Here is a 41,101-nt window from a genome sequence, read left to right as displayed (position 1 = left end):
AAAAAAAACGGTCAAGTTGCAATCTTGACCGTTTAAGGAACTGTCTTGGCTAACTGTCCTCTATTCGCATCTACAAATTTACCATGCCAACCAAAAACAAGCACCACATCACCGACTTAATTAAGTTTGCCAGAGAGCAATTTGATGATTTTAGCGACGCCGAAACACAGGAAGTTTTCCTCACGATTAGGGAAGCCAAATCGCGAGGATTATTAGGAAAGCAGCCCCCCGACCGCTGCCTAAGTAAATACATCAATGCGGCCAACCACCTCTTAACCCTTTATTCTACGGATGAATTTACAGCGATTTTGACGCAAAACATTGACTACATCTACGCCTACGTCGCTTTAGTTGCTACCAATTCCATCACGACTACCGCCTGACGAACTCGCACGGACTCTGCGAGCGAAACTCCCCTTAATAAGGGGAAGTCGCGGGATGAGTCGCAAGACAAGTGGCGCTTTAAGAATGAAATTAGCTTAGTTGCTATCCGTCCTTCGTAAGCGCCAGCCCGCACTTCAAACTGGACAAAATAACTGAGCCTTAATCAGTGAAGTAAGCATTAATTTGCTTTTGGGAGATTCGTAGGCTCTCTTGTCCTTTCAACCCTTTCTCTCCCTAAACTAGATGAAATATTTAATCGTAGGCATTGACGTTTCTCGGTCGTCAATTGCCGCGTGCTTTATGCTGGAAAAACCCAGCAATCCCCGTGATGACTACTTCGACGCCGATATCGAAGTGTTTCACTCGAACATTGAAAATTTGAATAGATTAAGAGCAAAAATCGAAAGTTTTAAAGCTGACAAGATTATTGCTATCTGCGAACCAACCGGGATGAATTACGCACACTTGTGGATGAACAAGCTTGCAGACTGGGGCTGCGAGGTACGCATGATTTCCAACAGCAAGCTACCTAATTACAGGTCAGAATTGATGGGGAAAGAAGGCAAGAGCGGGGCAAAGACTGACGACATTGATGCTTTTGCGATTGCCTGCTGGTACTTTGACAAAGGGCCCGATAGCTACCTCAAAATTCGCGACCCCCTCGTCAGTCACATTAAAAACGTTTGTTTGCGACTAGAGCACCTCAACCGAGTACAGAGCCCAATCATCAACAGAATGAGACAAGAGCTTGCGTGGCAATGCCCGGAGATTGCTTTGGTGAAATCGGCAAAATTGCAAGATGACTTGGCGCCGCTGCTGTGGGGCTGGCTGGCTGGCAAACGAAACTCAAAAAAATACGATCGCATTTTGGAGGAAACGATCGGCTCCGGTATCGAACCTCAAACTCGCTGGGCAGCCAAGCAATACTGCGAGATTGAGGAAGAAATTTTCACACTCAAAAAGCAGTTAATAAAATTGATCGACCATCCGCAATTTGAAGAGTACAGACGGATTTTTACAAAATTTGGATTTGGCTACCAACTCCAAGGCTACTTGCTGGGAGCAATCTATCCGATCGAAGATTTCCTCCAAGCCGGACAGCCGGAAGTCAAAATCAGAAAGAATCGGCAGACCGGGAAAGAGTCTAAGCTCAAACTTTCGGAGCGCCGGTTTATGCGAGCAGTCGGGATGGGCGTCGTTCGAGAGGACAGCGGCCAAAAGAAGAAGGGCAAACAGTCAGGCAGTGCGCTCTGCAGGAAAGCGTTGTGGCAATGGTGTTTCACTCGCTTGGAAGTGGCAAAGAATAATCCGCCGTTGGCATTTACTTACGGTCAGGGCAAGGATGCAGAACTCATGTCGCCAGCCGAAAACCTCAAGCGTCGCAAGAAAGGCGGCACCCCGATTAAACTCGCCCGCCAGCGAGTAATTGCCCGGTGTATCCGGGAGTTGTTTAAGGAACTGTGCAGCATCGTCAAAATTTAAAATCTAAAATCCAAAATCCAAAATCTAAAATGCCCGCAGGAGTAATCTGTCTGCGGGCATTTTAATCACCTAAAAAATGTCTACAGTGAAGGACGATCGACTTGCCGAGTATTGCTGAAGGATTATTTGTACCTAATTCCTGGAATCTGTTGGTTCAGTCCTAGCGCTCGCGATCATCGAGATTCCGGGTTGTTTATGGAAATCCCCCGCAGGTGCCCGTAAGGCTTCGGAGTGGGTTATTGGCGAGCCTCTACGAGGGTTCCGCTACCGCACCTCAGAAAAATTGTGGCTGAGATCGGGAACTGCTGGGACAAAATTATTACTTGACAAAAATTACGCTAACTGCAGATAATAGCAAACCCTAGAATTAAACTTAAACGTTTGAGAGATATCACTGCTAAGGTGTGATGTCGATTCTCAGCAAATTTACGGATTTCTGCATTAGATTGTGACCAAAAATCAACCTTTATCCGGGTATACACTGCCAGTATTTGCCTGTGCGGCCGCACTTGCAGCTTTGCGGTGCTTGCGTGAGGGTATTCACTCTCTAGATAGCGTATCAGTAAAATTACTGGAACCGCCAATAACGGTAGAAATTCCGATCGAACAGGCGTCTGTACTTAAAACTGGTATCGCTTTAGGTGTGACTCGCTCCGATCCGGGGGACAATCTCGATCTGACTCGCAATACCCCCGTTTGGGCAATGGTGGAATTGCGGAGAGAAGGAGAGGAGGAACAAATACAGATTGTTGGCGGGGAGGGAATTGGACATCATAAAGCAGGTGGAGGAGCGGCAATCTATGATTACGCAATGCGGCTGTTGCGATCGAATCTGAGCCTAGAACTGTCACCGTCCGAAAAAATTACTGTCACCCTGATTCTGCCGTCTGGGCGGCAACTAGCCACCCGCACTTCTAACGAAGCTTTCGGCGTGGTTGAAGGACTTTCGCTGCTGGGTACAACAGGCATTTCTCAACCGCTGAGTGCCCCTGGACAGTTGGAACTTTATCGCGAACAACTGCAACAAAAAGCCGAACTGTTTGACTGTTTGGTTTTCTGCATCGGCGAAAACGGTTTGGATTTGGCGCGACAACTGGGGATTAATCCTGAGAGGCTAGTCAAAACCGCTAACTGGCTCGGCCCGCTGCTGGTAGAAGCAGGATATCAGGGCGTGCAGTCAATTTTACTGTTTGGCTATCACGGGAAACTGATGAAATTAGCGGCGGGAATTTTTCACACTCACCACCACCTCGCTGACGGGCGCAGGGAAATTCTCACAGCTTACTGTGCTAAAGCTGGAATGCCTGCTGATGCGTGTTCCGCAATTTTTGCCGCAGCGACAGCCGAAGAGGCTCTCGGGCAACTGCGGGCTTTGGACGCCGAGTTTGCGAGCAATTGGGTCGATCAAATTTACGGCGACATCGCCCGACAAATAGACTTGCGGTCATCGGATTGCATTTTTACTCACACTAACTTGCACATCCCCGTGGGCTCGGTGATGTTCGGGCGCGATCGCAAAATTATTGTTAAAAGTGAAATAGGAGATACATTTTTGACCCAAATTTGTTAATGTAGTGTGAATACCCCTGAATTCTGTTTAAAACATCGGTCAGGGAGAATATTTAACAAGTAATAATTCTCTGTCCCTAGACCTTAATTATACTAGGTTGCTTCGGGAAGTTATTTCTGAAGCAAGAATTCAATTAATTAGGGTAAGGAGCGAAGTAAATCTATGCTTGCCTTGTACCCGATTAATAGACTAACATCGCTGACTGCAATCTAGTATAAATAAGATTTATTCCTAGCGACCAATGGTTCCTCGCCTTCCTTAGAATTGTACTGAGACCGCGACAGATACGTCCGCTACTTTCTGCCCAATTATCACTTAGCAATTACGCAATAACCGTGACTACTAAAATAGAAACTGAATCCGTTCTCACAAACTCTTTAATGCAGCAGATTGATCGCCAGATCATCGTGATTCTCGACTTCGGTTCGCAATATTCCGAACTGATTGCTCGTCGAATTCGCGAAACTCAAGTATATTCAGAAGTTATTTCTTACCGCACTACGGCTGAACAGTTAAAAGCTATCAATCCTAAAGGAATTATTCTTTCAGGAGGCCCGAGTTCTGTATACGATGAAAAAGCACCCCACTGCGACCCAGAAATTTGGAATTTGGGAATACCGGTGTTGGGAGTGTGCTACGGGATGCAGTTGATGGTTAAGCAGCTCGGAGGCACGGTTGAGCGCTCGAAATTAGCGGAATACGGCAAGGCATCGCTATTTATTGACGATCCTACGGATTTGCTGACAAATGTCGAAGAGGGCAGCACGATGTGGATGAGCCACGGAGACTCGTGTACTCAACTGCCGACGGGTTTTGAGATCCTCGCTCACACTGACAATACTCCGTGTGCTGCTGTTGCTCACCACGAGAAAAATTTGTACGGTGTTCAGTTTCACCCAGAAGTAGTTCACTCGATCGGGGGAATAGCTTTAATTCGCAATTTTGTTTACCACATTTGCGAGTGCGAACCTACTTGGACGACCGCTACTTTTGTGGAGGAATCGATTCGAGAAATTCGCGCGCAAGTGGGAGATAAACGAGTTTTGTTGGCTCTATCTGGTGGTGTAGATTCTTCTACTTTGGCTTTCTTGCTGCACAAGGCGATCGGCGACCAACTTACCTGTATGTTTATTGACCAAGGGTTTATGCGGAAGTATGAACCAGAACGGTTGGTAAAATTATTTAAAGAGCAATTCCACATTGACGTTGAATATGTTAATGCTCGCGAACGCTTTTTAGCTCAACTTGAAGGGATTACCGATCCTGAAGTAAAACGCAAGCGGATCGGTCACGAATTTATCAACGTATTTGAAGAAGAATCGAAGCGTCTGGGCCCCTTCGACTACCTCGCCCAAGGTACTCTTTATCCTGATGTGATTGAGTCGGCTGACACTAATGCAGACCCGAAAAGTGGCGAGCGAGTTGCTGTTAAAATTAAAAGCCACCACAACGTCGGCGGTTTGCCGAAAGATTTGCGATTTAAGCTGATTGAACCGCTGCGAAAACTGTTTAAGGATGAGGTGCGAAAAGTCGGCCGGTCGATCGGGCTTCCCGAAGAAATCGTGAACCGACAACCTTTCCCCGGCCCGGGATTGGCGATTCGGATTATAGGAGAAGTTACCGCAGAGAGACTAAATATTTTGCGGGATGCTGACTTCATTGTTCGCCAAGAAATTAACCGGCACGGATTGTACGGTGAACTTTGGCAAGCTTTTGCAGTTTTGCTGCCGATTCGCAGTGTAGGCGTGATGGGCGATCAGCGCACTTATGCTTACCCGATCGTTCTGCGATTTATTAAGAGTGAAGACGGGATGACGGCTGACTGGGCGCGGGTTCCTTACGATTTGTTGGAACTGATCTCGAACCGGATTGTGAATGAGGTTAAGGGGGTGAACCGGGTGGTTTACGATATTACTTCTAAGCCGCCGGGAACGATCGAGTGGGAGTGATTTCTAGTTAGGGATTAAGTAGGCGGACTAATTTTTTGTCTGTCTACTTATTTTGATTTTGGATCAAAGGGCGATTCCCTACGGGATAGCTACGCTTCACGGGATTCAGGGGATGGGGGAGTGGGAAGGGCGATCGCTTTTATAGAACCCATTTGACATTTTTTACTGTATTGAAGTAAAGTGACTGCAAAATTCGTATCCAGCAGTTATGCCATACTCTAGCAGCCTCACAGACGAAGAGTGGATCATCCTCGAATCCTTGTTTTTTCCGGTTGTGGCCAGGTAGGGGAAGAGAACGGGCAAATGCTTGGATATAGACGTGCAAAATCCTCGTCAGTAATTTTGAGAGAACTCTAGTTGATGCAAGTGTTAAGGTTAATCTTTGTTTTATTACAAGACTTTGGACAGTTTTTGATAACCAACCGTAGAATATCGCTTTCAAGGTGATTCGGCAATCGAACTACCAAGGAAAAATCAAGGGTTTCAGACTAGTAACTAAAAACTCTCCCGACTATTGTTATTAGGCTGATGCTGATCGGGCTTGCAGCCGCTTATATCTCACATAGGTTCTGTAAACGTTCGCCAGTTGAGCTACGATCGTACTTTTGAACGTGCTTAGCTTAAACTCCACTCATGTTTCTTGAGGAAAAAATTTTATTATAATTTAAGCGCGCTCAGCAAACCATTTATTTTAGGAATAAGTCTAATGATTACAACAAGAATAACTCAAAGATATCAACAGCAACTTTTGATTTATACTTGGGCGGTATCTTTAGGTTTATTACTATTCTCACCTGCTGCTACAGGACAGCAAATTACTCCGTCTCCCGATGGCACAGGGACTGCTGTTAATGCCTCCGGCAATCAGTTTAACATCAACGGGGGACAGCTCTCAAAAGACGGCACTAATCTCTTTCATAGCTTTCAGCAGTTTGGACTCAAAGACGGTCAAATTGTTAACTTTATTTCTGATCCAAATATTCGCAATATTTTAGGGCGAGTTGTGGGTGGCGATGCTTCTTATATTAACGGTTTAATTCAAGTAATAGGCGGTAGTTCTAACTTATTTTTGATGAATCCGGCGGGGATTGTTTTTGGTTCCAACGCTCAACTGAACGTGCCTGGTTCATTTTTGGCAACGACAGCAACCGGAATCGGATTTGGCAACAATTGGTTTCAGGCAGTTGGCGTTAATGAATACGCAATGCTGATAGGAACGCCAAGCATTTTAAATTTTGGTACAGCTCAGCCAGGGGCGATCGCAAATTTTGGTCAACTGAGCGTACCTAACGGGCAAACGCTAGCTTTAATAGGCGGAACAGTTCTCAGCCCTGGTACTTTGTCAGCACCTTCCGGGCAAATTGCGATCGCATCAGTGCCCGGAGAAAACTTAGTCCGCATTTCTCAAGCAGGGCATTTGCTGAGTTTAGAAATTTCCCCCTCTTCTAATCTAGGTTCTGCTTCTGTGCCGTTGAGTCCCCTCACCCTGTCCCAACTGCTGACAGGGGGTAGCAGCAACGCTACAGGCGTTACAGTTAACAGCGACGGCAGCGTACAGCTAACGAATTCAGACTTGCGGGTAGAAGCTGGCGATGTGGCAATTGCCGACACTCAGGCAACAGGTGCCAACCAAAATTTAGCAGTGTCTGCTCAAACGGCTACTGTGTCAGCGGCGCGTAACCTGACCCTAACAAACAGGCAACTACAAACAACCGGTGACTTGAAATTGCAAGCGGGGGAAGCTGTCCGCATTCGCGACAGCGTGGCTAACTCTTTTGTTACTGATGTGGGTGGAAACCTAACCGTGCAGGGCGATCGCCAAATAGACATCCAGACGCGCAATCACTCCCAAAGTTTACTGAGCGCTGACGGCCGCATCACACTTACCAGTAACGGTACTGTATCCGGTGATGCCCTATTCAGAGCTGGCAGCGATTTCTCAATTGCCACACTTCAAGGTAGCCCCGGCAACTTAACAAGCTCAGGCGGTTCTACGATCGTCTCAGGCGGAAACGTCTCTTTTGGTAATTACGCAGGCGCTTCTCTGGGAGTGCAAGCCGAAGGCGCGATCGCAGCCGGCGATCTCGCTATCACTTCTGCATCTAGCGATCGACCGCAGTTGGTTTTTACGGCTGGCAACCTACCCACTCCCCTCACTGGTGGAAACAGCACTCTAGCACCGGCCAGTTCTTCACCTGCCAGCATTCAAGTTGGCAATATCGCGATCGCGGGTTCAGTTTTTTTAGGCGCTGCAAACAGCATTCAAGCAGCATCCATTACTTCAAATGGCGGAGATCTCGCGCTGGTAGCGTCCGGGGACATCGCAGCGGAAAACCTGGATACTTCAAGTTTAACGGGCAATTCCGGCAATATTACCCTCTACAGCGCGGGGGGAAGCATCAATACGAGCGCCAGCACCTTGAACGCTTCCTCAATAGTAGGTAACGGTGGGTCAATTTTCCTATATGGGACAAACGCGATCGCTGCCGGTGGAATTACAACCTCTAGCTTCCTTGGAAACGGAGGCAAAGTCACCCTTTATGGAGAAGGCAACATCAGTGCCGGCAACATCGACACTGGCGGGATCCAGGCAGGTGAGATCAGCTTGCTTAGCAATCGAGGTGCGATCAACACCGGCGCCAGCACTCTGAACGCGACTGGTGGCAGCGGAGGGGGTAACATCTCTCTCAATGCTTACGGCAATATAGCAACGGGAAATATTGTCTCTAGCGGTGGCAACATTACCCTCAGCAGTCAAGCAGGTGCGATCGGTGTCGGCGATCTCAACTCTGGCAGCGACAGTGCAGGTGGTGATGTCGGGCTTTTGGCATTTGGTAGCATTGCAGTCGGAAACATTGTCTCAAACGGTGGCAATATCGGCCTCAATAGTTTCAGCAGGAACAACAGCAGCATCAGCGCTAGGAATTTTGATTCGAGTTCTAACAGAGGAGTGGGAGGCGCGATCGAACTCAAAACTGCTGGGGGTGACATTGTGACTGCTAATATAACCTCCGGTGGCGGTCGCATTTATGTGTTGAACGAAAGCGGCGGCTTTAACGCAGGAAATAGTACCCTAAATTCCAGCTATAGCGGTGGAGTTGGAGGCGAGATCAAAGTAAGCGGCGCAGCGCCTGTAACTCTTGGAAATGTCTTTTCTGGAGGTGGCTGGATCAAGTTATTTCCCCCAGGCGACCTCAACGTCAGTGGGGTAATAAATTCTAGTTCCAGCACGGGGAAAGGTGGCGTAATCGAGATTGTAGGAAGCGATGTTAGTGTCAGAGATATTATTTCCGCCGATAGCGTAATTGATTTTCTCAACGATGCACCAGGGGGAATTACGCTTAATATTGCTCCTTTAAATTCTACATCTCCCTTGGGGAGAGGTGGCGATATCAATGTTAGGGCGGGCAGTTTAGCTGTAGGGAATATTTCTTCTGGCGGTAGCTCAATTTTTCTTCAAGGTGAAAGGAGCATTAATGCCATTGGAGAAAAAATAGATTCTCGTACCCGCGCAGGCGTTGGCGGTAATATTCTACTCCGCTCCTACGAAGACATCACTGTAGCCGGTTCTATCCTTTCTGGAGGGGGCAACATCAGTTTACTCAGCTCTCGTGGCACTGTTAATGCCAAAAATAGCTTCCTCAGCTCTGTAGCTGAGATCGGCCTACCAGATGGAAACATAACTTTAGAAGCTGGGAACGTGATCGCTCCCGGCACTGTTCTCGCCCTTGAGGGTACGATTCGCCTCGCTACTAGCAGCAATGACCCCAATAGCATTGATACCAGTGGCAGTCGATTAATATCTGTGACAGAGCCTACCCTTGTTTTGGGCAGTCCGCTGCCACCCCTTTGGCGAGGTATCGGCTTTGGGAGTGGTGGGTCTGCTCCCACACTACCGCCAGAACCACCAGCACTCGCAGCACTCGCACCACCTGGGATTCAATTCCCTGCGATCGCACCTCTAGGCTTAGGTGTATCACAACCAGATAATCCTGATACTCCTTCCCCTGGGTTCACTCCCACGCTGCCGCCAGAAATGGGCGTGCTAGAACCATTAGAATTTCCTTCCCCTGGGTTAACTCCCACGCTACCTGCAGAAAGGGGCGTGCCAGAACCATTACGTCTCCCAATCACCACACCACTGGTACCAACGCTTGCAAACTCAGATGCAATACCAACTGCGGCAGCCACTGTACCTGTGTCAGTGCAAGTCTCTAATACACAGCGAGGAAATCCTAATACCCTTGCCGCTCAACAATTGAGCCAGCTTAATGGCGATCAAAATCGCGAACCGCAAAACTTAGCAAGTCTGACACCGAGTTCCGCTCAATGCTTAACTGAGGAACAATTACTGGGGCAGCAACCTGGATTGCCTCTCCAGACTGCGCCAAAAGACTACAGCAAAGCGATCGCCTGCTACCAGCAGAATTTAGAGCTGGCGAGAATCTCGCGCGATCGCGCTAGGGAAGGCTACGCCCTCAACAATCTAGGCGCGACTTACTACGCGATCGGAGATTATGAAAAAGCAATTTCTTACCACCAGGAGCGCTTAGCACAAGCGGAATCCAGGGCCGATTTATTGGGAAAGGGACAAGCTTTTATTGGTTTGGGAGCTGCTTACGGCGCGATCGGCAATTATAAAAAAGCAATCGAATACTACCAGCAAAGTTTGGAAGTAGCGCATTCCCTACAATCGGCTGATTTAGAGGCGAGTGTTCTGAGAAATTTGGGATTACTTTACTATGCTCAAAAAGAGTATAAAAAGGCAGTTGAATATCAAGAGCAAAGTTTAGCGATCGCTAAACAGCAGCGCGATCGCCGAGGCGAAGCTCTTGCTTTGAGCAATTTGGGATTAGTACACTATTCCCTAACCGATTATGCCAAAGCAATTGATGATCAGAAGCAAAGTTTAGCGATCGCCTCAGCACTGGGCGATCGCTTCGTTCAAGGTCGTGCTCTAGAGAATTTAGGAATTGCTTACTATGCTGTCAAAAATTATCGTCAAGCGATTGAGTCTCACCAACAAAGTTTAGTCATTGCCAGAGAACTGAGCGATCGCCACGCCCAAGGCCGCGCACTCACAAATTTAGGTGACGCTTTATACAAAGCAAAGCAACCAGCAGAAGCTATCAAAGCTTTATTTTCAGCCATTGAAATTTGGGAATCTCTGCGGTCAAGTGTAGGCAATAACGACCTCAATTTAGTTTCAATTTTTGAAACCCAAGAAACAACTTATAGCACATTGCAAGAAGTGCTTGCTAATCAAAATCAGCATACTAAAGCGCTAGAAATAACAGAGCGGGGACGGGCGCAAGCGTTTGTGAGATTATTGACCAACCGTTTTTCTTCCCAGTCAGCCCAGGCTACCCTAAAGTCATCGGAAAGTCAAATAAAACCCCTCAACATCCAGGAAATTAAGCAAATTGCTAAAGAACAAAATTCTACTTTAGTTTCTTACTCGATTATCAAAGAAGTTAGAGAAGCTGATGGTCAAAGAAAGCTGCAAGATTCAGAACTTTATATCTGGGTAATGCAGCCGACCGGAAAATTTGACTTTCGTCGCATCACTTTGAAAGGTTTGGTTGAGGAAAAAACTTCATTAAAAGCCTTGATTACTGAAGGTCGTTGCTTCATCCCCAGTTGCCTGCGAAACAAGCAGCGCTCCCAACCAGCTACAAATCCCACCCCAACCCGGCCTATTGTCGAGCAACGATTTTTAAACCCGTCATTGCAAGAGCTTTATCAACTACTGATCGAACCAATTGCTGACCTTCTACCTCAAGATCCAGCGTCGCGAATTACCTTTATTCCTCATGAATCTTTGTTCTTAGTTCCCTTTGCCGCGCTGCAAGATAGTTCGGGAAACTACTTGATAGAAAAACATACTATTTTAACAGCACCTTCAATTCAAGTGCTGTCTTTAACCAAGAAACAGCAACAGCTTGCTTCAGGAAAAGGTGCGCTAGTCGTTGGGAATCCTACCATGCCAAGTGTTGCCTTTGCGACGAACCAACCTCCTCAACAACTGTCATCACTCCCACACTCTGAAGCCGAAGCGATCGCGATCGCTGAGCTTTTGAATACTGAACCGCTTACAGGCGACAAAGCGACAAAAGTAGCAGTTTTAGAGCAAATAGAGCGATCGGGCATCGTGCATTTAGCAACTCACGGCATTCTGGATGACGTGGAGGGATTGGGGGTACCTGGAGTCATCGCACTTGCCCCAAGCAAGGAGGACAGTGGTTTACTCACTGCTAGCGAAATTTTCAATTTGAGGTTGAATGCCGAACTCGTCGTTTTGAGTGCTTGCAACACGGGTCGCGGTCGTATTACAGGTGATGGCATCATTGGTTTATCACGCTCGTTTATTGCAGCAGGCGTTCCGAGTGTTGTAGTTTCTCTATGGTCAGTATCTGATGAATCAACAGCCGACTTGATGGCGGAATTTTATCGGCAGATGCAACTAACGCCTGATATTGCCCAAGCGCTGCGGAAAGCCATGCTGGTGACATTAGTCAAACATCCTAATCCTGTAGATTGGGCCGCTTTTACCCTCATTGGCGAAGCAGAGAAACGTTAACCCGGAAAAGCTGATTTCCTGTCTTCGAGAGACCTAATATCAAGTTCGGATAATTAGTTATAATTAAGGGGAGCCGATTCACCGCGACGCTAAAACCCCTATGCCAAAAAAAGTCCAACTAGAACCACACTTAAGTGTCGAGGAACTCTACACTCGCTACCGGACAAGTTCAGGGTTAGTCGAACGGAGCCACTACCAGATCATCTGGTTACTCGCCTCGGGCCACACCCCACTAGCGGTATCTCAAGTTACAGGCTACAGCCGGATTTGGATTTACCAACTGCTGCGACGCTACAACCAATTGGGGGCTGGCGCCTTAAGCGATAGACGTTCGTCCAATCGTGGGCAACCTCCTCAACTCAACGACCTACAAAGAGCGCAACTGTGGCAAGTCCTATCGGGGCCTGCTCCCGATGGCGGTTTATGGAATGGTCGCAAAGTCGCTGATTGGTTAAGTGAGTGGACAGGAGAGCGGATCAGTCGCCATCGGGGATGGGAATATCTTCGGGAAATGGGCTACCGTTTGAAAGTCCCCAGACCCCAGCATCAGGAAACTGACCTCTCTCAACAACAACAGTGGAAAAAAAACTTCATTTCGAGTTGAGATTTTTACAAGCTAAATACCCTCAAGCAGAGATTGAAGTTTGGGCAATGGACGAACATCGCTTGGGACTGCTACCAATATTGCGCCGAGTCTGGACGCAGGTTGGGGAACAACCCACTGCCGAGGTCAAACATCAATACAAGTGGCTGTGGGTTTATAGTTTTGTCCACCCTGAGTCGGGAGAAACTTATTGGTGGTTGCTGCCGTTTGTCAATACCCAACTGTTTAATCGGGTGTTAGCTGATTTTGCTAGAGAATTTCAATGGGGTCCAGATAAGCGAGTGCTGCTGGTCGTTGACTTTCGCTGGATGGCATCAGTCTCAAGAGCTAGTGATTCCTGAAGGCATTGATTTGTTCGAGCTACCATCACATTCTCCCGAATTGCAGCCAGCAGAACGATTGTGGCCACTTACTAATGAAGTCGTTGCTAATTGCTCACCCCAAAATCTCGACGAGTTAGAAGAGCTGTTGGTCTATCGTTGTCAGCAATTGCTCGGTCAACAAGACTTGATTCGCGGACTGACTTGTTTTCATTGGTGGCCTCGTACTCGCCGACCGTTAACAATTACTTGAGTTAGAGGTGCTCACCGGGAGCAGCTCGCTCTGCGGTTTCACGCCCGCCTTCAAGTTTGAGCGCCCGCCTTCAAGTTCGAGCGTCCGCCTTCAAGTATTATAAGTAATTACCCGAACCTGATATAATACCTGCTCTTGGGTACTTAGTGTGCCCAATTATCATTTTTCTGGTGTCTTATATCATGTCCGGTCGATTACCCATAATAAAAACTCCTGAAACTACTGGTACGAAGGGATCGTCATCATGAGCAATCGTTAGGGCATCATATTACACCCCACGTCCGGCCCTTTGATATCAATTCCGGTTAGATCGGAATGATTAAACCACAGAGCACGCAGAGGATACAGAGGAAGGGAAGAGAGATGGATAATTCCGATGAAGGGCAGATTTGATATAACTCTCACACTCAAAGGGCGAAAGGTGGGTTGTAATTGTTGCACCGTTGCATTGGTTTCAATGTTGTGACTTCGATCACTGGTAACACGGGCTTGGTTCACCGAATATTTTCAGTATTATCACGGAAAAAAACCAGCACCATCACTTGCTCTTAGAAGAAACCACGAGATGATTAAGGTGTCGAGTTCAAAACAATCCCATGTCTCCAGTTAATCTTCTCCCCGGCGCTATCAACGAATTAATTGCCACTGTCACCGATACTCACCGCGTTACCAAAGCTGACCGCTACGGCATGATGGCTGCCATCCTTGATGAGTCCATAAGTGAAGAAGAACGTGGCTCACTCGATCGTCTGATTCGCTCCCTGGTCAAAGGTCGAATTCAAGTCAGTGACGAACTCTCCATCATCTCGTAAGCAGAAAGCTCGTTTAGAACTCGACACTCTACAACAGCTTTCGATTGGGAAAGTTTAGACCAATCACTGATATTGCGATCGCCCTCTACCAGGATAGCTTTTTGTATAATGCACTTTTGAGATAGACGATTAGCGTTCCCAAATTCATAAACATTATGACGGATACCATCCAGCATCTCATTGAGCCACACATTCAAGATTTAGGTGGATTCCAAGCCCGTCGCTTGCTTCCCTCAGACGTTCTAGCGCTGGTAGGCCCGTTCATCTTTTTTGATCATCTGGGTCCTGCGGTGTTTCCACCCGGCCGGGGCGTGGATGTCAGACCGCATCCGCACATCAACTTAGCAACCGTCACCTACCTGTTTGAAGGTGTTTTGCTGCATCGTGATAGTGTCGGCAGCGTTCAAGAAATCCGTCCCGGTGCGGTGAATTGGATGACAGCAGGGCGAGGCATTGTCCACTCCGAACGCACGCCTGACGACGAGCGCAGCAAAGAAGCCATCCTGCATGGCATTCAAACCTGGATAGCACTTCCCGATGAATACGAAGAAACCGACCCCTGGTTTCGGCATCATCCGGCAACTGAACTGCCTGTTTGGGAGGATGCAGGAGTTTCGTTCACCCTAATTGCGGGTGAAGCCTACGGTCGTACCTCCCCAGTTCAAATATTTTCACCCATGATTTATCTGGACGTGCAACTACCTCCTGGCAAGCAATTTACCTTACCGGGCAATTACAGCGAACAGGCGGTTTACAGCGTAACAGATGGGCTTGCGATCGATGGATTGCCTCTGGAACAACATCGGTTGGCAGTTCTCACTTCCGGCACTGAAGTAAACATTTCTGCTTCAGGCACGGCTCGTTGTATTGTGATTGGCGGTGAACCTGTTGGTAAGCGCCATAAGTGGTGGAATTTTGTTTCGAGTCGGCACTCGCGCATTGAGCAAGCTAAACTCGATTGGAGAGAGGGGCGGTTTGGTCCGGTTCCTCAAGAGACAGAGTTTATTCCGCTGCCACAAGAGCCACCTTCTCAAGCCGAGCAACCGTTGTGAATAACCGCAGCGATATTTAAATTAAAAAACAGTTTTTTGATTCAGAATCTGTCTTTTGCACATGAGGGGGTTGTCACCCCCTCAGATTGGTGGATTGACAGCCAGGAAAAATCATAGATTTTTTTACTTGATTAGACCTTTTGTTTCTACCATAAATCTGCAACGCCAATTAATTAGGTGAGAATATTGTAGGGATGATTGATATCATTTCCGGTTAGACTCATACATGATGTTGACTGTTGACGGTTGACGGTTGACGCCGTGAACAGTGAACAGTGAACTCTAATTTACTATTCCGATGCTAACGAATTTGATATGATTAATTGTCCCTATAATTTTAGGATGGTAATTATATCAAGTCGGATTGAGCGATCGCCATACCGCACCCTATGGGGGGTTGACGAATATTTGCATTAGGAATCAGAGTTCCGGGTGAGCCCGTCCCTACAGGATGGGGAGGCTTTCGTAACTATCGGCCTATATTCCGCTTCATTCGATCGAGTTCTTCGTCTGCTTCCCAGCGTTGAAACTTTTCTTCTAAAGGATCGGCCGCATTAAAACTATTATAATTTGAACTCTGATTCCAACCCTTTGTATCCCAATTTGGCTCTGTTTTAGTGGTGGTAGTTCGAGTTGCAGCTTCGGCGGCTTTTGCTCGGACTTCTTTTCGCCGTACTTGAATTTGGCGGTACAGTTCTTTTGCTTTTTCAATCCGTTCTTTGCAGCCTTGCATTTGACCCCAGCGCTGATTTCCCTGACGCAGCAAAGCTGCTTGCCGCTCTTGGGCTGCTTGAGCTAAATCGAGCCTTTGAGCAGCTTTAGCTTTGTTGATGCGATCGTTCCAGCGCTGAATTTCTTGGGCGGCGGAGAGAATTTCGGCTTGCAGTTTTTTCTCTTGTTTTTGGATATCGAGAATCAGCCGCAGAGTGTCTTCTTCTTGTTCCTTCAGTTGTTCTTCTATTGCCTGCAATTCCAGATGGGGATTGCTACGCAAAAATTCTTCTAATCTGGTTTCTAGAAAGCGGCTGAAATCATCAAATAAGCCCATTTTTTATAATTCCTCAGTCATTAGTCATTGTCATTGGTCATTGTCATTAGTTATTAGTCATTGGTTCTTAGTCACTGGCGATCGATTATTGATCCTGAGTTGTTAGTTATAGCAGAAGAAAGTTCGGTAACGAAGTGGGGAAGCGATTTAACGGATAGAAGCAAGAAGCAATAATAGCAATGGTTTCAGCAATTAAGAACGTCTTGGCGGTTCCTATATTATAACTGTTTTCACTGCTCGTGATATACAGCCCGATCGCTGCCCATTACCGATTACCAATGATCTAACTCATAACTAATGACTAATGACTCATAATTGATGACTGATTAGAACTTTTGGCCGACAAAAACCGATCGCACATCTCCTCCCTTGCGAATCACAGCTTCTTGATTTTTGATTTCTGCCAGCGTCCAACCGCTAGCGCCGATGCTTTCGCCCACATAAATTCTGCGGGCTACGCCGTCTACTTCAAACAAAGCAGCCGATCGATCGCCCAACTCCAAAATCCCAACCAGCGTGTGCGCGGAAGTTGGGGCGCTGCTGACGGCCGGTGCGGATTGCTCCGGCGCGGGCGCGGATTGCTGGGCTGCAGGCGCTGGTGCCGGTTCGGTTTCGCGAGCCAAAATCTTTGGCTGGGGAGACTCCGAGGGGGAAGGGGAAGCGGCGAGAGGATCTCGATTTCCCGCAGCGGCGATTGCACGACCGGAGGCTGGAGCAGCAGGTGAGGGGGAAACTGCGCTGGTTTGAGGAGCAGCCGGAGCCGCAGCTACCGGAGCAGCCGGAGCCACTGTCACCTGAGCGGGGGGAGGGATGACTACAACTTGGGGTGCTGGTGCTCCCGGCTGTGAGGCAGCTTGTTCGAGGGCATTAGCAATGCGGTTGACTGCGGTCGAAAGACCTGCAGTTGCCGGCGGCGCGCCGGAAATGGGAATGCTCGGCAGCGTCCCTGGGGTGGGGGCTGCGGGAACTCCTGCAAGTTGGGGGTTAGCTTGGGGTGCTTTTTTTTGTTCGATCGCTTCTAGCGAGCGCTGCACGTATTCCACAAACGGGGTATCTGGTGCTGTTTTGCCACTTGCTGCGGGTATCTCTGGTGGGGGGGCGGCGGGCAAGCGCACGAGTCCCGACCTGCTTGCGAGCCATAACCCCATGACTAGCAGCAGCGACCCAAATGCTGCTCCCAGTAGCATTCTGTCGAATGATTGTTTGGACTGCTGTTTTTTGGCTGTTTCTAGGGCGACTTGGCGGGCGATCGCTTCTACGTCTTTTTCGTCCCGCTGCGGCTGGGGGGGGGCCAACTGCGACAAAACTATTTGAGGTACCGAGATCGACTTGAGCGCCACGAATTCTGGCTGCACGGGCTCGGATGGCAGTCCGCCGCTGCCGTCGAATGCTCGATCGACTCCTTCAAACAGTTCGTCCATCAACTGATCGGCGTAGGACTCTACTGCCACTGCTTCGGCTGGCACTGTTTCGACTGTCGCAACCACGGCGATCGGATCTGACCCTGATTCCAAAGACATCTGTTTGGCGATTACTTTTTGAGGCATAGTTTTCTGTTTGCTCCCGCTCCTCGACAACCCTGAGATTCTCAACTATCAGACTTCTACAGGATACTTGTGATGTTGACCAATTCTTGGCTCAGAACAGGTCAATTGTATCTCACTCATCACCATATTTTTAGTCCTCGGCCAACTTACTTTGCCCGATCGACTTTTGTTTTACCTGTTTTGGGACTTTTCGCCCCTGTTTTCTGCTGCCAGTCTTATTTGCTTACCCTGACTTTTACTGCATATTCTACTGCTTTTGTCAACCCCACCCTCCGGGGCTTCGCAGTTGTTGACACACAGCTTTACTTGGGGCGATCGAAAAAAAAACGGGTTTTTTGTCGCTGTTTCCGATCGCCTTGCAGGTTTGACAAGGATTTCAGACTTTTATCGGTCTTAAGTTTGTTGGTCAGTTTGCTTTACCGTAGTAACAAGCAACCGATTTTATAACTTTAATACTACCATAGCTTCATCACACTTAGGTAATAAATTGTCTAAGGTTACAAACTCGTCTGTTAAATAATAATCTCTCCTACTAATTTTATTATGTTTTTTACATTCCAAGATTTAATTTTTAAATATAAAAATTTATTATATCTAATTAAACAAAATTATATATGGAGATGCCGATGCGCTCGAAGTTGCGGAAAAAATAGCGAATTTAAAAGATGTCTTATGGTATATGGATGGAGCGCACATTTAACCCAATTAATTGGCTAATTTAAACACAAGTGTGAGCGCATACCTGTCTAGTTTTGCAATCTAGATAGAAGTCAAAAAAAAGTTAACCACTCTATTAATTGGTTTAAGATAATACAAATAATTGGGATTCACTTGCTACCAATACAGTTTCAGCGAACATAATTGGTAGAAATTACAGAATTTATAGTGGAGTATAGGGCTGTGAATGCTAAATGGAAGTAACTAACGTATTTTAAGTTTCTGAAAGTAGACTTGTATGGCGCTAAATGCTAGGTTAGTTCAATTCACCACCGCTGGCCACACAGTATGGTAAAGTATGATGAAACTGGGTTTTGGCTTGAAGCAAGTCAATCATCTCTAGATGCAGTCTGGAAAAATACTCAGGATGATGTCTATGCCCAACTACTCCAGTATGGATGCGGAAATAATTTTTATTGTACAGCATAGAAAAATTTTGTATAATAATTGTGCAGGCTATATACCTCCTGATATGCCTATCTGGTTTTTGGTGTCTAGATTTGAATTGCTATGAAATTTTTGACTATAGGTTTCCTTGGAATATATCGCTTTGAAGAGGGTGCGGCTATCCGAGGAGCGATTTTGATAACTGATACAGAAACGAAACCTCTAGAGTTTCGAGTAACCGGGCCTGTTCGTCCACAAAAATTCCAGGAGATACTCTACGGTGAGCTTTTAAATGAGCATATTTCTGTAGAACTGATTGGGTTACCTCTTCTGAGTGCTCTCCAGCAAAAGCCTAACCTGATTATTGTCCGAGATATCTTGTTTCTAGAAATTAATACTAAGCAAGAAATTCCGACGGTTCTCATGCTGAAAGAAGATGAGGCTCTTCTTAAGAGAGGCGCTTCTACTAAACCACTCAATCCTGAAGATTCTGGTCGTCCTCCAGTTAAAATTTGTACTTTGAGTCAATTTGAGCCAAAGTTGGAAGAGATTTCACATCTGTTACAGCCAATTTTTTTAAATAGGGACTTAATGGAGCCATTCAATCGTCTTGAAAAAGCCTGTGCAGACTTTAATAGTCGTAACGAGGGCAATAACTAACACCTATGTTCCTGATTAAAGAAATTGCAAAGCAGCTTACTCGCGCTACATCAGGTGTTAGATCTCCAGAGCTCTACTTAATTTCTGTTTGGAGGATAGAACCCGCTGTTGTTTATCAGCAGAGTTTTCAGTTTCCCGCCCTATTGACTTCTGATAACCTCTGCTTAATCATGGCAAGGAGTACACCATCGGGTAATCTCCTGCTCAAAGTACCAGAAATTCACCAAATTCAGGCATCCCTGCCTATTCCTGAAAATTTGAGTATTTCTGCGATCGACATTCCGCAGCCAGCAGTATTCGATTGCACTGACTGGTTCATTCAAGGAGTTATGTGTTCGGAGAACTATGTCGAGCCATTTACTCCCACTAGAACCTTTAAGTACGAAAAAGTTAATTTTTTTGCCTCTCAAGTATCCGAAAATTTGTTTTTTTTATTGAATGTTCCTGAGATTTTTGGGCATTGTTTTGAGCAAGATAAAAAGCAACAAAATAAAGACAAAATTCCTACCCATTCGCCAAGTCAATGGAATCTTTTGCAGCCTATTTTATTACCTCCGCTATCGCTAGAGTTTCCGAAGAAGTTAGATTTTTATCATGAGCTGCGCGGATATCAGCAACAGGGAATTAGTTGGCTTGTAGATCAGCCATCAGCTTTGTTAGCAGACGAAATGGGTACTGGTAAAACGGTTCAGGCACTGAATGCCCTACGCTTACTGTTTCGTGAAGGAAAGATTAGCTCGGCATTAATCGTCTGCCCACCTTCGGTTATCGGTAGCATTGACTTAAGTATTAAAACAGGTACTTCTGAGGGATGGAACGGACACTTTTATCATTGGGCTTCTGAACTGGAAGTCGCAGTTATTCGTGGTGGCAACCAAGAGCAACGAAAGCTCGCGTGGAAACGGCAATTTCATGTTTACATTACAACTTATGACACGCTGCGTACAGATATACGTAATCAAGTTTTAACTGATTGTAACAAGTTTGATTGTATCATCTTGGATGAGGCACAGAAAATCAAAAATAGAGATACTAAGACTTCGCAAGCTGTTCGTTATTTACAGTCTGAATATCGTTGGGCCCTGACAGGTACACCGATTGAAAATAGCCTGGATGATGTGAAATCACTATTTGCTTTTATCCGTCCCGGCACATTCAGAGGTGGTGTTAAGGATTCTCCTGAAGCTGTGAAAGAAGCTATCGATCCCTATATGCTGCGTCGATTGAAGCAGGATGTTTTGCAAGAGCTTCCAGATAAGGTACGGCAGGAAGATTGGCTGGATCTGGATAAACATCAGAAAGCCGACTATGATCGAGCATTACAGGCAGGTAGGCGAAAAATTGAGACATCTCTAGGTGTAGAACAAACCATTCAGGTTCGACAACATATTTTTGCATTGCTGGGTGAATTGAAGCAGATTTGTAATTTTGCAAAAGAGCGAGCGGAGAGTCCAAAAACAGAATTATTGCTGGAATATGTGGAAACCATTGCTGCTAACAAAAAGAAAGTTTTAATTTTCTCACAGTACAGGAAAGAAGGGACGGATAAAATTGCCAAGTTACTGAATAGTAGAGAAATCCAATATGTTGTGTACACAGGTGAAGTTTCCAACCAACAGAGAGATCAAGCAGTAGGTGATTTTCGTAGTAATCCAGATATTACAGTATTTTTAGCAACAATACAGACTGCTGGTTCTGGCATAAATCTGACTGAAGCAACTTATGTGATTCATTTCGATCACTGGTGGAATCCAGCGACAATGCAGCAGGCAGAGGATCGAACCCATCGAATTGGTCAGAAATATAGTGTAACCGTCTACAGCTTTTGGATGAACAGTACAGTTGAAAAGCGGATTAAGGAAAAACTTGTTGAAAAACGTTTACTGGTTGAAACCACCGTTGATGAGCTAGCAGTAGAAGCAATTGAGAATGCGCTTTCTACTGAGGATTGGCTAGATATCTTTGGAATTAAGCCCGCAGCCAAAACAATTCAGGTTGAAGCAAAACCAGCAGATGCACGTCAGTCTGAAGTGCGCGCTGAGACAAAAACACGACCTATAATCAGTTCAGTCCCACCAACTGAATCAGAATGTAGTCAGTATATTAAGGCCAATATGGAGTCTAATAAAATGTCAAACGATCGTTTTCGTGCAGTTGAAGAGAATCTGGAACTCCTCCGCCAGGACATAGCAGGTAGAGAAAAGGCTAAAATTTTAGCCTCCTTCGAGGAAAAAACTCGCATAGAGCTGGGGATTAAAGAGCTACGTAAGCAGATGCGTCCCTTTGAGGAAGAATACTGGCAGCTTCTAGCGACACGAGCAACCCAGGTAGAAATTACTGAACCAGAGGCGAAAATCGTGGTTGCAGAACTTGTAGAGCAAGTGGGGAAACTGCAAACTAGCACTCAGTATCCTGATGAATTACTTCAGTTTTTGCAGAATATCTACATTGAAGTCAGGAAATCAGGTACACCCGATGCCGCCAAGCTAAAGGGCGCACTGTCAATGTTTCCACCGTTTGTGAGCTTGAGTTACGAGGGGGAAATTGACATAGAAAACTTGTGCCGTACCCATCTGCCGACCTTTACCAACTGGTATAAGGCTCTATCCAAAAAATGAGCGGTTTGGCACTACCCACAGCAATCTTGAAAGTCTGTGTCCGGTGAGTGGGAAGGTTGGTATCGCACTCACCACAAATTAACCCACCCGTTCGGCCAATTCCAACCAGCGCTCAGTCGCCCGATCGATCTGCTGCGTCAACTGAGCCAAACGATCCGATAACTTCTTCACCTCGGCAAACCCGCTGGGAGCATTGTTAGACAACTTCTTTTCAATCTCTTGTTTCTCAGCTTCCATCTGCGGAATTTGACTTTCTAATTGTTCGTATTCCCTCTTCTCATTGAAGGAAACTTTAGTAGTTTTTTGAGTAGAACTTGGGGATTTTGAATTGTTAGATTCAACGGTGCGTGTAAGTTTTTCTTTGTCCTTTTGCCCTTTAATTTCCTTGGCTTCTTCGGCTTTCTTGTAGTCTAAATACACCGAATAATTGCCGGGATACAAACGCAAATTACCGCCCGGTTCTAAGGCGAAAACCATGTCGATCGTGCGATCGAGAAAATAGCGATCGTGGGACACCACAATCACGCAGCCGTTAAAATCTTCGAGATAATCCTCCAAAACCGCCAAAGTCTGCACGTCCAAGTCGTTTGTCGGTTCGTCCAAAATCAGCACGTTTGGCGCACTCATCAGCACTTTCAACAGAAATAACCGGCGCTTTTCCCCGCCCGAAAGTTTGTTAATCGGTGCATACTGTTGGTTCGGTGGAAACAGAAACTTTTCCAACATTTGAGAAGCGGTAATGATTTCGCCGTCCGCCGTTTGCACCAACTCTGCCACACTTTTCAAGTATTCAATAACTCGCTGGTCTTCGTTCGGTGTCAAATCCTCCGAATGCTGGTCAAAATAACCGATATGAATGGTTGTGCCAATTTCGACAGTGCCCGAATCCGGCTGAATGCGTCCGGTGATGATATCCATCAGCGTCGATTTTCCCGCACCGTTGCAGCCAATAATTCCAATCCGGTCTTCGGGAGTGAAATTGTAGGTAAAATCTTTAATTAAAGTGCGATCGCCGTAAGCTTTACAGATATTCAGTAACTCAATCACCTTCTTACCAATCCGGCGGCCTGCTGTGGCAATTTCGACTTTGCCGTTGGCTGTTTTGAACTCCTGGGCTCGCATATCTTTAATGCGATCAATCCGAGCTTTTTGCTTGGTACTGCGCGCTTTCGGCCCGCGTTTGAGCCATTCCAATTCGCGCCGCAATACACCCGCGTGTTTGCGAACACTGCTGGCGGCGGATTCTTCAGCTAGGGCTTTTTTCTCCAAGTAATAAGCGTAATTGCCAGCATAATTGTAAAGGTCGCCGCGATCGATCTCTAGGATGCGATTGGTAACGCGATCGAGAAAATAGCGATCGTGCGTAATCAGCAGCAAAGCACCGCGATAGCCGTTCAAATAGTTCTGCAACCACTCCACAGACAGCGCATCCAAGTGGTTTGTCGGTTCATCCATCAGCAACACATCGGGCTCGGACAACAACGCCGTTGCTAAGGCAATTCGCTTGCGGTAGCCGCCGGACAAGTCGGCAATTTTCGCATCAAAATCCTCAATTCCCAACTTGGTCAAAATCAATTTTGCCTTGGTTTCCAAATCCCACGCATCCACCTCATCAATCCGTTCAGACACCGCAGACAGACGCGCCATCAACTTGTCTGTATCGCCTTTGCCGTGCGACAATTGATTGGAAATTTCCTCGTATTCGCGCACCAAAGCCATTTGTTCGCCACTGTCGGCAAATACTTGCTCTAAGACAGTGTGATTTTCGTCTAAATCCGGCTGTTGGGGGAGATAGACAATTGTAGACCCTGGATTGACCCAGCGATCGCCAGAGTCGATCGACTCCAAGCCTGCAATCATTTTCAGCAGCGTTGATTTGCCGGAACCGTTGGTGCCGATGAGTCCGACTTTATCGCCTTCATCGAGGCTGAAACTGGCATCTGTCAAGAGTTCCTTGATGCCGAAGTCTTTTTTGATCGATCGCAGAGTAAAAATAGTCATCTGTATAGAAAGTCATTTACCTGACTTAGTTTAGCGCTGACCTTCCCACTCCGGCACAAACAAGATTATTGAGGGAATCCCTAAACAAACTTTGTACCACAGGCTACACACTTTTTATCGATTCGCCGTAAGCTACTCAATACAGCTCTTTGTTGTCGAGCTTGGCTTGTGCTTGAGCCGGAATGCGCCACTAACCAGGCGATAGAGAAACGGAGATACGCCGCAGCCATGAGCAACGGCCAGCGGGACTTCGCCTACAACAGATTTTGGCATTAAATTTTTACCCAAAAAAATGTTATTCTGTGCGGCACCTTCAAAAAGCATCTTTACACCACCCCCTCGTAGAGCGCTTCCAATCCTCTCCCCGAACGCCATAACAGGTAAATTATATGCAGTTGAGCTGACGGCAGTTGCGGTACCATTTATTTTGAAGTAGAGTAGTTTCAAGACAAGGCGTCTAATTCAAAACTATTAGGATAATCGGGAAGAAAAAGCTGTGCCGATAAATTTTCTCTCTCTTCCATACCCTGTGACATTTGTGGTTCGGTATCCTGAACTTTGGCCTGAGCTATTTCAACCCTCGGAAACATTAATACCCGATCCCAACTCCTTACATAGTCGCATACAAACTAACGAAGACTGTTGGATTATCCTTACCTATTTGTATCTGAAACGAAAGCACCTCAATGTCTCAATTTCCGACCGATTTATTCCGGGAGAGATTTGTGTTGTTAGTTCCCTTGATTTAGGAATTAAGGATCGGACTTTTAACTCCTTTGTTGTAGGTTGTCGTGGTGATGGTTTTCAACCTCCTCTTTGCGATTTCACTGTTATGCAAAATAAAGCCTGTGTCGAGGATTCAAAAACAGATGTATTCATACCTATCTGGCCCCAACCGGGTCTGATACCGAGGCTGAAGGAACGAGGTAGTACAATTGAAAATATTGTTTTCAAAGGTGGGGATGTTAATCTATATGAATCGTTTCGTTCTCCTGAATTTAAGCAAGAACTAGAAAAACTGGGTGTCACATTCAGAATTAATGGCAGACCTGAAAATCAACCTGTTATGTGGCATGACTACAGCACCGATGATTTAGTTTTAGCTGTGCGCGATCTCACAGAAAAAGATGCCTTAGTCAAACCAGCTAGTAAACTGGTTAATGCTTGGATAGCGGGAGTACCAGCTTTACTCGGGCCTGAGCCAGCTTTCCGCGAACAGAGACAATCAGACCTAGATTATATCGAAGTAAAAACACCTCAAGAAGTATTTAAGGCAGTTAAACTACTTAAGTCACAGCCCGAACTGTATCAAAAAATGGTAGCCAACGGACTAAAGCGCGCTGAAGATTTCACCACAGAAAAAATGATTCAGCGATGGTATGAATTCCTTGCAGGCCCTGTAGCCGATGGGTACAAGCGCTGGAGCAAAAGAACGCAGGTTAGCCGCATCACAGAGTTTTCTCTCAGGAGCATTCAGCATAAAATAGCTTATAGAAAAGCGGCTTACAACCGCCTGCACGGGTATCGTCCGATCTCGGGTACACATACCTAATTCTGTTACAGCGTAGCAATTGCCGATCGACTATGCCGTTATCCTGCGTACTGTACAAAAGCACAACGAGAAACCTTGATAGCGTAACTGCGGTAATACACTTAATCAGACTGGCGGTTCGTAAAGTGGATGTTCTAATTGAGTCAAAAAGGGGTTTTGAGAACGATATTGGTGACTTTCTCTAAATCCGGCTGTTGGGGGAGATAGACAATTGTAGACCCTGGATTGACCCAGCGATCGCCAGAGTCTATCGACTCCAAACCGGCAATCATTTTCAGCAGCGTTGATTTGCCGAAACCGTTGGTGCCGATGAGTCCGACTTTATCGCCTTCATCGAGGCTGAAGCTGGCATCTGTCAAGAGTTCCTTGATGCCGAAGTCTTTTTTGATCGATCGCAGAGTAAAAATAGTCATCTGTATAGAAAGTCATTTACCTGACTTAGTTTAACGCAAGTTCGATGGACTCCGGTTGCATCGGTATGGTCTGTCGTTCTGATGAAACTTCTTCAAGACAAGGACGAACTCGATTTTTCCGACTATTTAAATCTTGATAAATGGGTGAACTTTGACTGAAGCGCGATCGTGAGTAGGGATTCACAAACAAAAACCGTATGCGGTAAGATACCGATGCTATATTATTTATGGATAAATAATCAGAATATTTTAATCCGACCATCAGGCTGTTAGCGAGAGGCTTATTTATAGATGTTACATGATTAGCCAGACTGATTTCCTTAATCTATTTGCTGGGCGCTTCTGGGAAAAAATCATTGAGGAGACCTTAGTTCCATACTCATCGAGTAATAAACCCAAGAAGATAGAGACACTTCAAAAGCTACATGATGACATTACTCACCGACACTATTACCCTGGGCTTCCACGTGAGTATGTAGTTTTTGACAAGCACAATTGCGTCTCGAGAATAGTGCCAGTCTTTGATTTACGCGAAAACTGCACTTATTACTTTTGCATCAAACAGTTGGAAGAAGCTATTGCCATTAACCGGGTTGATGGAACATTTGGAGGTTGGAGCTTAGGCAATCCAATACGGAAAAGCGAAGAGAAAGAGTTAGAAAAATTGGCACCTCCGTCACCAATTCCGCAAAATAGTTACAACCCCTACAAGTGGTCAGAAAATTGGAAGGAATTTCAGAAACGTGCTTATCTTTATAGTCAAAATCCAAATCATTGTTTTTTCCTGAAGTTTGATATTGCCAATTTTTATGACACGATCAATCTTAGTCTTCTAGAAGACAAAATTAGATTAGCTACTACTTCAAAAGAAAAGGCTTTTATAATTGATTTGCTTTTTCACTTTCTTAGAAATTGGAATCGTAGATTTGAAAGATACTCACAAAAATCTGTCGGAATACCTCAAGATGAAGTTGGTGACTGCTCTCGCATTCTAGCCAATTTTTATTTACAAGACTATGATGCTTTTATGAAAGCTGAGTGCGATAAGTATGATGCTTGTTACCTCAGATATTCTGACGATCAAATCATTATGGCTAAGAATGAGGAAAGTGCTTACGAAATTCTCTTTGAAGCCTCGAAGGAATTATTCAAAATTAATCTAAATATCAATTCTAGCAAGGTTGAACCTTTCACTTCTCGCGATAAATATTATAAATATTGGGCGTTCGAGATTTTTGAGTTACTTGATGAACCTAAAGATATTGATAAGGTTAATCAAGGCATAGAACTTTATTTCCAATGGCTTGAAAATAGAGTAAGCTTTAGACATGATTCTGTATTGCGACGAATAGTTAGCGTTGGTATTTCCATAGTAAAACCTCACTTGAAACACAAGCTAATGTCTGCACTTTATGAGCCGAAGTTTTTGATAGCCCAAGATTACTGGCTATTTAACAACGTGGCTCAGTGTCTACCAGATCGAGGGGATCTTTTCAAGATTTTGGATGATCAGATACCAAAAGTTAGATTTAGCTCGTTTCATTACACATTGTTAAAGTTTTACAAAAAGTATCGAAAAGTTGACTTTCCCGAAACAGAAATTAGGAAACGTATTGATGAACTAACCCTAAGATTAAAGTAGTAGGACGATGAATATGCGGGGCTTCATAACTGCTTCTTTTCCTCTTCTGGTAGTAGCAGTGAGGTTGTTGATGAAGCCGTTAGCCTGCGTACTACACAAAAGCTTGATCGCTAAATTTGATCGCTCCGACTCTCGGTGTCATGCCCGTAAATTGCCGAAACTGTGTGCTGCGAATGGCTGTGGCTGTTGAAGCCACACCAATACGGCAATGTCCATAATCGATCGCTCTCGAAAATTTCAAAAACTGCTTTGCCCGTTCTACCCGTTGGTCGATCGGGTATTTATAAGAAGTCGTGCAGATCGACTGCTTAAAAAGATGAGTGAAAAGTTCGTTAAGGCTATCTGTCTTCGATTAGGCAAGCAAAATGGTTGGCTTTGTTGGTAAGTGCAAGCGATCGCCGATCAGTATAACACATCACTGCCACCGACCTTATGCTAAGTTATTTTTGGAATTAGGAGCGATCGCCAGCGCCAACAAAAAAGAAGGATGTACAAAAATGGGTAAAGGCAGGTTAGAAGCATTCAGCGATGGTGTAATCGCCATTCTCATCACCATTATGGTGCTGGAATTGAAAGTGCCCCATGAAGCTGATTTAGCTGCGCTGCGTCCGCTAGTTCCAGTATTTCTGAGCTATGTACTCAGTTTTATTTATCTTGGTATCTACTGGAACAACCACCATCACTTGTTACAAGCGGCTCGGCACGTCAATGGTAATGTGTTGTGGGCTAATTTGCATCTGCTGTTCTGGTTGTCACTCATTCCCTTTGTCACTGCCTGGACAGGCGAGAACCACTTCGCGGCCTGGCCAGTTGCGCTTTATGGCACAGTGCTGTTGTTGGCTGCGATCGCTTACTTCATTCTTACTCGTGTCCTTATTTCTTACCACGGTAAAGATTCCACTCTGGCAATTGCACTTGGGCGAGACTTTAAGGGGAAGGTATCAGTAGTGATTTATGCCACAGCAATCCTGCTTTCTTTTGTCAACTCATGGTTTGCTTTCATGCTGTATGTTTTAGTTGCAATAATGTGGCTTATCCCTGATCGGCGTATTGAGAAGATTCTGACTCCGTGAAGAATGTTCCACAAAAAACCATCGCCAGCCAGCTAACACTTCGCTTGAGGACTTAACAAATGACAATTCATCAAAACGGACTTTTTATTGAACCCGGTCAAGGTCGTTCTTACTACTTTGGTCAAGACCTCTATACCTTCAAAGCAGTTGGTGAAGAAACAGGGGAAGCCTATGCGCTTTGTGAGGTAATTGTTGCACCTGGTGGCGGTACGCCGACCCATCGGCACTACCGAGAAAATGAATCATTTTATGTTCAAGACGGAGAGATTGAATTCCAGCTTGACGATCGTACTTTCGTGGCGACGGCTGGAACCTTCCTTCATTCACCAAAAGGCCAGCTTCACCGATTGACAAATACCACCGCTACACCCGCTAAACTGCTGATTTGGGTCACTCCTGCTGGCTTTGAGAAATTTATTGCGGAAGTTGGAAAGGCAGTGAACGGTCAGATTACCCTTGGAGCATCGTTGACTCCTGAAGATTTGGACAAAATTCTTACCGCGGCCCCCAAATACGGTATCGAGATCATCCCTCCACCATCCGAGTAGCGATCGTGCGATTTCTTACCGTAAAACAACCATAATACACAGAAGTAAAGCGATAGCTCAAAAGTATCTCGATCGACTATGCTCGATCGGAAGATGTGCCGCTCGACACATTAAACAAAAGTTGTTGCTATCGGATGTCTCTTGACTCGATCGCCCGTGCTTTCCAATGTACTATAATTCAAATACCAACTTTTGTTGGAGTATTTTTTTATGTCCTTGCAAGAGCTTAAAGAAAAAGCCAGCCAACTATCAGTCAGCGATCGCCTTGCCCTACTAAGTGCGATCGTTCAATCCCTACAAAGTACACCAGAAATCGAGAATTGGCAATATTTAATTGCACGTCCTCATGCTTGGCGCAAACAACTTTATATTAAGGGACGTAAATTACTAGCATCGACTATTTGGCGAGACATGACTGCTAATTGGATGTCACCGGAACAAGCAGCCGAAAATTGGGATTTACCACTTTCTGCTATCTATGAGGTGATTGATTACTGTGAGAATAATCAAGAAGTTTTAAAATTAGAAGCAGACGATGAACGCTATCGATTGGAAGTAAAAAGAGTCCAAGTTGAGCCTACGAATGCTGCTTGATGAAGATTCTCAAGCAAAGTATTTAGTCAATCTTCTTCAGGCAGCCGGTCACGATGTAGCCACAGTCAATACATTGGATTTAATGAATCATCCAGATTCAGTCGTGCTAGACGCTGCCAGAGAAAATGAGAGAGTGCTGCTTACACGAAATTGTGATGACTTTCAGCAATTGCATCCAGCGAACCCAGAACATTCAGGAATTTTGGCAGTTTCTCAAGATTCTGAGGCTTCTAAAAATATGAGTTATCAGGCGATTGTGAAGGTCATTGATAATTCAAAGACGGCAGAATATGACCTGAATAATCAGTTTGTGGTTCTCAATCAATGGATTATTAATTTATCAGCAACCAGGAAGAGATTCTAGTTGTTCACTTACAATCTGCATAGATGACGAGGAGGCTGAATGAAAACCGATCTCGCCCTACCAATTGACCAAATCACCAAATTCTGCCAACATTGGCAAATCATCGAACTCTCCCTCTTTGGTTCTATCCTTCGTGAAGACTTTCATGCAGACAGCGATATCGATATCTGGCGTTGCTGATTTACGATATGAAAGGCTAAATATGCCAGTCATGGAAACCAGTATCGACAAAGCTTGAGGATTGTCAACTGATGTTTTTCATACCCTGATTAACCAACATTCGGACATTCTTTGATCACTCATTGCCAGAATGCGGGACAACTTGATTCATCGATATGATGACATCGACCTAGATGAAGTCTGGAAAACCTCAAATGAAGATATTCGTACACTGCTGGTTGCCTTGGAATCTCTACTGCTAGAATAATAAAAGTTATTTCCTCTGTAAACTTCAAGAGTTGCAATAATGAGTGAGAATGATGAATCTAAGCAATTTCTTCCTGATCACAAGTTAGATACCGATCGGATTGTGGTTGAAGTCCCTGCCGATCAAAAATCTCCTTATCAAGAAAGAATTCCATCTGGATATGAGCCTATGGGTGAAATATATCTCCGTGGAAGAGCTTTTAGAGGTTTAGCAGGAGGAAGAATTCCTTGGTGGGTACTGATTTCGGGCTGGATATTTTTTGGCGGTTTAGCTCTGCTGATTATGATTTCAGCTATCGCCTCAGCATCTTTTCCAGCTTTACCAGGTTTGATTATTGTTGCTATTCCTCTTATAATTCTGTGGCGAGGAACCACTGCTAAGTTCTCAATCAAGAAACATAAAAGTAGGAGAAGATAGTTGCTTAGTGGGCAAAGTCGGTGGTAATTACAGCGGCATTGTTTTCCGGGTTTAGACAGGGGGAGTGTCGCAGTCTAACAATAGCTCGATCGCTCAATTAGCTCTGTATGCTCTCGGTGTCATACCTGTCAACTGCTGAAAGTTTTGCTACCAGTGGCTGCCGCTGTTGAACCTGCACGAATACGGCAATGTCCGTAAGTGATCGATATCGAAAGTTTCAACCAAAAATTCAACACAGCAGCCACCTTGACATGGCTAGCAGTACGCACCTTACTTGTATCTAGAGACGGGTTGTTTGAATAATATCTTCTCTACCTTTAGGAATAAATAAACCCGCCCTGATTTAACGCCACAAAAATAATGTTTTGAGTAAAAAGGCGGGGGTGGAAAGTACGAATGCAGATTGTAGGGTTTCCTTGCCTGTCATTCCCAAGTGCGATCGCCGAAGATAAGAGTATAGAAATTAAACGGCTGGTTTTCACCCGCCCTTACACAAAATGAACTCACAACTAGAACAACAAGTAACAATTCTACAAGACGAAACAGCAGCGGCCGGAAATTCAGCCAACCCAACAGTTGAAACTCATGTATTCGCCTCAGAGTTTGCCACTGAGGAAAAAGTCAGAGTGGAAGAGTTCAAGATTAGCGCCGACAGTTTAATCGGCAAAGTCAAAGAGCTAATTCAGCAAGGAAAACTCCGCCGCCTCGTCATCAAAAACTCGCAAGGGCGGACTTTGGCAGACATTCCGCTGATGGCTGGATTGGTAGGCGGCGTTGCGGGCTCAGTAGCCTTTCCAATTGCTGCTGTACTTGCTACAGTTGGGGCAGTTGCGGCTCATTTGACTGTAGCCATCGAGCGCAAAGAATAGTCATTAGTAATTAAAAATCTTCTCTTCAAGTCCGCGAAGGCGGACTTTGTTTGTTTAGTAGCGATTTCAATCGCCGAATTGTCTGATCAACGCAAATTATCCGGTACTCTCGCCGCAGGTTGGTCTAAATAATTGTAAACAATGCGCGAAATCCGACGGACAAAATCTCTCACAATCGGGTCATTGTAAGGACGTTTAACAAAGATTGCGGCTAAATAACGCTTACCGTTGGGCATATCAATAATTCCCGCATCGCCAACCACAAACCCGATATCTCCAGTTTTGTCAGCAATAACTGCGCCGGGGCCCAAACCGGAAGGCAAAAGCGTTCTAGTTGTTGTGTGCCGCAGTAATTCTAATGCTTGTTCCCGACTCGACTCAGAAACTAATTTATCGCGAGACAGCATCGCCAGCAACTTTACCATATCCACAGAACTTGTGGTATTTGTTCCTTGAAAATCTCCCAACCAATTGCGAATTCTGGTATCAGTTAATCCCCAACTGCGAAAACGCTCGTTGAGTTTAGCAATTCCCCCCAAACGTTCAATAATCATGTTGGTGGCTGTATTGTCGCTGATGGTAATCATTTTATCTACGGTTTCTCTGATGCTAAACCGAGTGCCATCTGGTTCATCTTGCATACTTCCAGAACCGCTGGCAACTAAGTCGGACTTCATCACTAATGTTTCGTCGAGGCTAACTTTGCCTGCGTCTACATCTTGATAAAAAGCAATCAGAATTGGTAATTTGATGGTACTGGCGGCCGGAAATACTCGATCGCCCTTGATATCCAAATAGTTTCCTGTATCTAAATCCAGAAAAAACATTCCGGCGCTCAGGGATCTATACTGTTCGATCGCACTTTCGATTTGAGGCTTGATGGCTGTCATTTCCGAGCCTGTTGACAGCCCCAAATCAGCCGAATTGTTTCTCTGATTTCCCGGCGAAACAGTGGGCGTAACTTGACCTGCTGCTTGTTCTATGCGGGTAATAGCTGTGGGTATAAAAGACTCATTACCGGCTATTTGCTCTGGATTGGGCAATTGAAACGACCAGCGCGTGGCAGATTCTCTAATGACTCGGACTTTTTGCGGGTCTAACTTATAACCGGGAGTTAATTGTATGACTAACCTGGTTGTTTCGGTGTCAAACTGTCCGACTCTAATTTGTTGAATAGCTGAGTTGTAGCTTTGAGGACTTTCGGGATACTCCAAGACTATTCCCGGTAAGTCAATTACTAAGCGGGTAGGATTAGCAATTAGTTTAACTTCCGGCTGAACTCCTGAATCTGTGGTTAAATTGAGTTGGTTTTCCCTGAGATCGAAGTGCCAAGATGTTAGTGTATCAGCTTTTGCGGGCAGGGCGATCGAGAAAAGGCTAAGGGCGGCCGGCAACAGCCATCGCAGTTTAGGAGTCATGTGTGAAGAGAAAGAGTTTAACGGCTGCAACGAGAAAGCGGCTGAAAAAACCTGATCAACCGCTTTCGAGACGAAGCACATAGCATCATACAGTCAAATCTTGCCCGCAGCCGTAAGTTTTTTATTTGCTTTGAGAGTATTCCGTTTCCGGGACTGATATCAGATCCGGTTCTATTACCCCTTTTTCTTCCTGTCTCGCGCAGGCGGACGAAAGTTTGTACTGTCGCGAATTCTCTGGGCAGAATTCTTGTTTTGTCGGCACAAATTTTATTCACATGAGATGAATTCAAGTTAGGCGACTTCCCGATTTCTAGCATCTTCGAGTGAGTCGATCGCGGCTTTTAGAAACACTTTTCCTTTCGCAACGAATCGGCGATCGCTCAAAGGATCGTAAGCTTCCCAATTACCGCTAACTTCGCGATCACGCCACAAAAACCAGCAGCGGTAGATTTCCCCGCTATCTATATCATCGCACAAAGCCAGCCAATCATCCCCCGTGAGAGCGCTAGCATCTAATGCTACCAATTCCATCCATGCAAGCGCAGTGCAGGCATCGATCGCGTCAGCTTCAACGGAGTCAGGTTTGGTAGCTATAGGTTGTGGCGAACACAGTGTAGACTTCATAATTTCTCCTTAATTCAATTAAATCAATCAATGAATTGCCCTATTTATGCAACTGACCCGGTACGCCAAGTGGAAAAACAGTGTTTTGATAAATTTCTGGTTGGTCAAATTTACCAGCGGCTGATGCTTCTGTTAAATTATTAAGTGTATTAATGGTGAAAATGGCGGCGGTTCCCAAAGCGGCCATTGCCAGTCTGTGTAAGATTTTGCTCATTTGGCTGCTCCTTTTTGCTTGGTATATCTACTCTAAAAAGTTAAGTGGTGATTAGCGGCGGAGATTGGGGAGTTAAGAAAAACTTTTTATTCTCAAATATATTCAACTGTTGAAGTCGTTATCAGGACAGAGTTTGAGGAGTCGATCGCCCCAAAAACCTCTTCAAGTAAAATCCCTTAAATTCCGGCTGGCTGATTATCTTCCTTAAAATCGCCCAAAATAGGAACTTAAGGCGTTAAAATTTCTAGATTCGTTCCCCTTTCACTGCAAGCGAAGTGCTCAAGTCAAAACGCGATCGCGGTCGCATTCTCACTGCCTCTGGCTTAAAGAAACTTAACGAGGCGCTCCAAGAATGGTCTGACCGATATAACATTAGAGGTACTCTGACTGAAATCGAGGCTGAATCTGGCGTCGGTGCGGATACAATCAGCAAAATTAAGCAGGGTAGAGAAGGTGCGGATTTGAGTAAAATTCGCCAGTTGTTCGCGGCTTTTGAGATGACTCTGGCTGCTAGCGACCATCGATCTGCTAAACTTGAGGAACCGACAAATTTAGACGAGCTGGACAATTCGCCGGCAGCGGAAGATACAGCCAGCAGCAGAATTGTTAAAGTATTTGTCAGTTATCGCAGCGCCGAACCAGATCGCGAGTTAGGAAAACAGTTAGAAGTGGCTTTAAGCGCGATCGGTCATACAGTTTTTACAGCAGAAAATAACATTAGATTGGGAGATAATTGGTTTGATCGCATTAATTTATTCCTCCAAGAATGCGATTATTTGCTGATACTTTTGCCGCCAACGGGAAACCAAAGCGAACTACTAACATATCAAGTTCAGCAAGCAAAAGAACTGCAAGACTCCCGCCCTGACAGAAAACCAATAATTCTCCCCATCCGCGTCGGCTTTCCCCTGAACGCGCCTCTAAATCACGACTTGCGGGGCTATCTGTACCGCATCAAACAGAGGGAATGGAAAACCACCGCCGACACTCCAATTATTATCGAGGAGGTTCTGAATTTACTAGCAGAACAACCCGCACCCGTCATAGAAGAAACGGAAGATTTAACACAAAAACAGCTATTAGAAATTAGCAGCGACGAAATACCTCTACCCGCCGCAGAACCTGAATTACCGGGAGGACAAGTCGATGTCGCTTCTCAATTTTATGTAGAACGCCCGCCCATCGAAGAACGCTGCTATCAAACTATTGTCCAGCCCAGCGCGTTAATTAGAATCAAAGCACCGAGACAAATGGGCAAAACTTCCTTAATGGCAAGAATTTTGCATCACGGAGCCCGTCAAGGCTATTGCACAGTGCCACTAACTTTTCAGTTAGTAGATAAAGCCGTATTTGCCAACTTAGATAAATTCTTAAAGTGGTTTTGCGCTTACGTCGGCCGCGAGTTGCACTTACCCAATCAATTAGACGATTATTGGGACGAAATTTTCGGCAGCAAAGTCAACTGCAAAGATTACTTTGAAAAATACATTTTACCGCAAATCGACAGTCCTTTAATTTTAGGATTAGACGAGATAGATCGCGTTTTTCAATATCCCGACATTGCCGAAGACTTTTTAGGACTGCTGCGGGCGTGGCACGAAGAATCGAAGCGGCGCGACATCTGGAAAAAACTGCGATTAATTGTAGTTCACTCCACCGAAGTTTACATCCCAATGAACATCAATCAATCGCCTTTCAACGTCGGACTGCCCGTAGATTTGCCCGAATTCAACTCTCAGCAAATACAAGATTTATCAGCGCGCCACAACTTGAATTGGTCTGATGCAGAAGTTGAAGAATTAATGGCAATTGTCGGCGGACATCCGTATTTAGTGCGAGTTGCATTATATCACATTTCGCGCTCGCATTTGACACTCGATGAATTAAAAGAAACTGCGATCGCAGATGCGGGGATTTACAGCGACCATTTGCGCCGGCAGTTGTGGAATTTGGAAGAATATCCTGAGTTAGCGCAGGGGATGAGAGAGATTGTGGCTGCGGACTATCCGGTGCAATTAAAGGCAATGCAGGCTTTTAAGTTGGACAGTTTGGGGTTGGTGAGATTGCAGGGGAACGAGTGCGTGCCGAGGTGCGAACTGTATCGACAATATTTTCGATCGCACTTGAGCGCGATCGGGTAAAATTTGGTCAGTAACTGCGGTAAGTAATAATCAGGTGAATGATAGCCATGAACGATATTTTTTTGATAACTTCCGATAATTGGCTAGATTGGATAGCCGTATTTGGTTATCTAGCTTTTACAGCTTTCATTGCATGGCGCGTGTTCACCACAAAGTAGATATATTATGAAATTACCTTCTTCCTCTTTTTCTTTCTTACTTTACGTCCTAGCGCTTACGCGCGGCTTCGCCTAACGCGTCTTCGCGGTTCGTTAAATAAATAGTAAAATAAGACCATAATCAACTCGCCCATACAGTTATGCCGCCCGTCGAAAGTGTTGCAGCAATTCCGAACGATCTGATTTTGCGCTTGAGCATCGAGCAGTATCATGCGATAATTCAAGCTGGCATTCTCACGGATGATGACTCTGTAGAATTGCTGGAAGGTTGGCTGGTTTTCAAAATGCCCAAAAATCCACCGCATCGAGTCACGACTCGTCTTGTCAGAACAGCTTTAGAGAATATTTTACCCCGTGGTTGGTATGTCGATTCTCAAGAACCGATCACGCTATCCAACAGCGAACCCGAACCTGATATAGTGGTTGTTCGAGGGGATACGCGACAGTATCTCGATCGGCATCCGGGTGCTGAAGATATTGCCGTGATTATTGAAGTATCAGATACGACGCTTCAGCGCGATCGAACTGTAAAGAAACAGATTTATGCCCGCGCTGGAATTGCGATGTATTGGATTGTGAATCTTGTTGAAGGACTGGTTGAGTTGTACTCTCAACCTCTTGTTGAAGTTGAGCAGCCAGATTATAGTCAAAGGTTAGATTTTGGGCGATCGGCTGTTATACCGATTATTATTGAAGGGATAGAAATTGGGGCGATCGCTGTAGATGCTCTTTTGCCTTGATTTTGATTGAAAGCTATTGATTATTGGTTAATTGCTGTCTCAACTTTCGCAAAATCGGAATTTGTTCCAACTGTTCCGGCCGTATACAATCCCAGTTTAACCCAATTGGACGCGGATAACTTGTATTAGTCTCAATTACCTCCTCAGCAGTAACAATCCAATTCAGCGCCCAATCGTGAGCCTGCATTGGTAAACGCGAATCTGCGACTATTTGCAAAGGATGCACTGTTGTTACAATTGGCGTATCGATTTGTACTAACCCGAATTCTTGCAACATAGCCAATTCTAAATCGGCAAATCCTGCACCTTTCCCGGTTCTTCCACCGCCCGGCCCTGCTGCTACACAGCCGACTATTACTAAATCAATTGGCTCCATTTCTGCAAAACTTACCAATTTTCCGCAACTCAGTGCTTTGCGGGCGATCGCACTTTCGGCAATAGATATATTTTGTCTCTGCAAATCCTCAGCAGTCAACTCAACAAAACAGCGATCGTCTGTCAATCGCGGTACTGCCATATACAGGCGTTTCCCATCTTGCAAAGCTTGCATCCGCACCGGATTTTGTGCCGAATCTGGATTGCATTTAATCGTTTTTGCTTGTTGCCATATTGGTAAATTTGCCAATCTTTCGGCAGCCACCTGTGCACCGACAAAGTTGGGAATATGGCCAAACGGATCGCCAATAGATGCGGCTTGCTGCTTCAGCGAAGACCAAATTTCAGCTCTTAACTTGTCTTTGTCGTCGTTATATCCCGTCCAATCAGTTTTCATGCTGTATTGTGATAAAATTTATTATACAGAATTATGCTTTAATACCGCCTCACTTCTTTAGTCCGCGAAGGCGGACTTTGTTTGTTTAGTAGTGGTTTCAACCGCCGAATAACTTATATGAATTTTACCACAAAGCCCAGTTACTATCAAGTCGGTGGCAGTCTCACCAATAACGCTCCCAATTATGTGAAGAGGCAAGCCGACGACGACCTTTATAACGGATTGAAGGCCGGGGAATTTTGCTATGTTTTGAATTCCCGGCAAATGGGCAAATCTAGCTTGCAGGTGCGGACAATTCAGCGGCTGAGAAATGAAGGAATTGCTTGTGCGGCGATCGACATTTCGGAAATTGGCAATCGCGGCGTCACTCCCGAACAGTGGTATGCTGGTTTGCTACGCATTCTGGAAAATAACTTTAACCTGTCGGATATTGTCAATGTGCGGACTTGGTGGCGCGATCGCAATTTTTTAACTCCGGTTCAAAGATTGAGCGAATTCATCGAAACCGTACTGTTACCCAACATTTCCAGCAATATTGTCATTTTTATTGACGAAATTGACAGCATTCTCGCCCTAGATTTTCCCGCCGACGATTTTTTAGCGTTAATTCGATCGTGCTACAACAAGCGCGCCAACAATTCAGAGTTCGATCGCCTAACTTGGGCCCTCTTAGGCGTAGCATCGCCGACGGATTTGTGCCGGGAGCAAAATGCCAGCAGCAATACCCCTTTTAATATTGGCAAGGCGATCGAATTAACTGGTTTTGACGAAACAGAAGCTCAACCGCTAGCAGCAGGGTTGGCAGACCTGACAGATAGCCCTCATGCAGTTTTGAGAGAGGTTTTGTATTGGACGGGCGGGCAACCTTTTTTGACTCAAAAGCTGTGCAAACTTCTGCTGGAAAATCCACAATTAATCCCGAATTTACCCCCCCCAGCCCCCCCTTGCCAAGAGGCGGAGAAAGATGCTGCCACCCCTTGCCAAGAGGGGGAGAAAGATAAAATTCACACTTCTCAAGAGTGGGTGGAGAAAGTAGTGCGCTTGAAAATCGTGGAGAATTGGGAAACTCAAGATGTGCCCGAACATTTGTCCACCATTCGCGATCGGCTTTTCAGAGAAAACCAACGGATTGTCAGGAGACTCGGATTGTATCAGCAAATTTTAGAACAAGCTGAAATTGTCCCCGATGGTAGTGCTGAACAAATGGAATTACGATTAAGTGGATTAATCGTTAAGCGCAGGGAAAAATTAACAATTTCTAATCCTATTTATCAAGCTGTATTTAACCAAGACTTAATTGAACAAAAATTAGAAAAACTCTCGCCTTACTCCGAAGCCATCAAACTATGGCTCAATTCTAGCTGTGAAGATGATTCCCAACTGTTGCGAGGAGATGATTTGCAGTCAGCATTAGTTTGGGCTACCGGAAAAAGTTTGAGAAACGAAGATTTTCAATTTTTGACAGCCAGCCAGAAAGTTATTTTGAGCGACCAAAATCAACTGCTGCGTTCAGCTACACTAGAAACTAAAAAAGCTGTCTGTGATGCCGAAAAAGCTGTGAATGAAGCTCACTCTGCCAAACAAAAAGCAAAACAGTGGATCGGCATCGGTTCTGCGGTACTGGCAGCATCGTTACTGGCGGCTATCGGCTTTTCAACTCTTGCTTACCAGCGGTTTAAATTAGCACAAGCAAGTATTGAAATCGAACAAAATGGCAGCGATGCTTTATTGTTAGCCGTATCTCAAAAAACCGAAAACACCGAAGCTTTATCAGAAGCTTTACTGAGGGCGATCGCCTCCGGTAAAAAATTAAAAACCTTGGTTGAAAACAAACCTAAGCTAGAACAATATCCGGCAACTAGACCGCTGTTAGCCTTACAAATAATTCTCGATGAAATTAGTAAAACACAGCAGGTAAAAGCCTCATTAAGTCCGCAAAGCAAGATCAAGTGGCAAGCTCATAAAGGTGCAGTTACCAGCGTCACTTTTAGCCCAACTAGGCAAATTTTAGCAACCGCCGGAATAGACGATACAGTTAGGATGTGGAACTTTTCCGGGAAAAAAATTGCTGAATGGAAAGCTTTACAGCGGTCAGTTAATATGGTAAATTTTAGCCCAAACGGTAATTTTTTAGCGACAGCCGGAAGGGATAGCACTGTTAAAATATGGAATTTATCAGGTAAAAACATTTCTACTTTGAAAGGAATCCAAGGCTCTGTTACCAGCATCAGTTTTAGTCCCGAAGGAAAGTTATTAGCCGCGGCAGGGATAGACAGCTATGCTGCAATTTGGGATTTGTCTAAACTGCCACGATTAGTATCACCTAGCCAGAAACTCCCAGGTCACAACGGCTTAGTGAGAAGCGTAAATTTTAGCCCCAAGGGCGATTTCATAACGACTTTAGATGGCAAATCTACAGTGCGACTTTGGAATTTGTCGGGCAAGCTAAAAAAAACACTGCCTGTTCAGGCAATTGGGATCAGTTTCACTCCGGCTCAACACCAGTATCGCTTTGCTACAGTAACATTGAATGGCAAAGTTGGGCTGTGGAATCTGTCAGAAAAAGAATTAGTTAAGGAATTTCAAACCTTGCATTTTGATGCGAAATCAATTAGTTTTAGCCCCGACGGAGAACGGCTGGCTACAGTGGGAATTGACAAGACTGTACGGCTGTGGAATTTAGCGGGGCGGCAGGTTGCTCAATTTGAGTTCGAGGAGAATGTTGTTAGTGTCAGTTGGAGTCGAGACGGAAAGCAAATTGCTGTAGCTGGAAGCAACGGCACTGTATGGTTGAGGCAGGTTGAAGGGTTAGAAGAATTGCTGAAGCAAAGCTGCAATTTTTTCGCCACTCAACCGAAGTATTTTACCAGAGTTTCAACTATCTGCAAGTAGTGTGCATACATTACTTTAGCAAGTAGGGACAAGGCATTACCGTGTCCCTACCCGTAGCTAATAACTTATGACTATCAATTTACCTTAACAGGCGAAACACTTACATTAGGATTTGTGACTCTTCTTAAGAGTTCTTGTCGAGCTTGTTCTGGATTTTGGCCTTTGGGTACTTGATATAATAATCTACAGGAACCGTCTTGAGGATTAGCTGCACAAATAATTAGTTGACCGGTGGGCGAGGCACCTGCTGTGACAATAT

The 41,101-nt window shown here is 45.3% G+C and carries 32 protein-coding genes and 2 pseudogenes (1 of these 34 running past the window's edge); 23 read left to right on the top strand and 11 right to left on the bottom strand.

Translation table 11 applies throughout. From position 1 onward, the window contains the following. Positions 1-83: 83 nt before the first annotated feature. The 8 genes and pseudogenes from QUA10_RS09885 to QUA10_RS09850 all read left to right on the top strand — a co-directional run bounded on the left by QUA10_RS09885 (position 84) and on the right by QUA10_RS09850 (position 15,006). Positions 84-383, top strand: a complete 300-nt coding sequence (locus QUA10_RS09885; protein WP_333082694.1) for a hypothetical protein — start codon at positions 84-86, stop codon at positions 381-383. A 244-nt stretch (positions 384-627) separates the two neighbouring features. Further along, entirely contained in the window at positions 628-1,866 is a 1,239-nt protein-coding gene (locus tag QUA10_RS09880) for an IS110 family transposase (protein ID WP_333082693.1), read from the top strand. A gap of 448 nt (positions 1,867-2,314) precedes the next feature. Continuing rightward, positions 2,315-3,436 (top strand): cobalt-precorrin-5B (C(1))-methyltransferase CbiD, encoded by a 1,122-nt coding sequence (gene cbiD / locus QUA10_RS09875; RefSeq protein WP_333082692.1) that lies wholly within the window; start codon positions 2,315-2,317, stop codon positions 3,434-3,436. A gap of 335 nt (positions 3,437-3,771) precedes the next feature. Further along, positions 3,772-5,385 carry a glutamine-hydrolyzing GMP synthase gene (gene guaA, locus QUA10_RS09870; RefSeq protein ID WP_445243573.1) on the top strand — a complete coding sequence of 538 codons (1,614 nt, stop codon included), beginning with the start codon at positions 3,772-3,774 and terminating at the stop codon, positions 5,383-5,385. Positions 5,386-6,091: 706 nt separating this feature from the next. Further along, the gene (locus QUA10_RS09865) at positions 6,092-11,965 is read left to right on the top strand and encodes a CHAT domain-containing protein (protein ID WP_333082691.1); all 5,874 of its coding nucleotides are present in this window, start codon (positions 6,092-6,094) and stop codon (positions 11,963-11,965) included. Positions 11,966-12,065: 100 nt separating this feature from the next. After that, a pseudogene (locus QUA10_RS09860) lies at positions 12,066-13,142 on the top strand (IS630 family transposase). 596 nt (positions 13,143-13,738) lie between these two features. Next, the gene (locus QUA10_RS09855; protein ID WP_333076209.1) at positions 13,739-13,954 is read left to right on the top strand and encodes a hypothetical protein; all 216 of its coding nucleotides are present in this window, start codon (positions 13,739-13,741) and stop codon (positions 13,952-13,954) included. A gap of 155 nt (positions 13,955-14,109) precedes the next feature. Continuing rightward, positions 14,110-15,006 (top strand): pirin family protein, encoded by an 897-nt coding sequence (locus QUA10_RS09850; RefSeq protein ID WP_333082690.1) that lies wholly within the window; start codon positions 14,110-14,112, stop codon positions 15,004-15,006. Positions 15,007-15,475: 469 nt separating this feature from the next. Here QUA10_RS09850 and QUA10_RS09845 read toward each other — a convergent pair whose 3' ends face one another. Together QUA10_RS09845 and QUA10_RS09840 are read right to left on the bottom strand one after the other, a co-directional pair. Further along, complete coding sequence (locus QUA10_RS09845; RefSeq protein ID WP_333082689.1) at positions 15,476-16,054, bottom strand: TIGR04376 family protein; 579 nt, start codon at positions 16,052-16,054, stop codon at positions 15,476-15,478. A gap of 326 nt (positions 16,055-16,380) precedes the next feature. Further along, the gene (locus tag QUA10_RS09840) at positions 16,381-17,601 is read right to left on the bottom strand and encodes a hypothetical protein (protein ID WP_333082688.1); all 1,221 of its coding nucleotides are present in this window, start codon (positions 17,599-17,601) and stop codon (positions 16,381-16,383) included. Positions 17,602-18,828: 1,227 nt separating this feature from the next. Between QUA10_RS09840 and QUA10_RS09835 the strand changes: the two genes are divergently transcribed. Next, positions 18,829-19,365, top strand: a complete 537-nt coding sequence (locus QUA10_RS09835; protein WP_333082687.1) for a hypothetical protein — start codon at positions 18,829-18,831, stop codon at positions 19,363-19,365. Between the two features lie 5 nt (positions 19,366-19,370). After that, on the top strand, positions 19,371-21,983 hold the full coding sequence (locus QUA10_RS09830) for a DEAD/DEAH box helicase (RefSeq protein WP_333082686.1): 2,613 nt from the start codon (positions 19,371-19,373) through the stop codon (positions 21,981-21,983). Between the two features lie 78 nt (positions 21,984-22,061). Here the strand turns inward: QUA10_RS09830 and QUA10_RS09825 are convergent, their stop codons facing one another. Together QUA10_RS09825 and QUA10_RS09820 are read right to left on the bottom strand one after the other, a co-directional pair. Then, positions 22,062-23,984 carry an ABC-F family ATP-binding cassette domain-containing protein gene (locus QUA10_RS09825; protein ID WP_333082685.1) on the bottom strand — a complete coding sequence of 641 codons (1,923 nt, stop codon included), beginning with the start codon at positions 23,982-23,984 and terminating at the stop codon, positions 22,062-22,064. A gap of 132 nt (positions 23,985-24,116) precedes the next feature. After that, positions 24,117-24,431: a hypothetical protein gene (locus QUA10_RS09820; protein WP_333082684.1), complete on the bottom strand. Its 315-nt coding sequence runs from the start codon at positions 24,429-24,431 to the stop codon at positions 24,117-24,119. Positions 24,432-24,816: 385 nt separating this feature from the next. Here QUA10_RS09820 and QUA10_RS09815 point away from each other — a divergent pair, with 385 nt between their 5' ends. Then, entirely contained in the window at positions 24,817-25,536 is a 720-nt protein-coding gene (locus tag QUA10_RS09815; RefSeq protein WP_333082683.1) for a hypothetical protein, read from the top strand. Between the two features lie 176 nt (positions 25,537-25,712). On the opposite strand, the pseudogene QUA10_RS09810 reads toward QUA10_RS09815, so the two are convergent. Next, positions 25,713-25,949 (bottom strand): annotated as a pseudogene (locus QUA10_RS09810) (ATP-binding cassette domain-containing protein); the annotation flags it as partial. Positions 25,950-26,514: 565 nt separating this feature from the next. Between QUA10_RS09810 and QUA10_RS09805 the strand changes: the two are divergent. Beyond that, positions 26,515-27,591 carry an RNA-directed DNA polymerase gene (locus QUA10_RS09805; RefSeq protein ID WP_333086230.1) on the top strand — a complete coding sequence of 359 codons (1,077 nt, stop codon included), beginning with the start codon at positions 26,515-26,517 and terminating at the stop codon, positions 27,589-27,591. 91 nt (positions 27,592-27,682) lie between these two features. On the opposite strand, the gene QUA10_RS09800 is transcribed toward QUA10_RS09805, so the two are convergent. Then, positions 27,683-27,832: a hypothetical protein gene (locus QUA10_RS09800; protein ID WP_333082681.1), complete on the bottom strand. Its 150-nt coding sequence runs from the start codon at positions 27,830-27,832 to the stop codon at positions 27,683-27,685. A gap of 124 nt (positions 27,833-27,956) precedes the next feature. On the opposite strand from QUA10_RS09800, the gene QUA10_RS09795 reads away from it, so the two are divergent. From QUA10_RS09795 to QUA10_RS09760, 8 genes are all read left to right on the top strand, one after another. Continuing rightward, positions 27,957-28,664 (top strand): TMEM175 family protein, encoded by a 708-nt coding sequence (locus QUA10_RS09795; RefSeq protein ID WP_333082680.1) that lies wholly within the window; start codon positions 27,957-27,959, stop codon positions 28,662-28,664. 59 nt (positions 28,665-28,723) lie between these two features. Beyond that, a complete protein-coding gene (locus QUA10_RS09790) occupies positions 28,724-29,212 on the top strand; it encodes a cupin domain-containing protein (RefSeq protein WP_333082678.1) in 489 nt (162 codons plus the stop codon). Between the two features lie 210 nt (positions 29,213-29,422). Further along, positions 29,423-29,806: a hypothetical protein gene (locus QUA10_RS09785; protein WP_333082677.1), complete on the top strand. Its 384-nt coding sequence runs from the start codon at positions 29,423-29,425 to the stop codon at positions 29,804-29,806. After that, positions 29,796-30,170, top strand: a complete 375-nt coding sequence (locus QUA10_RS09780; protein WP_333082676.1) for a DUF5615 family PIN-like protein — start codon at positions 29,796-29,798, stop codon at positions 30,168-30,170. Before QUA10_RS09785 ends, QUA10_RS09780 begins: the two co-directional genes overlap by 11 nt. Positions 30,171-30,209: 39 nt before the next feature. After that, positions 30,210-30,350: a nucleotidyltransferase domain-containing protein gene (locus QUA10_RS09775; protein WP_333082675.1), complete on the top strand. Its 141-nt coding sequence runs from the start codon at positions 30,210-30,212 to the stop codon at positions 30,348-30,350. 130 nt (positions 30,351-30,480) lie between these two features. Next, a complete protein-coding gene (locus QUA10_RS09770; protein WP_333082674.1) occupies positions 30,481-30,597 on the top strand; it encodes a HepT-like ribonuclease domain-containing protein in 117 nt (38 codons plus the stop codon). Positions 30,598-30,636: 39 nt separating this feature from the next. Beyond that, the gene (locus QUA10_RS09765) at positions 30,637-31,014 is read left to right on the top strand and encodes a hypothetical protein (RefSeq protein WP_333082673.1); all 378 of its coding nucleotides are present in this window, start codon (positions 30,637-30,639) and stop codon (positions 31,012-31,014) included. A gap of 497 nt (positions 31,015-31,511) precedes the next feature. Beyond that, complete coding sequence (locus QUA10_RS09760) at positions 31,512-31,883, top strand: DUF4342 domain-containing protein (RefSeq protein WP_333082672.1); 372 nt, start codon at positions 31,512-31,514, stop codon at positions 31,881-31,883. Between the two features lie 86 nt (positions 31,884-31,969). Here QUA10_RS09760 and QUA10_RS09755 read toward each other — a convergent pair whose 3' ends face one another. The 3 genes from QUA10_RS09755 to QUA10_RS09745 form a co-directional block, all read right to left on the bottom strand. After that, positions 31,970-33,301, bottom strand: a complete 1,332-nt coding sequence (locus QUA10_RS09755) for a serine hydrolase (protein ID WP_333082671.1) — start codon at positions 33,299-33,301, stop codon at positions 31,970-31,972. 291 nt (positions 33,302-33,592) lie between these two features. Beyond that, the gene (locus QUA10_RS09750) at positions 33,593-33,925 is read right to left on the bottom strand and encodes a hypothetical protein (RefSeq protein ID WP_333082670.1); all 333 of its coding nucleotides are present in this window, start codon (positions 33,923-33,925) and stop codon (positions 33,593-33,595) included. Between the two features lie 40 nt (positions 33,926-33,965). Then, a complete protein-coding gene (locus QUA10_RS09745) occupies positions 33,966-34,139 on the bottom strand; it encodes a hypothetical protein (RefSeq protein ID WP_333082669.1) in 174 nt (57 codons plus the stop codon). Between the two features lie 275 nt (positions 34,140-34,414). Here QUA10_RS09745 and QUA10_RS09740 point away from each other — a divergent pair, with 275 nt between their 5' ends. Further along, the gene (locus tag QUA10_RS09740; RefSeq protein ID WP_333082668.1) at positions 34,415-36,280 is read left to right on the top strand and encodes an AAA-like domain-containing protein; all 1,866 of its coding nucleotides are present in this window, start codon (positions 34,415-34,417) and stop codon (positions 36,278-36,280) included. Positions 36,281-36,578: 298 nt separating this feature from the next. Next, positions 36,579-37,178, top strand: a complete 600-nt coding sequence (locus QUA10_RS09735) for a Uma2 family endonuclease (RefSeq protein ID WP_333082667.1) — start codon at positions 36,579-36,581, stop codon at positions 37,176-37,178. Positions 37,179-37,191: 13 nt separating this feature from the next. On the opposite strand, the gene QUA10_RS09730 is transcribed toward QUA10_RS09735, so the two are convergent. Next, positions 37,192-37,950: a 5-formyltetrahydrofolate cyclo-ligase gene (locus tag QUA10_RS09730; RefSeq protein WP_333082666.1), complete on the bottom strand. Its 759-nt coding sequence runs from the start codon at positions 37,948-37,950 to the stop codon at positions 37,192-37,194. Positions 37,951-38,067: 117 nt separating this feature from the next. On the opposite strand from QUA10_RS09730, the gene QUA10_RS09725 reads away from it, so the two are divergent. Continuing rightward, positions 38,068-40,842: an AAA-like domain-containing protein gene (locus tag QUA10_RS09725; protein ID WP_333082665.1), complete on the top strand. Its 2,775-nt coding sequence runs from the start codon at positions 38,068-38,070 to the stop codon at positions 40,840-40,842. 74 nt (positions 40,843-40,916) lie between these two features. Here the strand turns inward: QUA10_RS09725 and QUA10_RS09720 are convergent, their stop codons facing one another. Further along, positions 40,917-41,101: the end of a COP23 domain-containing protein gene (locus QUA10_RS09720; RefSeq protein WP_333082664.1), read on the bottom strand. It continues 280 nt past the right edge of the window; the window shows 185 of its 465 coding nt (coding positions 281-465); its start codon lies off the right edge, out of view; the stop codon is at positions 40,917-40,919.

It is taken from the genome of Microcoleus sp. Pol8_D6, from assembly GCF_036700965.1.
Classification (GTDB): domain Bacteria; phylum Cyanobacteriota; class Cyanobacteriia; order Cyanobacteriales; family Microcoleaceae; genus Microcoleus.
Note: the sequence above shows the minus strand (reverse complement) of the source record. Positions and strands in the feature narration are given on the sequence as shown.

Bases quoted from the DNA above. Each gene is read 5' to 3' on its own strand.
- QUA10_RS09760 (WP_333082672.1), top strand. From the start codon at position 31,512: ATGAACTCACAACTAGAACAACAAGTAACAATTCTACAAGACGAAACA.
- QUA10_RS09770 (WP_333082674.1), top strand. From the start codon at position 30,481: ATGCGGGACAACTTGATTCATCGATATGATGACATCGACCTAGATGAA.
- QUA10_RS09795 (WP_333082680.1), top strand. From the start codon at position 27,957: ATGGTTGGCTTTGTTGGTAAGTGCAAGCGATCGCCGATCAGTATAACA.
- QUA10_RS09725 (WP_333082665.1), top strand. From the start codon at position 38,068: ATGAATTTTACCACAAAGCCCAGTTACTATCAAGTCGGTGGCAGTCTC.
- QUA10_RS09845 (WP_333082689.1), bottom strand. From the start codon at position 16,054: ATGGGCTTATTTGATGATTTCAGCCGCTTTCTAGAAACCAGATTAGAA.
- QUA10_RS09750 (WP_333082670.1), bottom strand. From the start codon at position 33,925: ATGAAGTCTACACTGTGTTCGCCACAACCTATAGCTACCAAACCTGAC.
- QUA10_RS09775 (WP_333082675.1), top strand. From the start codon at position 30,210: ATGAAAACCGATCTCGCCCTACCAATTGACCAAATCACCAAATTCTGC.
- QUA10_RS09785 (WP_333082677.1), top strand. From the start codon at position 29,423: ATGTCCTTGCAAGAGCTTAAAGAAAAAGCCAGCCAACTATCAGTCAGC.
- QUA10_RS09815 (WP_333082683.1), top strand. From the start codon at position 24,817: ATGCAAAATAAAGCCTGTGTCGAGGATTCAAAAACAGATGTATTCATA.
- QUA10_RS09840 (WP_333082688.1), bottom strand. From the start codon at position 17,601: ATGCCTCAAAAAGTAATCGCCAAACAGATGTCTTTGGAATCAGGGTCA.
- QUA10_RS09830 (WP_333082686.1), top strand. From the start codon at position 19,371: ATGTTCCTGATTAAAGAAATTGCAAAGCAGCTTACTCGCGCTACATCA.
- QUA10_RS09735 (WP_333082667.1), top strand. From the start codon at position 36,579: ATGCCGCCCGTCGAAAGTGTTGCAGCAATTCCGAACGATCTGATTTTG.
- QUA10_RS09880 (WP_333082693.1), top strand. From the start codon at position 628: ATGAAATATTTAATCGTAGGCATTGACGTTTCTCGGTCGTCAATTGCC.
- QUA10_RS09730 (WP_333082666.1), bottom strand. From the start codon at position 37,950: ATGAAAACTGATTGGACGGGATATAACGACGACAAAGACAAGTTAAGA.
- QUA10_RS09825 (WP_333082685.1), bottom strand. From the start codon at position 23,984: ATGACTATTTTTACTCTGCGATCGATCAAAAAAGACTTCGGCATCAAG.
- QUA10_RS09855 (WP_333076209.1), top strand. From the start codon at position 13,739: ATGTCTCCAGTTAATCTTCTCCCCGGCGCTATCAACGAATTAATTGCC.
- QUA10_RS09850 (WP_333082690.1), top strand. From the start codon at position 14,110: ATGACGGATACCATCCAGCATCTCATTGAGCCACACATTCAAGATTTA.
- QUA10_RS09865 (WP_333082691.1), top strand. From the start codon at position 6,092: ATGATTACAACAAGAATAACTCAAAGATATCAACAGCAACTTTTGATT.
- QUA10_RS09780 (WP_333082676.1), top strand. From the start codon at position 29,796: ATGCTGCTTGATGAAGATTCTCAAGCAAAGTATTTAGTCAATCTTCTT.
- QUA10_RS09755 (WP_333082671.1), bottom strand. From the start codon at position 33,301: ATGACTCCTAAACTGCGATGGCTGTTGCCGGCCGCCCTTAGCCTTTTC.
- QUA10_RS09885 (WP_333082694.1), top strand. From the start codon at position 84: ATGCCAACCAAAAACAAGCACCACATCACCGACTTAATTAAGTTTGCC.
- QUA10_RS09765 (WP_333082673.1), top strand. From the start codon at position 30,637: ATGAGTGAGAATGATGAATCTAAGCAATTTCTTCCTGATCACAAGTTA.
- QUA10_RS09790 (WP_333082678.1), top strand. From the start codon at position 28,724: ATGACAATTCATCAAAACGGACTTTTTATTGAACCCGGTCAAGGTCGT.
- QUA10_RS09835 (WP_333082687.1), top strand. From the start codon at position 18,829: ATGAAATTTTTGACTATAGGTTTCCTTGGAATATATCGCTTTGAAGAG.
- QUA10_RS09745 (WP_333082669.1), bottom strand. From the start codon at position 34,139: ATGAGCAAAATCTTACACAGACTGGCAATGGCCGCTTTGGGAACCGCC.